The 57,671-nt window shown below is 70.4% G+C and carries 13 protein-coding genes and 1 pseudogene (1 of these 14 running past the window's edge); 6 read left to right on the top strand and 8 right to left on the bottom strand.

The features are described from left to right. On the bottom strand, window positions 1-982 hold the 5' portion of the coding sequence (locus tag Q664_RS05985; protein ID WP_043390798.1) for an ABC transporter ATP-binding protein. It extends 782 nt beyond the left edge of the window; the window shows 982 of its 1,764 coding nt (coding positions 1-982); its start codon is at window positions 980-982; the stop codon falls past the left edge of the window. A gap of 139 nt (window positions 983-1,121) precedes the next feature. Here Q664_RS05985 and Q664_RS05980 point away from each other — a divergent pair, with 139 nt between their 5' ends. Beyond that, entirely contained in the window at window positions 1,122-1,565 is a 444-nt protein-coding gene (locus Q664_RS05980; RefSeq protein ID WP_043390796.1) for a hypothetical protein, read from the top strand. Window positions 1,566-1,711: 146 nt separating this feature from the next. Beyond that, window positions 1,712-2,841, top strand: a pseudogene (dnaJ, locus tag Q664_RS05975) (molecular chaperone DnaJ). A 91-nt stretch (window positions 2,842-2,932) separates the two neighbouring features. Here the strand turns inward: dnaJ and Q664_RS05970 are convergent. From Q664_RS05970 to Q664_RS05950, 5 genes are read right to left on the bottom strand one after another with little or no spacing between them, the layout of a single operon-like run. Continuing rightward, window positions 2,933-4,453 carry a hypothetical protein gene (locus Q664_RS05970; RefSeq protein WP_152621939.1) on the bottom strand — a complete coding sequence of 507 codons (1,521 nt, stop codon included), beginning with the start codon at window positions 4,451-4,453 and terminating at the stop codon, window positions 2,933-2,935. A gap of 33 nt (window positions 4,454-4,486) precedes the next feature. Continuing rightward, the gene (locus Q664_RS05965; protein WP_043390792.1) at window positions 4,487-6,130 is read right to left on the bottom strand and encodes a cyclic peptide export ABC transporter; all 1,644 of its coding nucleotides are present in this window, start codon (window positions 6,128-6,130) and stop codon (window positions 4,487-4,489) included. Further along, a complete protein-coding gene (locus tag Q664_RS05960; protein WP_043390790.1) occupies window positions 6,127-26,130 on the bottom strand; it encodes a non-ribosomal peptide synthetase in 20,004 nt (6,667 codons plus the stop codon). Before Q664_RS05960 ends, Q664_RS05965 begins: the two co-directional genes overlap by 4 nt. Window positions 26,131-26,133: 3 nt before the next feature. After that, the gene (locus Q664_RS05955) at window positions 26,134-38,832 is read right to left on the bottom strand and encodes a hybrid non-ribosomal peptide synthetase/type I polyketide synthase (protein ID WP_052517727.1); all 12,699 of its coding nucleotides are present in this window, start codon (window positions 38,830-38,832) and stop codon (window positions 26,134-26,136) included. Continuing rightward, window positions 38,825-47,377 (bottom strand): non-ribosomal peptide synthetase, encoded by an 8,553-nt coding sequence (locus tag Q664_RS05950; protein WP_152621938.1) that lies wholly within the window; start codon window positions 47,375-47,377, stop codon window positions 38,825-38,827. The genes Q664_RS05955 and Q664_RS05950 overlap by 8 nt, the downstream gene beginning before the upstream one ends. 211 nt (window positions 47,378-47,588) lie before the next feature. Here Q664_RS05950 and Q664_RS05945 point away from each other — a divergent pair, with 211 nt between their 5' ends. The 4 genes from Q664_RS05945 to Q664_RS56105 all read left to right on the top strand — a co-directional run bounded on the left by Q664_RS05945 (window position 47,589) and on the right by Q664_RS56105 (window position 53,174). Continuing rightward, complete coding sequence (locus Q664_RS05945; RefSeq protein ID WP_043390788.1) at window positions 47,589-48,167, top strand: hypothetical protein; 579 nt, start codon at window positions 47,589-47,591, stop codon at window positions 48,165-48,167. Continuing rightward, complete coding sequence (locus Q664_RS05940; RefSeq protein WP_152621937.1) at window positions 48,164-49,183, top strand: M28 family peptidase; 1,020 nt, start codon at window positions 48,164-48,166, stop codon at window positions 49,181-49,183. The genes Q664_RS05945 and Q664_RS05940 overlap by 4 nt, the downstream gene beginning before the upstream one ends. Further along, a complete protein-coding gene (locus Q664_RS05935) occupies window positions 49,180-49,743 on the top strand; it encodes a hypothetical protein (protein ID WP_043390784.1) in 564 nt (187 codons plus the stop codon). The genes Q664_RS05940 and Q664_RS05935 overlap by 4 nt, the downstream gene beginning before the upstream one ends. A gap of 269 nt (window positions 49,744-50,012) precedes the next feature. Further along, on the top strand, window positions 50,013-53,174 hold the full coding sequence (locus Q664_RS56105; protein WP_084609551.1) for a protein kinase domain-containing protein: 3,162 nt from the start codon (window positions 50,013-50,015) through the stop codon (window positions 53,172-53,174). Window positions 53,175-53,366: 192 nt separating this feature from the next. Here Q664_RS56105 and Q664_RS05925 read toward each other — a convergent pair whose 3' ends face one another. Next, window positions 53,367-56,591 (bottom strand): non-ribosomal peptide synthetase, encoded by a 3,225-nt coding sequence (locus Q664_RS05925; RefSeq protein WP_043390782.1) that lies wholly within the window; start codon window positions 56,589-56,591, stop codon window positions 53,367-53,369. 11 nt (window positions 56,592-56,602) lie between these two features. Then, window positions 56,603-57,646, bottom strand: a complete 1,044-nt coding sequence (locus tag Q664_RS05920) for a TauD/TfdA family dioxygenase (RefSeq protein ID WP_043390817.1) — start codon at window positions 57,644-57,646, stop codon at window positions 56,603-56,605. Window positions 57,647-57,671: the final 25 nt, after the last annotated feature.

The raw sequence follows: 57,671 nt of genomic DNA, 5'->3' as shown, positions 1-57,671 counted from the left end.
CCGCGAAGAGGCGCTCGGCCGCCACCAGCCCGATGAGCACCTGGGACAGCGTGCCACTGAGCGACTTCACCGGCTGGTACAGCAGCAGCACCGCGGCGAGGAAGGACAGCAGCCGCCCGGAGAGCGACGGGTCCGCGGAGATGGCCCGCGCGCCCCAGGCCACCGCCAGCGCCACGCCGACAATCCCCATCACCTCCACCGTGGGGCTGTACGCCCCGCGCAGGAAGAGCGAGCGGCGCATCTGCCCCAGGTAGTGCTTCGACTCGGCCTCGAAGGCCTTCAGCGCCCGGGGCGTGCCCCCATAGGCCTGCACCACGGGCAGGGCCTGCAGTTGCTCCGCGGTGAGCGCGGTGAGGGCGCCCAGGCTCGTCTGCGAGCGGTTGGCCACCTTCTTCAGCGAGCGCGCGAAGCTGCGCACTGGCAGCACCGTGAGCGGCATCACCACGAAGGTGACGAGGAAGAGCTTCGCGTCGATGAGCAGACACGTGACGAGCAGCGCCAGGATCTGCAGCCCGTCCCTCACATACGAGGAGAGCGCCTGCGTCACGGAGAACTCCACCAGCGGCACGTCCGCGGTGAAGCGGGTGAGCAGCTCACCCGAGTGCTGCCGCTCGAAGAAGGCCGGTGGCTGGGCGAGCAGCCGGGCGTACAGGAAGCCGCGCAGGTCCGCCATCACCCGCTGCCCCAACCGCTGCATCCACCCGCCCTGGAGGAAGGCCGCCGTGGCCTTCACTGTCGCCATGGCCACCACGAGCAGGGGCAGCACACCGAGCAGTTGCTCGCCCGGCAGCGTGAATCCCGCCAGCACCACGGGTGTTCCCGTAAGGACAGCGTGTAACAGCGGCCCCACCAGCCAGGCGTACCCCGAGGTAGCGGCGGCGGCGGCCAGGGAGGCGCTCACACCGCACACCAGCAGCCTCCGATAGGGACGGAGGTATCCCAGCAGGCGGCGATAGACGTGTGGAGCAGGACGGGGGGCCACGGCGGAGCGCGCACTCTCTCACTGAGAAGCCTCCCCGGCAAAGGCCCGCGCTCGCCCGCTCGTCCCGCGGCCGGGTATTCGATCCATGTGGGAGCTTTCATTGCCCCTGCGGGAAGCGGCGGACAGCTTTCCGCTAGCCATGGACAACACCAACACTGGGAAAGAGGCGCTGTTCAGTCCGGGCTGTGAGCCCGTGGTCGAGGATGAAGAGCGCCGTCGGCTCTTGTGGCTGATGGCGGAGTACTTCCGCACCATCGGCTGCACGGATCTCAAGGCCCGACTGCCCGGCTTCATGCCACCGCCCATTCTTTCGGGCACCATCGAGGACCATCGGCCAGACTTCACCTGCCGACAGTCCGATTCGGCTCGCACCCCCATCATCCTGGAGATCGTCACTCCGGGCATGGTGGAAGACCCCACCACGGAGAACCGCTGGAGCCTCCTGTCCAGCGCCGCCAAGCTCTACAACGCGGAGCTGCACTTCGTGGTCCCCAAGTGGGCGTCCAGGGGAGCCGTTGATCCGGTGCTCAAACGGCGGCTCGCTCGCATGGAGCTGACGGCCAACCGGGTCTGGACGGTCTGAGGCCCCCGTTTCGAGCGTTCATCCCGAAGTGCCCGCCCCTCTCAAAGAGGGGCGGGCGCGGATTGCCGGACCTTCTGCCTGCGTTATAGTGATTTCGAAGAGTACGCGGGCTTGGAAAGTCCAATAAATCCAGGGGTTTGAACGCAATGCCAGCGGCGGCGGGCCAGAAGCGCGACTACTACGAGGTACTGGGGGTCCAGAAGAACGTCTCGGGGCAAGAGCTCAAGAGCGCGTTCCGCAAGGTGGCGTTGCAGTACCACCCGGACCGGAACCCCGGAAACAAGGACGCCGAGGAGAAGTTCAAGGAGGCCTCGGAAGCCTATGAGGTGTTGAGCGACCCCGAGCGCCGGGCCCGGTATGACCGGTTCGGCCATGCGGGCGTGGGTGGCGCGGCCGGGGGAGACCCGTTCGGCGGCGGCTTCCAGGGCGTCAACATCAACGACATCTTCGGGGAGATTTTCGGAGACATCTTCGGGGGGCGGGGGGCCGGGGCCGGGTGAGCAACCGCGGCGCGGACCTGCGCTTCAACCTGGAGATTTCCTTCGAGGAGGCGGCGTTCGGCTGCCGTCCGAAGGTGCCGATTCCGCGCCCGAAGAAGTGCGACACGTGCAGTGGCTCGGGCAGCAAGAGCGGCTCGGCGCCCAAGGCGTGCGGTACGTGCGGCGGCACGGGCGAGCTGCGCTTCACCCAGGGCTTCTTCGCGGTGAGCCGGCCGTGCACGGACTGCGGCGGCACGGGCGCGGTGGTGCCGGACCCGTGCGGCAAGTGCCGGGGCTCGGGCAAGGTGCCGGCCGAGGAGGTCATCGAGGTCAACATCCCCGCGGGCGTGGACAACGGCACGCGGGTGCGGCTCGGTGGCATGGGCGAGCCAGGTGACCGGGGCGGGCCTTCGGGTGACCTGTACGTGACGGTCATCGTCCGGGAGCACTCGCTCTTCCAGCGCGAGGACTACGACGTCTTCTGCGAGGTGCCCATCTCCTTCACGCAGGCGGCGCTGGGCGCGAAGATCGACGTGCCCACGCTGGACGGGAAGGTGAAGATGACCATTCCCGAGGGCACGCAGTCGGGCAAGGTGTTCCGGCTCAAGGGCAAGGGCATTCCGCACCTGCACAGCGGCCAGCGGGGAGATCAGCACGTGCGCGTGATGGTGGAGACGCCCACGGGGCTGACGCAGAAGCAGCGCGAGCTGCTCGAGAAGTTCGCCGACGCCAGCGGGGAAGAGGTGCACCCGCAGTCGAAGAACTTCTTCGAGAAGGTGCGCGAGCTGTTCGGCTGAGCTGAATCACCCCTCTCCCACCGGGAGAGGGACGGGGTGAGGGTGCCGCGGACCACGGAGTCCGGGCACCCTTTTCCATTTCTGGAGGTCCCTACTGCACGGTGATGATCTCTGACAGGGACAGCACGCCCGAGATGGGGATGGGGAGGTTGAACACCTGCTGGAGGATGTCGTTGTCCGGGGTGGTGTTCACGTCGAAGGTGAAGACATACGAGCGGCCCGAGGACAGCAGCCCGGGCGGCAGCCGCGTGCGGGTGTCATTCGTCCGGATCGAGCCCACGTACTGGCTCACCGTCGCGGAGCCCTCCACCGAGAGCTCGTGAATGAAGACGATGTAGTGGTAGCGCTCGCCCGGAACGGGAGGAGGCGCCACCCAGCTCAGCTCGGGCGTGGTGGTGGTGAGGGTGACGGGCTGCTGCGCGTCCATGCCCTCGATGCGCGGCTGCTGCACGGTACTGAACTCGGGGGCGATCTTCCCGGAGAAGAACCCGGGGAACTGCTCCGAGTGGGAGGCGCTGCCGGCGATGATGGCCGGCGTCTCCGTCCCGGGCAGCTGGTAGGTCACCGCGAAAGCGGTCTCCGTGGTGCCCACGGGCATCCAGCTCGCGGGATAGGGATTGGCGTAGGTGAGGGTGGTGCGCAGCTCGTCCACGAGGGGCGGCAGGCCAATCTCCACGAGCAGGGGAATGGGGCTGATGGTGCCGTAGGTGTGCGGCATGGGCTGGACGTCGACGATCATCACCTGCGCGGCCACGCTGGCGCGCGGATGGATGGCGGGGGCCAGGTTCCTGAACGCGGCCATGTCCCAGTGCAGGGGCGCCGTGAGCGCGGGAGGCTCGGCCATGGTGCCGGAGATCGTCTGGGTCTCCCCCGGCTTGGACTGGAACTCGGGAGCCTCGAAGGAGCGGCTGACGGAGCGGTAGCTCAACGTCCCGCCACCCTCGATCGGGGCGGTGCGGCTGGTGAGCTGGGTGAGCAGGACACGGTCCCCCTGCGCCGGGTCGATGAGCGGCTGGCCCGTGCGGACCGTATAGGTGAAGGTGCCCGAGGTGTCCCCGGGGGTGGTGGAAGGCGCGAGCCGGTAGCGCGCCACATTGAGGTTGGTGGAGTAGAGGGTGAGGCCGTCCGTGCTCTGGTACGGGTGGAGGTTGTCGAGGTCGAAGACGATCGTCGCGCCGCTGATGTCCGCGGGCTGGGTCGCGGCGTCGGGCCGGCCGATGCTCGTGTTCGTGGAGAGCTTCACCTCCCGGGAGTCCGTCACCACGAAGGTGGTGGGATCGAAGCTCAGGTAGTACGGGCCGGCGGGGACGTTGGGGATGACGAAGGTGCCGTCCGCCTTGCCCACCCCTTCATGGGTGACGAAGGTGCCACCCTCCTCGACGAGCGCCTTGGGGGCGGTGGTGGTGAGGTCCACCGGGCGGCGGACTTCCCCGGCGGTCGTCAGGGAGAGCATGTCCAACTGCCCGGTGACGTCGGGAGGTACCCCCGCGTCGGTGCCCGCGTCCGTCCCCCCATCTGGAGGGGGCTCCGTGGGGGACGAGGGACAGCCGGTCGACGCCAGGGTGAGCGCCAGACAGGACACGAGGGAGAGCAGAGAAGGAGTCGATCGCATCCTTCTCAAATACCGCGAAACCAAGAGGTTTGACTACGAAGCAACCCGCTGCCCGTCCGCCTCCGGCTCCACGAGGCGGCCCGAGTCCAGCCGGACGAGCCGGTCGGCCACGTGGAAGTAGCGATCGTCGTGGCTGATGACGAGCACGGCCTTGCCCGCGCGCTTCATCTCGGGGAGCAGCTCCTCGTAGAAGATCTGCTTGAAGACGGGGTCCTGGTCCGCGGCCCACTCGTCGAAGACGTAGATGGGGCGGTCCTCCAGCCACGAGGCGAGCAGCGCCAGGCGCTTGCGCTGGCCCAGGGACAGCTCGGTGGTGGAGAGCTTCCCGTCGGTGACGCGCACCTTCTGGTCCAGGTTCAGCCGCTTCAGGTAGTGCGCCACCTTGTCGGAGCGCTCGGGCGGAGCCAGGCCGAGCAGGCTCTCGAAGAGGTGGAAGTCCGAGAAGACGGTGGAGAAGAGCTGGCGGTAGGTGTCGCGCGTCTCGTCGGTGACGGGCTGGCCGTCCAGCCGCACCTCGCCGGACTCGGGGGTGTAGAGGCCGGTGAAGAGCTTGGCGAGGCTCGTCTTGCCGCTGCCGTTGCCACCCACCAGGAAGAGCAGCTCGCCCGGCGCCAGGCTCAGGTTGATGGGCCCGAGGGTGAAGCGGCTGTCGTCGTTCTCGCGGTGGTAGGTATGGGTGACGTCCACCAGCTCCAGCTTCTGGAAGGCGCGCGAGGCCGTGTTCGCGGCGAGGGCCCGGGACGGCTCGGCGGCGGTCTCCAGGGACAGGCCCATCTCCTCCACCTTCTTCATGGCCACGTCGGCGCGCGCCAGGAAGGGGACGAACTCGGTGAGCGTCTGCAGCGGCTGCTGCAGGTAGAGCACGGTGAGCGTGTAGCCCGTCAGCTCGGCCAGGCTCAGCGGGCTGAAGGCGGGCATGGCGAAGATGAGCAGGCCGATGACGACGAAGAACAGGAACATGCCCCAGCTGCTGCTGGCCGAGTAGATGTTGAGGCTGCGCGTGTAGATGTCGCGCAGCGAGCCGGCCGTGCCCTCGAGCTGCTCGCCGAGGAAGACCTCGCGGCGGTTGCCGTTGAGCTTGAGCTCCTTGATGCCCTCGGTGAGCGAGCGGAAGTGCTTGAAGAGCACGTCCTGGGTGTTGCGGGCCTTGGCGAGCCCGCCCGTGGCGAGGCCCGTGAGCAGGGTGAACGACAGCACGCCCAGCGTCATGAAGACGATCATCCCCAGGAAGAGCTTCCAGGAGAGCCACGCCATCCACCCCAGGCAGCCGATGAGGATGGCGGCGTTCACCACGATGAGGGGCAGCAACATCATGCCGTTGCTGACCGTGACGATGTCGTCCGTCAGGGTGGCGATCATCCGGTGCGCGCCCAGCTCCTCGAAGCGGCGCAGGGGCGCCGAGAGGATGCTGCGGCTGAGCCGCAGGCGCATGTTGTAGAGCGCGCCCTGCTGCATCCCGTTGAGCAGCACCTGCGAGCAGATGCGGGTCGACAGGGACAGCAGCATCAGACCGATGAAGCTGCCCACCAGCACGCTGTCCGGCGTGTCGGTGCCGGTCAGCTTGCGGTTGATGAGGGCGATGAGCGCGGCGCTGCTGCCACCCGACAGCAGGCCGCACAGGGCCGACAGGAAGACGCTGCCTCGCGAGGCGCGCAGCAGGAGGGCAAGGAGTTTCATGGGGTTTTGGTCGTCACAGAGGCCCGCTCGTGGGCGCGTTCGAGGTACTCGCGCAGTCGCTCGGCCACGGCCTGCACGGCGGGAGGCTGCAACAGCTCGAAGTGTGCGCCGGGCACCTCATGGATGTCCAGCTTGCCCGGAGGCGCCAGGGCCCCCCAGCCGCGATCCTCCGCCTGGCCGGGTACCGGCTTGCTGGCGCGCAGCAGGGTGAGCGGCCCGCCCGCGTGGGCCGCGGGCTGGTAGCGCCAACTCGCTCGCAGGTTGGCCTCGAAGACGTTCCGCAGGGCGCGCACCTGCTCCACCCCCACCTCGGGCAGGGCGAGCTGGGCCTTGCGCGCTCCCTCCATCAGGACGTGGAGCAGCTCCTCCCGTCTCAGCGTCTTCACCTGCTCCTCGGGCACCTTGAAGCCGTTGCCGATGAGGTCCTCCACCAGGCCCACGAAGGCCTGCTGCAGGGCCTCGTCCTCGTTCTGGATGTTGGCGGGCCGTCCGGAGGGCACCTGCGAGTCGATGAGCATCAACAGCTCCACCTGCTCGCCCTGACGCTGGAGCTGCTGCGCCATCTCGTAGGCCACCACGCCACCCATGGACCAGCCACCGAGCAGGTAGGGCCCGGAGGGCTGGACGGTGCGCATGGCGTCCACGTAGAGGGCCGCCATCTCCTCGACCGTCTGGCACGGAGGCAGCGAGCCGTCGAGCCCGCGCGACTCGAGAGCGTAGAACGGCTGCTGGGGGCCGAGCTGACGGGCCAGCTCGGAGTAGCCGAGCACGGTGCCGCCCACCGGGTGGACGACGAAGAGCGGACGGCGGGGGTTGCCCGGCTGCACCGGCACGAGCGGCACCAGGGGAGACCAGGCCTGCGGCACCCCGCGCAAGAGCTGCGCGAGCTGCTCCACCGTGGGCGCCTGGAAGAGCGCGGCCAGCGGCAGGGTGCGGCCCGTCACCTCGCGCAGCCGGCCCATGAGGCGCACGGCGAGCAGCGAGTGGCCACCCAGCTCGAAGAAGTGGCTGGTCGCGCCCACGGGCCGCACGTCCAGCACCTCCTCCCAGATGCGCGCCACCTGGAGCTCCAGGGCATCGCGCGGCGGCACGTAGGCCCCCGCCGCCTCGATGCGGCCCTGCTCCGGGGCGGGCAGCGCCTTGCGGTCCACCTTGCCGCTGGAGTTGAGCGGCAGCTTCTCCAGCGCCACGAAGGCCGAGGGCACCATGTACTCCGGCAGCTTCTGGCGCAGGGCACCGCGCAGCTCGGCCAGGTCGAACGGCTGACCGTCCCGCGCCACGAGGTACGCCACCAGCCGCTTGTCTCCCGGCGTGTCCTCGCGCGCCACCACCGTGGCCTGCTGCACACCCGGGTGGCTGGAGAGCACCGCTTCGATTTCCTCCAGCTCGATGCGGAAGCCACGCACCTTCACCTGGAAGTCCACGCGGCCCAGGTAGTCGATGGTGCCGTCCGGCAGCCAGCGCACCAGGTCGCCGGTCCGGTACAGGCGGGCACCCGGCTGCGAGCTGAACGGATCCGCGACGAACTTCTGCGACGTCAGCTCGGGCCGGCGCAGGTAGCCGCGGGCCACGCCGGAGCCACCGACATACAGCTCGCCGGGGACACCCACGGGCACGGGCTGCATGCGCTCGTCGAGCACGTAGCCACGCACGTTGGGCAGCAGCTTTCCGAGCGTGGGCTTCGGCCAGTCACGCACCTCGCACGCCGTGGTGTCCACCGTGCACTCGGTGGGGCCGTAGACGTTGAAGAAGCGGGTGCGCGGGTGCTGGGACAGCGTGGTCCACAGCGCCTCGTCCAGCGCCTCGCCACCCACGAGCACGCGCGTGGGCACGTTCTCCGTCCGGGTGGCCAGGCCCGCGCCGAGCAACAGGCGCAGGTGCGAGGGCGAGCAGTCCAGCACGTCCACCTGGTCGCGCGCCAGCAGCGCCAGCAGCGCGTCCACGTCGCCACGGGCGGTCTCGGGAACCATGCAGAGCGCGTGGCCATCGAGGATCCGCACGAGCTGCTTCACCGACGCATCGAAGGACAGCGGCGCGTTGAGGGTGACGCGCTGCGGGGCCTTGACGTCGGCGTACACGGTGCTGGCCAGGGCGTGGCGCAGATTGAGCACGGAGCCCTGCTGGATCATCACGCCCTTGGGCACGCCGGTGGAGCCCGAGGTGTAGATGACGTAGGCTAGGTCACCGGGGCCGTTGACGAGGGGCGGGTTCTCCACGCTCTGGCGGGCGAGCAGCCCGTCCTCGGCGTCCAGGCAGATGACCTGGGCGGTGGGGGACTGGAGCCTCGGGAGCAGGTGGCGCTGGGTGAGCAGCACCGGGGCCTGCGAGTCCGTGAGCACCAGGTTCAGACGCTCCTGCGGGTAGGCGGGGTCGAGCGGCACGTAGGCGCCGCCGGCCTTGAGGATGCCGAACACGGCCACCACCTGCTCCAGCGAGCGCTCCAGGCACATGGCCACCAGGACATTGGGACCGATGCCCCGTGCACGCAGCAGGTGCGCGAGCTGGTTGGCGCGCTGGTTGAGCTCGCGGAAGGTGAGCTGGCTGCCCTCGAACATGAGCGCCAGCGCCTCCGGGGTGCGAGCCACCTGGGCCTCGAACGCGGCGGGCAGCGACGGCTCGACGGTGAAGTCCCGCCGGATGTCGTTCCACTCCACCAGCAACTGGCGCCGCTCCTCGCTGGTGAGCAGCGGCAGCCGTCCCAGGCTCTGCTCGGGGTCCGCGACGGCTCCCTCCAGCAGGACGCTCAGGTGTCCGGCCATGCGCGCGGCCGTGCTGGCGTCGAACAGGTCCGCGTTGTAGCGGAGCTGGCCGGAGAGCGCCCCGGCGTCCTCGGCGAAGGTGAGCGACAGCTCGAAGCGGGCCGTCTCGGCCTCCACCTCCAGCGGACGCAGCGTCAGCCCGGGGGACTCCAGGGCCTCCGTGGGCGTGTTCTGGAAGGTGAGCATCACCTGGAAGAGCGCCGAGCGGCTCAGGTCGCGCTCGGGCTGGAGCTCCTCGACGAGCTTCTCGAAGGGCACCTCCTGGTGGGCGTACGCCCCCAGCGTCGTCTCACGGACCTGGGCCAACAGGGCGCGGAAGCTCTGTTGCGGCGACAGGCGCGTGCGCAGGACCAGGGTGTTGACGAAGAAGCCGATGAGGCTCTCCACCTCGCCCCGGTTGCGGCCGGCGATGGGCGAGCCGACGCTGATGTCGTCCTGCCCGGAGTACCGCGAGAGCAGCACCTGGAAGGCCGCCAGCAGCAGCATGAAGGGCGTGACACCCTCCCGCTGGCAGAGCTTCATCAGGGCCCGCGAGAGCTCCGCGGACAGCACCACGGGCTGGCTGCCGCCCCGGTGGGTCATCACGGGAGGCCGAGGCCTGTCCGTGGGCAGCTCCAGCGCGCGCGGCGCACCGGCGAGCTGCTGACGCCACCAGCCGAGCTGCTGCTCCAGGACTTCACCCTGGAGCCAGCCGCGCTGCCAGGCCGCGAAGTCCGCGTACTGCACGGGCAGCTCGGGCAGCGGCGACGCCTTGCCCTCGCTGAAGGCCTGATAGAGCGCCGCCACCTCGCGCACCAACACGCCCAGGGACCAGCCGTCCGAGACGATGTGATGCATGGTGACCACGAGCACGTGCTGCTTCGCGTCCAGCCGCAGCAGCAGGGCGCGCAGCAGGGGCCCGCTGCCGAGGTCGAAGGGCTTCAGCGCGCTCTCGGTGCTGAGCCGCCGCACCTCGGCCTCCAGCCCGGAGGCGGGCTGGGCGCTCAGGTCCACCACTTCCAAGGGCAGCGTTCCGTGCTCGGCGATGACCTGCACGGGCTCGCCCCGCGCAATGGCGAACGTGGTGCGCAGCGACTCGTGGCGGCGCACCAGCTCGGACAGCGCGCGCTCGAGGGCCGCGACATCCAGCGTGCCTTCCAGCCGCACCGCCGTGGGCATGTTGTAGAACGAGCCGCCCGGCTGGAGCTGATCCAGGAACCACAGGCGCTGCTGCGCGAACGAGAGCGGCAACTGCCCGTCACGCGACACGCGCACGAGGGCGGGCGCCTGGACTCCCTGGCCGGCCCGGACGGCCGCGTCGAGCCTCGTCGCCAGTGCGGCGATGGTGGGAGCCTCGAAGAGATCGCGCAGGGGCAGCTCCACCCGGAAGGCCGTGCGGATGCGCGAGAGCACCTGCGTGGCCAGCAGCGAGTGGCCACCCAGCTCGAAGAAGTTCTCGTGGACGCCGATGCGGGGCGCCTTGAGGACCTCGGACCAGAGCTGGGCGAGCAATTGCTCCGTCTCGTTGCGCGGGGCCACGTACTCCTGGCTCGTCTGCGCCTGGTCCGGCACGGGCAGGGCCTTGCGGTCCACCTTGCCGTTGGGCGAGAGCGGCAGCTTGTCGAGCACCATGAGCGCCGAGGGCACCATGTACTCGGGCAGGCTCTGCTTGAGGAAGGTGCGCAGCTCGGCGGCCGCGAGCGTGTGCTCCGGCTTCGCCACGAGGTACGCCACCAGGCGCTTGTCGCCCGGCGAGTCCTCGCGCGCCACCACCACCACGTCGCGCACGCCCGGGTGTCCCCGGAGCGCCGTCTCGATCTCCCCCAGCTCGATGCGGAAGCCGCGCACCTTCACCTGGTTGTCGATGCGGCCCAGGTACTCGAGCTCACCGTCCGGCAGGTAGCGGACCCGGTCGCCGGTGCGGTACAGGCGCTCACCGGGCGTGGTGGAGAACGGGTTGGGCACGAACCGCTCGGCGGCCAGCTCCGGACGGTGCAGGTAGCCGCGGGCCAGTCCCGCTCCGCCCAGGTAGAGCTCGCCCGGCACGCCCACCGGCACCAGCTGCATGTGGGCGTCCAGCACGTGGCCCTGCGTCCCCGCCAGCGGCCTACCGATGGTCGGCTCCTTCTGGGCGTCGCGGGGCACGCGCACGTACGTGGAGTACGTGGTGTCCTCCGTGGGTCCGTAGAGGTTGTAGAGGCCCTCCACGTGGGGCAGCTCGTGGAGGAGCTTCGCGAGGGCACCGGTGAGCGGCTCGCCCGCGAGGTTGATGGTGCGCACCGAGGTGGGCACCCCCTGGCTCCTCACCAGCTCCGCCATGGCCGAGGGCACGGTGTTGACGAGGGTGACCTCGTTCCGGGCCTCGAGCGAGGGCAGCGCCAGGGCGTTCTCCGCCACGATGACCGCGCCACCGGAGCTCAACGGGGCGAAGAGCTCGAAGACGGAGAGGTCGAAGTTGAGCGAGGTGGCCGCGAGCACGCCGGCGAGCTGCTGGGACGAGAAGACGCGCAGCGCCCAGTGGATGAAGGCCACGGCGTTGTGGTGCTCCAGCGAGACACCCTTGGGCCGGCCGGTGGAGCCGGAGGTGTAGAGCACGTAGGCCAGGTTGCTGGGGTGCACCGGGGCCCGGAGCCGCTCGGCGGGCAGGGCGTCGAGCTCCGCCTGGGCCTCATCCAGCAGCACCACGTGGGCCGAGTGCGCGGGCAGCGAGCGCGACGGACGCCGCTGGGTGAGCAGCACGGGCACGCGCGTCTCCTGGAGCATGTAGCCCAGGCGGTCCTGTGGGTAGGCGGGATCCAACGGCACGTAGGTGCCACCGGCCTTGAGTACGCCCAGCACGGCGAGCACCAGGTGCTCGGTGCGCTCCAGGCACACGCCGACCTTGGCCTCGGGGCCCACGCCCAACTGACGCAGACGGTGGGCGAGTTGGTTGGAGCGGCGCTCCAGCTCCCGGTAGGTGAGGCGCCGGGTGCCGGAGATGACGGCGATGGCGTCCGGCGTGCGCTCCACCTGCGCCTCCACGAGGTGGTGGAGGCAGGTGTCGCCCACCGGCTGGGGCAGCGGCTCGCTCCAGTCCACGAGGAGCTGGCGGCGCTCCGCCTCGTCCAGCGGAGACAGCTCCCAGAGCTTGCGCTCGGGGGCGGCGACGATGCCCTCCAGCAGCACGCGCAGGTGCCCCAGCATGCGCTGGATGGTGGAGGCCTCGTACAGGTCGGTGTTGTACTCGAGCTCTCCGGCGAAGCCCTGCTCCGTGTCCATGAAGCCCAGGGTCAGGTCGAACTTGGCCGTGTTGCCATCGAGCGCCAGCGGACGCAGCGTCAGGCCGGGCAGGGACTGCTCCGGCATGGGCGCGTTCTGCACGGTGAACAGCACCTGGAAGAGCGGCGAGCGGCTCAGGTCGCGCTCGGGCTGGAGCTCCTCGACGAGCTTCTCGAAGGGCACTTCCTGGTGGGCGTAGGCGCCGAGCGTGGTGTCGCGCACCTGGGCCAGCAGCTCGCGGAAGCTGTGCTGGTGCGACACGCGGGAGCGCAGCACGAGGGTGTTGACGAAGAAGCCGATGAGCCCCTCCACCTCGCCGCGGTTGCGGCCGGCGATGGGCGAGCCCACGGAGATGTCGTCCTGCCCGGAGTAGCGCGAGAGCAGCACCTGGAAGGCGGCCAGCAGCACCATGAAGGGCGTGGCGCCCTCCTTCTGGGCCAGTGCCTTGAGGCCCTGGGACAGCGCGAGCGGCAGCTGCACGCTGGACGTGGCACCGTTGTGCGTCTGCACGGGCGGACGGGGCTTGTCCGTGGGCAGCTCCAGCGCACGCGGTGCATCCGCGAGCTGCTGGCGCCACCAGCCGAGCTGCTGCTCGAGCACGTCACCCTGGAGCCAGCCGCGCTGCCAGGCCGCGTAGTCCGCGTACTGCACGGGCAGCTCGGGCAGGGGCGACGGCTTGCCCTGCGTGAAGGCCGCGTAGAGCGTGGCCACCTCGCGCACCAGCACGCCCATGGACCAGCCATCGGAGAGGATGTGGTGCTGGGTGATGACGAGCACGTGCTGTTGCGCGTCCAGCCGCAGCAGCAGGGTGCGCAGCAGGGGCCCATTCTGGAGGTCGAAGGGCTTCAGCGCGCTCTCGGTGCTGAGCCGCCGCACCTCGTCCTCCCGCTCGGAGGCGGGCAGGGTGCTCAGGTCCACCACCGGCAGGGACTGCGCGCCGTGAGGGGCGATGACCTGCACGGGCTGTCCCTCGTGGGTGCCGAACGTGGTGCGCAGCGACTCGTGGCGGCGCACCAGCTCGGACAGCGCGCGCTCGAGGGCCGCGACGTCCAGCGAGCCCTCCAGCTTCACCGCCGTGGGCATGTTGTAGAACGAGCTGCCCGGCTCGAGCTGATCCAGGAACCACAGGCGCTGCTGAGCGAAGGACAGGGGCAGGAGCCCGTCACGCGAGGCGCGCGTGATGGGGGGAGCCTGGACGCCCTGGCCGGCCCGGACGGCCTCCTCGACCTTGAGCGCCAGCATGGCGACGGTCGTGGCCTCGAAGAGCACGCGCAGCGGCAGCTCCACCTGGAAGGCCTCGCGGATGCGCGAGAGCACTTGCGTGGCCAGCAGCGAGTGGCCGCCCAGGTCGAAGAAGTTCTCGTGCACGCCGACGCGGGACACGTGGAGCACCTCGGCCCAGAGCTGGGCGAGCCGCTCCTCGGTGGCGTTGCGCGGGGCCACGTACTCCTGGCTCGTCTCCTCGCGCTCCGGCATGGGCAGGGCCTTGCGGTCCACCTTGCCGTTGGGGGTGAGCGGCAGCTTGTCGAGCTTCACCAGCGCGGCCGGCACCATGTAGTCCGGCAGCTTCTCCTTGAGGTCGGCCTTCAGCGTGCCCACCTCCAGCTCCTGGCCCTCGCGCGGCGCCACGTAGCCGACCAGGCGCTTGTCGCCCGGGGAGTCCTCGCGCACGAGCACCACGGCCTCGCCCACGCTCGGATGCGCGAGCAGCGCCGCTTCCACCTCGCCCAGCTCGATGCGGTAGCCGCGCACCTTCACCTGCGCGTCCACTCGGCCGAAGAACTCGAGTCCGCCCCACGGCAGCCACCGCACGATGTCTCCGGTGCGGTAGAGCCGCTCACCGGGCTCGCTGGAGAAGGGATTGGGGACAAACCGCTCCGCCGTCAGCTCCGGGCGGTGCAGGTAGCCCCAGGCGAGGCCCTCGCCGCCGATGTAGAGCTCACCCGGCACGCCCACGGGCACCGGCTGCCCGTTGCGGTCGAGCACGTACAGCGTCGTGTTGGACACCACCACGCCGATGGGCACGTGCGTCGCGCCCGGGGGGACCTGCTCCACGCGGTGCCACGAGGCCATGACGGTGCTCTCGGTGGGGCCGTACGCGTTCACGAGCGTGCCCGGGGCGCCCTTGCTCAGCACCTCGCGGGCCGTCTTGGGGTCCATGGCCTCGCCACCGGCGATGAGGTAGCGCAGCCCCGAGAAGATCCCCGGCCGCTCCATGCCCATCTGGTTGAAGACGGCGGTGGGGAGGATCATCGCGTTGATGCGCGTGCGCTCCAGGTGCTCGCCCAGGGCCTTGGAGGACAGGAGGACCTCCTTGGGGACGCCCACGAGCCGGGCGCCATTGAGCAGCGCACCCCAGATCTCCAGCGTGGCCGGGTCGAACGAGGAGCTGATGCCCTGTGCCACCCGGTCCGTGTCCTTGTACTGGACGTGGTTGGTGTCGCGGACCAGCCGGGCCACGCCCAGGTGGGGCACGCACACGCCCTTGGGCTTGCCGGTGGAGCCGGAGGTGTAGATGACGTACGCGGCCTGCGCGGCGTCGATGGGCCGGGCGAGCGGCTCGGACGGCTGCTGGCGGATGAGGGACAGATCCTCGTCCAGGCACACCACCGTGCGGTCGCCGAGCGGCAGGGCCTGCACGAGGTGACGCTGCGTCACCACGACGCGGGCCCGCGTGTCCTCGAGCATGAAGGCCAGGCGCTGCTGCGGGTAGGCGGCGTCGAGCGGCACGTAGGCGGCGCCGGCCTTGAGGATGCCGAGCATGCCGACGACGAGATCCGCGGAGCGCTCGGCGCAGATGCAGACGAGGTCGCCCGAGCGGACGCCCCTGGCCGCCAGGTAGTGGGCGAGCTGGTGGGTGCGCGTGTCGAGCTCACCGTAGGTCAGCTGCGTCTCGCCGAACTCGAGGGCGACGGCCTCGGGGTGCAGGCGGACGCGCTCCGCGAAGAGCTGGGGAATGCTGTGCTGACGCGGGAAGTCCGTGCGGGTCTGGTTCCAGTCCACCAGCACCTGCTGGCGCTCCTCGGCGCCGAGCAGGGAGATGTCCTGGAGCTTGCGATCCGGCGCGGCGACGATGCCCTCGAGCAGCACGCGCAGGTGCCCCAGCAGGCGCTGGATGGTGGGGGCCTCGTACAGGTCGGTGTTGTAGTCCAGCGCTCCGGAGAAACCCTCGTCGGTCTCCGTGAGGCCCAGGGACAGGTCGTACTTGGCCGTATCTCCCTCGAGCATCAGCGGGCTGAGCTTCAGCCCCTGCGTGGCCAGCTCGGGCATGGGCGCGTTGAGCATGGCGAACGAGACCTGGAAGAGCGGCGTGCGGCTCAGGTCACGCTCGGGCTGGAGCTCCTCCACCAGCTTCTCGAAGGGCACGTCCTGGTGGGCGTAGGCGCCGAGCGTGGTGTCACGCACCTGGGCGAGCAGCTCGCGGAAGCTTTTCCGCCCGGAGATGCGCGAGCGCAGCACCAGGGTGTTGACGAAGAAGCCGATGAGGCCGTCCACACCACCGCGGTGACGGCCGGCGATGGCCGAGCCGACGCTGATGTCATCCTGTCCTGAGTAGCGGGAGAGCAGCACCTGGAAGGCGGCCAGGAGCACCATGAAGGGCGTGGCGCCCGCCTCGTGCCCCAGGGCCTTGAGCGACTGGGACAGGGGGAGCGGCAGCTGCACGGTGGCGGTGGCGCCGCGGTCGGTCTGCACGGGAGGCCGGGGCTTGTCCGTGGGCAGCGCGAGCGCACGGGGCGCGTCCGCGAGCTGCTGGCGCCAGTAGCCGAGCTGCTGCTCGAGCACCTCGCCCTGGAGCCAGCCGCGCTGCCAGGCCGCGTAGTCGGCGTACTGCACGGGCAGCGCGGGCAGGGGCGAGGCCTTGCCCTGGGTGAACGCCTCGTAGAGCGCGGCGATCTCCCGCACCAGAACGCCCATGGACCAGCCGTCCGAGACGATGTGGTGCATGGTCAGCAGCAGCACATGGGACTGCTCCTCCTGCCGCATCAGCAGGACGCGCAGCAGGGGCCCGCGGCCGAGGTCGAACGGCTTCAGCGACTCCTCCATCGCCAGCCGGCGGATCTCGGCCTCACGCTGGGAGGAGGGCTGGGACAGGAGATCCACCACCCGCAGGGGCAGCGAGCCCTGGGGGGAGATGAGCTGTACCGGCTGGCCGTGGGCCTGGCCGAAGGTGGTGCGCAGCGACTCGTGGCGCTGGACCAGCTCCTCGAAGCTGCGCCGCAGGGCGTCGACGTCGAGCTGCCCGTCCAGCCGAACCAGGATGGGGATGTTGTAGAAGGCGCTGCCCGGCTGGAGCTGATCCAGGAACCACAGGCGCTGCTGGGCGAACGAGAGCGGCAGGTGCCCCTCGCGAGACACCCGATCGAGCGCCGGAGCCTGGGGCGCGGAGCTCGTTCCGCTCGTGGCGTCGATGCGCCCGGCGAGCCCCGACAGCGTGGGCGAGTCGAACAGCTCGCGCAGGGCGATCTCCACCTGGAGGACCTCGCGGACGCGCACCACGACCTGCGTGGCCAGCAGCGAGTGGCCACCCAGCTCGAAGAAGTCATCGTTGAGACCCACCCGCTCCACGCCGAGCAGCGAACGCCAGATCTCCGCGAGCTTCACCTCGGTGTCGGTGCGCGGCGCCTCGAAGGAGGCCTCATCCGAGCGCGCGCCGTCCGGAGTGGGCAGGGCCTTGCGGTCCACCTTGCCGTTGGGCGAGAGGGGCAGGGTCTCCAGCACGACGTAGGCCGGAGGCACCATGTACTCGGGCAGCCGCTCCTTCATCCAGGCGCGCAGGGCCGTGGTGTCCGGAGCGTCGTCCCTGGCGGTGACGTAGGCCACCAGGCGCTTGTCGCCCGGGACGTCCTCGCGCACCACCACGACGGCCTCACGCACCTGGGAGTGCTGGGTGAGCACGGTCTCGATTTCACCCAGCTCGATGCGGAAGCCGCGCACCTTCACCTGGGCATCGCGGCGGCCGAAGAACTCGATGCGGCCGTCCGGCAGGTAACGGGCGAGGTCGCCCGTGCGGTACAGGCGGGCGCCGGGCTCGGTGCTGAACGGATGGGGCACGAACTTCTCGGCCGTCAGCTCGGGCCGGTTGAGGTAGCCGACCGCGAGGCCGTCGCCACCCGTGTACAACTCGCCAGCGACACCGACGGGCACCGGCTGCATGGACGCATCCAGCAGATAAACCTGGGTGCTGGCGATGGGCTTGCCGATGGACACCGAGTGGCCCACCTGTGACAGCTCCCGCATGGAGTAGCAGCAGGTGAAGGTGGTGTTCTCGGTGGGGCCGTAGCCGTTGACGAGCATGCTGCCCTGGGCGAGCCGCTCCTTCACACGGCCCACGGGCAGCACGTCACCACCGGCGAGCAGCTGACGCACATGGCGCAGGGACTGGGCCTGGGTGGCCTGCATCTGCTCGAAGAGCGCCGCCGTCAGCCACAGGGTGGTGATGCCGTTGCGAACCAGCGAGGCGCCCAGCTCATCGAGCGAAGGCGTACCGGCCGGGTACACGACGAGCTTGGCGCCATGCAGCAGCGCGCCCCAGAGCTCCAGCGTCGAGGCGTCGAAGGAGATGGGAGCCAGCTGGAGGAAGACCTCCTGGGGGCCCAGGTCGATGAAGGAGCTGCCCTTCACCAGGCGCACCACACCCCGGTGCGGCACGCACACGCCCTTGGGGCGGCCCGTGGAGCCGGAGGTGTACATGATGTACGCGACGTTCTCGGCGGTGACACCGGAGGCAACGTTGTCCTCGGGCTGCGCCGCGACCTGGTCCCAGTCGGCATCCAGGCAGACGAAGAGTGCGCCCTGGGCGGGCAGCTCATCGGCCAGGCTCTCCTGGGTGACGATGACCATCACGCCCGTGTCCTGGAGCATGAAGGACAGGCGATCGGCCGGGTAGGACGGATCCAGGGGCACGTAGGCGCCACCGGCCTTGAGGATGCCGAGGATGCCGACGACGAGCTCCAGCGAGCGCTCCAGGCACAGGCCCACGCGCGACTCGGGACCGACACCGAAGGCACGCAGGTGGTGGGCGAGCTGGTTGGAGCGCTGGTTGAGCTCCCGGTAGGTGAGCGTCTGGCCCTGGTACTCGATGGCGATGGAGTCCGGGGTGCGCTCGACCTGGGCCTCGAAGAGGGCGGGAATGCTGGCGTCGCGCGGGTAGTCCACGCGCGTGGCGTTCCAGTCCACGAGGAGCTGGCGGCGCTCGGACTCGGTGAGCAGCGGCAGGTGACGCAGCTGCTGCTCCGGGTGGGCCACGACTCCCTCGAGCAGCACCTGCAACTGCGCGAGCATGCGCTGGGCGGTGGAGGCCTCGAAGAGGTCGACGTTGTACGCCAGCTCACCGGCGAAGCCATCGGCCATCTCCTGGAAGCCCAGGGACAGGTCGAACTTGGCCGTGTTGTTGTCGAGCATCACCGGCCGCAGCGTCAGACCGGGCAGCGCCAGCTCGGCCTGGGGCGTGTTCTCGAAGGTGAACGAGACCTGGAACAGCGGCGAGCGGCTCAGGTCACGCTCGGGCTGGAGCTCCTCGACGAGCTTCTCGAAGGGCACTTCCTGGTGGGCATAGGCGCCGAGCGTGGTGTCGCGCACCTGGGCGAGCAGCTCGCGGAAGCTCTGCTGGGGCGAGAGCCTGGAGCGCAGGACCAGGGTGTTGACGAAGAAGCCGATGAGCCCCTCCACATCGCCCTGGTTGCGGCCGGCGATGGGCGAGCCCACGCAGATGTCCTGCTGTCCCGAGCTGCGCGAGAGCAGCACCTGGAAGGCGGCCAGGATGACCATGAAGGGCGTGGCGCCCTCCTTCTGGGCCAACGTCTTGATGCCCTGGGTCAGGGGGAGCGGCAGCTGCGTGAGGCAGGTGGCGCCGCGGTGGGTCTGCACGGGCGGACGAGGCTTGTCCGTGGGCAGCTCCAGCACGCGAGGCGCATCCGCCAGTTGCTGACGCCACCAGCTGAGCTGCTGCTCGAGCACCTCTCCCTGGAGCCAGCCGCGCTGCCAGGCCGCGTAGTCCGCGTACTGCACGGGCATCTCGGGCAGCGGCGAGGGCTTGCCCTGGGTGAAGACCTCGTAGAGCGCGGCCACCTCGCGCACCAGCACTCCCAGGGACCAGCCGTCGGAGATGATGTGGTGCAGGGTGATCATCAGCACATGCTGCTGTGCCTCCAGCCGCAGCAGCAGCGCGCGCACCAGGGGCCCGCGGTGCAGGTCGAAGGGCCGCATCGCGTGCTCGGTGGTGAGCCGGTGCATCTCGGCCTCACGCTCGGCGGAGGGCCGCGAGCCCAGGTCCACCACCTCCAGTGGCATCACGCCGTCGGGGGCGATGATCTGCGCGGGCTGGCCCTGTGCCTTGCTGAAGGTGGTGCGCAACGACTCGTGGCGCCGCACCAGCTCGGACAGCGCGCGCTCGATGGCCGCGGCGTCCAGCGTGCCTTCCAGCTTCACGGCCGTGGGCACGTTGTAGAAGGCGCTGCCCGGCTCGAGCTGATCCAGGAACCACAGACGCTGCTGCGCGAAGGACAGGGGCAGGTGCCCGTCACGCGAGACGCGCGTGAGCGCGGGCGCCTGGACACCCTGGCCCGCCCGGATGGCCTCGTCGAGCTTCAACGCCAGCGCGGCGAGCGTGCTGGCCTCGAAGAGCGAACGCAGGGGCAGCTCGACCTGGAAGGTAGAGCGGATGCGCGACAGCACCTGCGTGGCCAGCAGCGAGTGGCCGCCCAGGTCGAAGAAGTTGTCGTGGATGCCGACGCGTGGCACCCGGAGCACCTCGGCCCAGAGCTGCGCGAGGAGCCGCTCGGTCTCGTTGCGAGGAGCCACGTACTCCTGGCCCGTCTGCGCCTGATCCGGCACGGGCAGGGCCTTGCGGTCCACCTTGCCGTTGGGGTTGAGCGGCAGCTTGTCGAGCTTCACCAGGGCGGCCGGGACCATGTAGTCCGGCAGCTTGTCCTTGAGGTAGCCCTTGAGCTCGCTCACCTCGAAGCCCTGGCCCTCGCGAGCCACCACGTAGCCCACCAGGCGCCTGTCGCCCGGGGAGTCCTCGCGGACCATGACCACGGCCTCGCCCACGCCGGGGTAGCCCACGAGCGCGGACTCGACCTCGCCCAGCTCGATGCGGAAGCCACGGACCTTCACCTGCGAGTCCACGCGGCCCACGAACTCGAGGCTTCCCTCGGGAAGCCAGCGCACGACGTCGCCGGTGCGGTAGAGCCGCTCTCCAGGCTGGGTGGAGAAGGGATGGGGGACGAACTTCTCGGCCGTGAGTTCGGGACGGTGCAGGTAGCCCCAGGCGAGGCCCTCGCCGCCGATGAACAGCTCACCGGGCACGCCTACGGGCGCGGGCAGGCCGTTGCGGTCGAGCACATACAGCGTCGTGTTGGACAGCGCGCCACCGATGGGCACGGTCGTCACGTTCTGCCCCACCTGCTCCACGAGGTACCAGGTGGCGAAGGTGGTGCTCTCGGTAGGGCCGTACACGTGCAGCAGCTTGCCCGGCGCGCCCTTCTGGAGGACCTCGCGCACCCACTTGGGATCGGAGGCCTCACCGCCGAAGTGCAGCTGGCGCAGACCCGAGAAGGACTGGGGCCGCTCGCGAGCCACCTGATTGAAGAGGGCGGTGGTGACGAACAGCACGTTGATGCGCGTGCGCTCCAGGTGCTCGCCCAGGGCGCGGGCCTCGAGGGCCACTTCCTTGGGCACACCCACCACGCGGGCGCCGTTGAGCAGCGCGCCCCACAGCTCGAAGGTGGCCGCGTCGAACGAGGCGTTGGAGGCCTGTCCCACGCGGTCCGTCTCGTTCAGCTCGATGAAGTTGGTGTTGCGCACCAGCCTCACGACGGCCTGATGAGGGACGCACACGCCCTTGGGCCTGCCGGTGGAGCCCGAGGTGTAGATGACGTACGCGGCCTGCATCGAGTCCACGGACAGCGGGAGCGGCTGGGCGGACTGCTGGCCGATGAGGTGCAACTCCTCATCGAGGCACACCACGGCGTGGTCGCCGAGCGGCAGGGACGACACGAGGTGGCGCTGGGCCACGACGACGCGGGCCTGGGTGTCCTCCAGCATGAACGCCAGGCGCTGCTGGGGATAGGACGGGTCGAGGGGGACGTAGGCGGCACCGGCCTTGAGGATGCCGAGCAGGCCGACGACGAGGTCGGCGGAGCGCTCGACGCAGATGCCCACGAGGTCTCCGGAGCGCACGCCCTTGGCGGCCAGGAAGTGGGCGAGCTGGTTGGCGCGCGTGTCGAGCTGCGCGTAGGACAACTGCGTCTCACCGAACTCGAGGGCAATGGCCTCGGGGTGGAGGCGGACGCGGTCCTCGAAGAGCTTGTGGATGCTGTGCTGACGCGGGAAGTCCGTGTGGGTCTGGTTCCAACCGGTCAGCACCTGCTGCCGCTCGGTGGTGCCGAGCAGGGACAGCTCGCGGAGCTTACGGTCCGGAGCGGAGACGATGCCCTCCAGCAGCACCTGGAGCTGCTCGAGCATGCGCCGGGCCGTGGAGGCCTCGAACAGGTCGGTGTTGTACTCCAGGTCTCCGGCGAAGCCCTCGGCGGTCTCCTGGAGACCGAGCGAGAGGTCGTACTTGGCCGTGTCGCCATCGAGCGCCAGCGCGCTCAGCTTCAGCCCGTTCGACGCCAGCTCCGGCATGGGAGCGTTCTGCACGGCGAACATCACCTGGAAGAGCGGCGAGCGGCTCGGGTCCCGCTCGGGCTGGATCTCCTCGACGAGCTTCTCGAAGGGGATCTCCTGGTGCGCGTAGGCGCCCAGCGTCATCTCCTTCACCTGGGCGAGCAGCTCGCGGAAGCTCTGCTGCCCGGAGATGCGCGAGCGCAGCACCAGCGTGTTGACGAAGAAGCCGATGAGGCCCTCCACCTCGCCGCGATTGCGGCCGGCGATGGGCGAGCCCACGGAGATGTCGTCCTGTCCCGAGTAGCGGGACATCAGCACCTGGAAGGCGGCCAGCAGCACCATGAAGGGCGTGGCGCCTTCCTTCTGGGCCAGCGTCTTGAGGGACTGGGACAGGGCGAGCGGTAACTGCGTGCGGCAGATGGCGCCGCGGTACGTCTGCACGGCGGGCCGCGGCTTGTCGGTGGGCAGCTCCAGGGCGCGCGGTGCATCCGCGAGCCGCTGACGCCACCAGCCGAGCTGCTGCTCCAGGACCTCGCCCTGGAACCAGCCACGCTGCCAGGCCGCGTAATCCGCGTATTGCACGGGCAGCTCGGGCAGGGGCGAGGGCTTGCCCTGGGTGGAAGCCTCGTAGAGCGCGGCGAGCTCGCGCACCAGCACGCCCATGGACCAGCCGTCCGAGACGATGTGGTGCATCGTGAGCATGAGCACGTGCTGCCGCTCCTCCAGCCGCAGCAGCAGGGCGCGCAGCACGGGCCCACGTCCGAGGTCGAAGGGCTTCAGCGCCTCCTGGGTGGTGAGGCGGCGGACTTCGGCCTCACGCTCGGCGGAGGGCACCACGCTCAGGTCCACCACCTGCAGCGGCAGCGAGCCGTGCGGAGCGATGAGCTGCACGGGCTGGTCTTGCTGGGTGGCGAACGTGGTGCGCAGCGACTCGTGGCGCTGGACCAGCCCGTTGAGGCCGTTCTCGAGGGCCGCGACGTCCAGCGAGCCCTCCAGCTTCACGGCCATGGGCACGTTGTAGAAGGAGCTGCCCGGCTGGAGCTGATCCAGGAACCACAGGCGCTGCTGCGCGAAGGACAGCGGGAGGGTGCCCTCGCGAGAGACGCGCGTGATGGCGGGAGCCTGGGCTCCCCGCCCGGTCCCGAGGGCCGCGTCGATGCGCTCGGCCAGTCCGGCCAGCGTGGGCGCATCGAAGAGGTTGCGCAGGGGCACATCCACCTGGAAGGCCTCGCGGGCACGCACCACGACCTGCGTGGCGAGCAGCGAGTGGCCACCGAGCTCGAAGAAATCGTCGCCGAGGCCCACGCGCTCCACGCCGAGCAGCGCGCGCCAGATCTCCGCCAGCTTCACCTCGGTCTCGGTGCGCGGCGCCTCGAAGACCTTGTCCGAGCGCGCGCCATCCGGAGCGGGCAGGGCCTTGCGGTCCACCTTGCCGTTGGGCGAGAGCGGCAGCGACTCCAGCACCACGTAGGCCGGAGGCACCATGTACTCGGGCAGCCGCTCCTTCATCCAGGCGCGCAGCGCGCCGCTCTCGGGCGCGGTGTCCTTGGCGACGACGTACGCCACCAGGCGCTTGTCGCCCGGCACGTCCTCGCGCACCACCACCACCGTCTCGCGGACCTGCGGGTGCTGCGCGAGCACGGACTCGATTTCGCCCAGCTCGATGCGGAAGCCACGCACCTTCACCTGCGCGTCGCGGCGGCCGAGGAACTCGATGCGGCCGTCCGGCAGGTAACGGGCGAGGTCGCCCGTGCGGTACAGGCGGGCACCGGGCTCGGTGCTGAACGGATGGGGCACGAACTTCTCGGCCGTCAGCTCCGGACGGTTGAGGTAGCCGACCGCGAGGCCGTCACCACCGGTGTACAGCTCACCCGCGACACCGACGGGCACCGGCTGCATGGACGCATCCAGCAGGTACACCTGGGTGCTGGCGATGGGCTTGCCGATGGACACCGAGTGGCCCACCTGCGCGACTTCCCGCATGGGGTAGCAGCAGGTGAAGGTGGTGTTCTCCGTGGGGCCATAGCCGTTGACGAGCATGCCGCCCTGGGAGAGCCGCTCCTTCACACGGCCCACGGGCAGCACGTCACCACCGGCGAGCAGCTGACGCACATGGCGCAGGGACTGGGGCTGGGTGGCCTGCATCTGCTCGAAGAGCGCCGCCGTCAGCCACAGAGTAGTGATGCCGTTGCGAACCAGCGAGGCGCCCAGCTCATCGAGCGAAGGCGTACCGGCGGGATAAACGACGAGCTTCGCGCCATGCAGCAGCGCACCCCACAGCTCCAGGGTGGAGGCGTCGAAGGAGATGGGCGCCAGCTGGAGGAAGACCTCCTGGGGGCCCAGGTCGATGAAGGAGCTGCCCTTCACCAGACGCACTACGCCCTTGTGGGGTACGCAGACACCCTTGGGCCGGCCCGTGGAGCCGGAGGTGTACATGATGTACGCCACGTTGCCGGCGCTGACACCGGAGGAGACATTGCTCTCGGGCCGCACCGCGACCTGGTCCCAATCGGTATCCAGGCAGAGGAAGAGCGCGTCCTGGGCGGGCAACTGACTGGCCAGGCTCTTCTGGGTGACGATGACCTTCACGCCCGTGTCCTGGAGCATGAAGGTCAGGCGGTCCGCCGGATAGGACGGATCCAGGGGCACGTAGGCGCCGCCGGCCTTGAGGATGCCGAGGATGCCGACGATGAGTTCCAGCGAGCGTTCCAGGCACAGACCGACGCGCACCTCGGGCCCCACGCCGGAGGCGCGCAGGTGGTGGGCGAGCTGATTGGCCCTCTTGTTCAGCTCACGATAGGTGAGCGTCTGGCCCTGGTACTCGATGGCGATGGAGTCCGGGGTGCGCTCGACCTGGGCCTCGAAGAGCGAGGGGATGCTGGCGTCGCGCGGGTAGTCCACGCGCGTGGCGTTCCAGTCCACCAGCACCTGCTGCCGCTCCGCCGCGCTCTGGATGGGCAGCTCGCGGACCTTGCGGTTGGGCTCGGAGACGATGCCCTCGAGCAGCAACTGCATCTGCTCGAGCATGCGCTGGACCGTGCCCGGCCCGTACAGGTCGGTGCTGTACTCGACCTCCCCGATGAAGCCTTCCTCCTGCTCCGTGAAGGTGACCGTCAGATCGAACTTGGACGTGTCGCCCTCGATCGCCAGCGGCTTCATCTTCAGCCCCGGCAGTGCCAGCTCCGGCACCGGCGCGTTCTGCACGGCGAACATGACCTGGAAGAGCGGCGTGCGGCTCTGGTCGCGCTCGGGCTTCAGCTCCTCGACGATCTGCTCGAAGGGGATGTCCTGGTTGGCATACGCCCCCAGCGTCATCTCCTTCACCTGGGCCAGCAGCTCGCGGAAGCTCTGCTGGGGTGAGACGCGGGCGCGCAGCACCAGGGTGTTGACGAAGAAGCCGATGAGCCCCTCCACATCGCCCCGGTGGCGGCCGGCGATGGGCGAGCCCAGCAGGAAGTCGTTCTGCCCCGAGTTGCGGGCCATCAACACCTGGAAGGCCGCCAGCAGCACCATGAAGGGCGTGACACCTTCCTTCTGGGCCAGTGCCTTGATGGACTCGGAGAGCCCCTTGGGCAGCATCCGCGTCATCCCGGCGCCCTTGAAGGAGATCCGGGGCGGGCGGGGCTTGTCCGTGGGCAGCTCCAGCACCTGCGGAACGCCCTCGAGCTGCTTGCGCCAGTAGTCGAGCTGCTTCGTCAGCACGTCGCCCCGCAGCCACTCGCGCTGCCAGGCCGCGTAGTCCACGTACTGCACCGCCAGCTCCATCAGCGGCGACGGCTTGCCCTGCACGAAGGACGCGTAGATCGCGCCCATCTCCCGTACGAGCACGCCCATGGACCAGCCGTCCGAGACGACGTGATGCATGGTCAGCAGCAGCACGAAGTCCTGCTCGGCCAGCCGCAGCAGGCTGGCGCGCAGCAGCGGACCCCGCTGGAGATCGAAGGGCTTGCTCGCCTCCTCGATGGCCAGCCGCCGCACCTCGGCGTCGTGCTGGGCGGTGGGCAGGTTCCTCAGGTCCACCGTCTCCAGGGTGAGCTCCGCCTGGGGCGCGATGACCTGCACCGGCTGGCCCTGCTCCGTGCGCAGCGTGGTGCGCAGCGACTCGTGACGGCGCAGCAGCTCGTTGAAGCACCGCTGCAGCGTGGGGACGTCCAGTGCTCCCGTGAGCTGGATGGCCACGGGGATGTTGTAGAAGGCGTTGTTCGGATCCAGCTGGTCCAGCAGCCACAGCCGCTGCTGGGCGAAGGACATCGGGTGCAGATCCGTGTCGCGAGTCCGCCGGGGAATGATCGCCCTGACGACGTTGGTGGCGGCCTGCTTCTGACGAAGTTGACGCAGCAGCAGCTCCCGCTTCTCGGGGGGGAGCGATGCGAGGCGGTCGTAGACGTCACTCATTTTTCAGGAGACCTTCTTGTTTGAATCGTCGGGCTGGGCGTTCGAGAGGAGGGCTTCCGCCTCTTCGCCAGAGAGCTGCTCGAGCTCGGCCATCATGCGTTCCAGCTCCGCGGTATCCACCTGCGAAGCCTGTTCGTTGAGGATCTTCACCGCGATGTTGGCGACGGTGGGCTCCCCGAAGAAGTCCCGCAGGGGCAGCTCGACCTGGAAGGTGGAGCGGATGCGGGAAAGGGCCTGCGTGGCCAGCAGCGAGTGGCCACCCAGGTCGAAGAAGTTGTCGTGGATGCCCACGCGCGGCACGCCGAGCACCTCGGCCCACAGCTCCGTGAGCATGCGCTCGGTGTCGTTGCGCGGGGCCACGTACTCCTGGCTCGACTGCGCCTGGTCCGGCACGGGCAGGGCCTTGCGGTCCACCTTGCCGTTGGGGTTGAGCGGAAGCTTGTCGAGCTTCACCAGGGCGGCCGGGACCATGTAGTCCGGCAGCTTGTCCTTGAGGTAGCCCTTGAGCTCGGCCACCTCGAGGCCCTGGCCCTCGCGAGCCACCACGTAGCCCACCAGGCGCTTGTCGCCCGGAGTGTCCTCACGGACCATGACCACGGCCTCGCCCACGCCGGGGTGACCCACGAGCGTGGACTCGACCTCGCCCAGCTCGATGCGGAAGCCGCGCACCTTCACCTGTGCGTCCACACGGCCCACGAACTCGAGGCTCCCCTCGGGCAGCCACCGGACGACGTCGCCCGTACGGTAGAGCCGCTCTCCGGGCTGGGTGGAGAAGGGGTTGGGGACGAACTTCTCGGCCGTCAGCTCGGGGCGGTGCAGGTAGCCCCAGGCGAGGCCCTCGCCGCCGATGTACAGCTCACCGGGCACGCCCACGGGCACCGGCTGCCCATGGCGGTCGAGCACGTAGAGCGTCGTGTTGGACAGCGCGCCACCGATGGGAATGGTGGTGGAGCCTTCCGGGGCCTGTTTCACGAGGTGCCAGGTGGCGAAGGTGGTGCTCTCGGTGGGGCCGTACACGTGCAGCAGCTTGCCCGGGGCGCCCTTCTGGAGGACCTCGCGCACCCACTTGGGATCGGAGGCCTCGCCACCGAAGTGCAGCTGACGGAGGACGGAGAAGGACTGGGGGCGCTCGCGGGCCACCTGGTTGAAGAGGGCGGTGGTGACGAACAGCACGTTGATGCGCGTGCGCTCCAGGTGCTCGCCCAGGGCCTTGGCCTCGAGGGCGATGTCCTTGGGAACACCGACCACGCGGGCGCCATTGAGCAGCGCGCCCCACAGCTCGAAGGTGGCCGCGTCGAACGAGGCGTTGGAGGCCTGACCCACGCGGTCCGTCTCCTTCAGCTCGATGAAGTTGGTGTTGCGCACCAGCCTCACGACGGCCTGATGGGGGACGCACACGCCCTTGGGCTTGCCAGTGGAGCCCGAGGTGTAGATGACGTACGCGGCCTGCATCGAGTCGATGGTCAGGGAGAGCGGCTGCGGGGGCTGCTGCTGGATGAGGTGCAGATCCTCATCGAGGCGGACCACGGAGCGCTCGCCCAGGGGCAGGGACGGCACGAGGTGGCGCTGGGCCACGACGACGCGGGCCTGCGTGTCCTCCAGCATGAACGTCAGACGCTGCTGGGGATAGGACGGGTCGAGCGGGACGTAGGCGGCACCGGCCTTGAGGATGCCGAGCAGGCCGACGACGAGGTCGGCGGATCGCTCGACGCAGATGCCCACGAGGTCACCGGAGCGAACGCCCTTGGAGGCCAGGACGTGGGCGAGCTGGTTGGCGCGCGTGTCCAGCTCCCGGTAGCTGAGCTGGGTGTCGCCGAACTCGAGGGCAATGGCCTCGGGGTGGAGGCGGGCGCGGTCCTCGAAGAGCGAGTGGATGTTGTGCTGGCGCGGGAAGTCCGTGTGGGTCTGGTTCCAATCGACCAGCACGCGCTGGCGCTCCGCCCCACTGAGCAGGGGCAGATCGCGGAGCTGGAGGTCCGGAGCGGCGACGATGCCCTCCAGCAGCACCCGCAGGTGCTCAAGCATGCGCCGGGCCGTGGAGGCCTCGTACAGGTCGGTGTTGTACTCCAGCCACAGCGAGAACCCGGAGGGCGTTTCACCGGCGGACAGCGTCAGGTCGAACTTCGAGGTCTGGCTCTCGGGCTCGATGGCCTGAAGCTTCAGGCCGGGGAGCTTCAGCTCCGGCAGGGGCGCGTTCTGCAGGCCGAACATCACCTGGAAGAGCGGCGAGCGGCTCTGGTCGCGCTCGGGCTTCAGCTCCTCGACGAGCTTCTCGAACGGCACGTCCTGGTGCGCGTAGGCGCCCAGCGTCGTCTCCTTCACCTGGGCGAGCAGCTCCCGGAAGCTCCGCTGGGGCGAGATGCGCGAGCGCAGCACCAGCGTGTTGACGAAGAAGCCGATGAGGCCCTCCACCTCGCTCCGGGCGCGGCCGGCGATGGGCGAGCCAACGCTGATGTCGTCCTGCCCCGAGTAGCGGGAGAGCAGCACCTGGAAGGCCGCCAGGAGCACCATGAAGGGCGTGGCCCCCTCATCGTGCCCCAGGGCCTCGAGGGCCTTGGAGAGCTCGAAGGGCAACTGCGCCGTCAGGCTGGCGCCGTTGGAGGTCATCACCGTGGGCCGGGGCTTGTCGGTGGGCAACGTCAGGGCCTGCGGAGCCCCGGTGAGCTGCTGGCGCCAGTGGTCGAGCTGCTGGGTCAGCACCTCACCCTGGAGCCAGTCGCGCTGCCAGGCCGCGTAGTCCGCGTACTGCACGGGCAGCTCGGGCAGCGGCGAGGGCTTGCCCTGGACATGGGCCTCGTAGAGCGCCGCCATCTCGCGCACCAGCACACCCATGGACCAGCCGTCCGAGACGACGTGGTGCATGGTCAGCATCAGCACGTGGAGCTGCTCGTCCTGCCGCAGCAGCAGGGGCCGCAGCAGCGGGCCCGTCTTCAGGTCGAACGGGCGGCGGACCTCGGCTTCCACCTGGCGGCGGACCTCGGCCTCGCGCTCCCCGGCGGGCAGCTCCCGCAGGTCCACCACCGACAGCGGCAGCCGGGCCTCGGGGGCGATCACCTGCACGGGCTGGCCCTGCTCCTCACGGAACACGGTGCGCAGCGACTCGTGACGCTGGACCAGCTCCTCGAAGCTCCGCTCCAGGGCCGCGACGTCGAGCTGCCCCTCCATCCGCACCGTCACGGGGATGTTGTAGAAGGCGCTGCCCGGCTGGAGCTGCTCGAGGAACCACATGCGCTGCTGGGCGAACGAGAGCGGCAACTGCCCCTCGCGCGACACCCGTTGCAGCGCCGGGGTCTGGGACATGGGGCTCGTGCCGCGCGACGCGTCGATGCGCGAGGACAGTCCGGCCAGCGTGGGCGTGTCGAACAGCTCGCGCAGGGCCAGCTCCGTCTGGAAGGCCTCGCGGATGCGCACCACCACCTGCGTGGCGAGCAGCGAGTGGCCACCCAACTCGAAGAAGTCGTCGTTGAGGCCCACGCGCTCCAGGCCCAGCAACGAGCGCCAGATGTCGGCCAGCTTCACCTCGGTGTCGGTGCGCGGCGGCTCGAAGGTGGCCTCGTCCGAGCGCGCGCCGTCCGGGGCGGGCAGGGCCTTGCGGTCCACCTTGCCGTTGGGCGAGAGCGGCAGGGTCTCCAGCACCACGTAGGCCGGAGGCACCATGTACTCGGGCAGCCGCTCCTTCATCCAGGCACGGAGGGCCGTGGTGTCCGGAGCGTCGTCCCTGGCGGTGACGTAGGCCACCAGGCGCTTGTCGCCCGGGACGTCCTCGCGCACCACCACGACGGCCTCACGCACCTGGGAGTGCTGGGTGAGCACGGTCTCGATTTCACCCAGCTCGATGCGGAAGCCACGCACCTTCACCTGGGCATCGCGGCGGCCGAAGAACTCGATGCGGCCGTCCGGCAGGTAACGAGCGAGATCGCCCGTGCGGTACAGGCGGGCACCGGGCTCGGTGCTGAACGGATGCGGGACGAACTTCTCGGCCGTCAGCTCGGGCTGGTTGAGGTAGCCGACGGCGAGGCCGTCACCACCGGTGTACAGCTCACCCATGACGCCCACGGGCACCGGCTGCATGGACGCATCCAGCAGGTACACCTGGGTGTTGGCGATGGGCTTGCCGATGGAGACGGAGTGGCCGACCTGCCCGAGCTCCCGCATGGGGTAGCAGCAGGTGAAGGTGGTGTTCTCCGTGGGGCCGTAGCCGTTGACCACGATTCCACCCTGGGCGAGCCGCTCCTTCACGCGCACCACGGGCAACACATCGCCGCCCGCCAGGAGCTGACGCACGCTGCGCAGCGACTGGGCCTGGGTGGCCTGCATCTGCTCGAAGAGCGCCGCGGTCAGCCAGAGCGTGCTGATGCTGGAGCTCGCCAACGTGGCGCCCAGCTCCTCGAGCGAGGGCGTGCCAGCGGGGTAGACCACGAGCTTCGCGCCGTGCAGCAGCGAGCCCCACAGCTCCAGGGTGGAGGCGTCGAAGGAGATGGGCGCCAACTGGAGGAAGACCTCCTGGGGCCCCATGTCGATGAAGGTGCTGCCCTTCACCAGGCGCACCACGGCGCGGTGGGGCACGCAGACACCCTTGGGCCGGCCCGTGGAGCCGGAGGTGTACATGACGTAGGCCACGTTCTCCGCGGTGACACCGGAGGCGACGTTGTCCTCGGGCTGCACCGCGACCTGGTCCCAATCGGTATCCAGGCAGACGAAGAGAGCACCCTGGGCGGGCAGCTCGTCGGCCAGGCTCTCCTGGGTGACGATGACCATCACGCCCGTGTCCTGGAGCATGAAGGTCAGGCGATCGGCCGGATAGGACGGGTCGATCGGGACGTAGGCGGCGCCGGCCTTGAGGATGCCGAGGATGCCGACGACGAGCTCCAGCGAGCGTTCCAGGCACAGGCCCACGCGCGACTCGGGCCCCACGCCGAAGGCACGCAGGTGGTGGGCGAGCTGGTTGGCGCGCTGGTTGAGCTCCCGGTAGGTGAGCGTCTGGCCCTGGTACTCGATGGCGATGGAGTCCGGGGTGCGCTCGGCCTGGGCCTCGAAGAGGGCGGGAATGGTGGCGTCGCGCGGGTAGTCCACGCGGGTGGCGTTCCAGTCCACGAGGAGCTGGCGGCGCTCGGCCTCGGTGAGCAGCGGCAGGTGACGCAGCTGCTGCTCCGGGTGGGCCACGATTCCCTCGAGCAGCGTGCGCATCTGCTGGAGGATCCGCGTGGCGGTGCCGTGGTCGAACAGGTCGGTGTTGTACTCGAGCAGGGTGTGCAGGCCCTGTGGCGTCTCGGTGAAGGTGAGCGTCAGGTCGAACTTGGCCGTGGGGGCGAACGTGCCCTCCAGCGGGCTCATCGCCAGGCCCGGCAGCGCCAGCTCCGCCATGGGGACGTTCTGCAGCACGAACATCACCTGGAAGAGCGGAGAGCGGCTCGGATCGCGCTCCGGACGCAGCTCCTCCACGAGCCGCTCGAAGGGCACGTCCTGGTGGGCCAGGCCCTCCAGCACCACCTCACGCACCTGTCCCAGCAGCTCGCGGAACGTCTGCTCCGGCTTCAGGCGGGTGCGCAGCACCAGCGTGTTGACGAAGCAACCCACCAGCCGCTCCACCTCGGCGTGATTGCGGCCGGCGATGGGGCTTCCCACGCTCAGGTCCAACTGCCCGGACAGCCGGTGCAGCAGCGTCTGGTACGCCGAGAGCAGCACCATGTACGGCGTGGCGCCCTCGCGCTGGCTCAGCGCCTGAACGCCCTCCATCAGCGCACGGGGCATCACCACCGTCTGGTGTGCTCCGCGCGAGGTCTGCACGGCGGGCCGAGGCCTGTCCGTGGGCAGCTCCAACGAGCGCGGCGCGCCCTGGAGCTGCTCGCGCCACCAGGCCAGTTGCTGCTCGAGCACCTCGCCCTGGAGCCAGCCGCGCTGCCAGGCCGCGAAGTCCACGTACTGCACCGCTGGCTCGGGCAGGGGCGAGGGCCGGCCCGCGAGGAAGGCCTCGTAGATGACCGCCGCCTCCTGGATGAGCACCGCCATGGACCAGTCGTCCGAGACGATGTGGTGCATGGTCAGCAGCAGCACGTGCTCGCGCTCGCCCAGGGCCAGCAGCGTGGCGCGCAGCAGGGGCCCCTGGCCCAGGTCGAACGGCCGCTGGGCCTCTTCCAGCGCTTGCCGCCGCGCCTCGTCCATGCGTCCGGCTTCCGGCAGGTGCTTCAGGTCCACGCGGCGCAGCGGCATGGCCGGCGCGCCGGTGATGACCTGCATCGGCTGGCCACCCTTCGCGGGGAAGACGGTGCGCAGCGCCTCGTGACGGCGCAGCAGCTCCACCAGGCTCCGCTCGAGCGTGGGGACGTCGACCGTGCCCTCCATGCGCACGGCCATGGCGATGTTGTAGAGCGGGCTGCCCGGCTCCAGCTGATCCAGGAACCACAGGCGCTGCTGGGCGAAGGAGAGCGGTGGCTCCTCGCCGCGCGGCAGGGCGCGCAGGGGCGGAGGCAGGGCCCGGCGTCCGGAGCGCAGGGCCAGCTCCAGCCGCTCGGCCAGGTCCGCCAGCGTGGGGGCGAGGAACAGCTCGCGCAGCGGCAGCTCCACGCCGAACTGCGCGGCGATGCGCGAGCTGACCTGCGTGGCCAGCAGCGAGTGCCCACCCAGCTCGAAGAAGTCGTCGTGGATGCCCACGGGCTCCACGTGCAGCACCTCGGACCAGATGGCGGCCAGCTTCTCCTCCACCGGCGTGCGGGGCGCCACGTGCTCGCGCTCGTCCGCGAGCGGCTCCGGGGCCGGCAGGGCCTTGCGGTCCACCTTGCCGTTGGCGTTGAGCGGCAGGGCCTCCAGCGCGACGAACGCCGAGGGCACCATGTACTCGGGCAGCCGCCCCGAGAGCGCCTCGCGCAGCGTCTCCACCGAGGGCGCCGCCGCACCCGTCGCGGGTACCAGGTACGCCACCAGCCGCTTGTGGCCGGGCGCGTCCTCGCGCACCACCACCGCCGCCTCGCGTACGCCGGGCTGCTGCCGCAGCACGGACTCGATTTCTCCCAGCTCGATGCGCAGGCCGCGCAGCTTCACCTGCGTGTCCAGGCGGTCGATGAACTCGAGCACGCCCTCGGGACGCCAGCGCACCCGGTCACCCGTGGCGTACATGCGCGCGCCGGGCACGTCGGGCTGGAAGGCATCCGGGAGGAACCGCTCCGCGCTCAGCGCCGGCTGTCCCAGGTAGCCGCGTGCCAGGGCCACACCGGCGATGAACAGCTCGCCGGGCACGCCCACCGGCACCGGCTGCCACAGCCCGTCCAGCACGTACGCCCGCTGGTTGTTCAACGGCCGGCCAATGGGCAGCGCCCGCTCCGGCGCGTCCTTCAGGCACTTCCAGTGCAGCGTGTCCACCGTGGTCTCGGTGGGCCCGTAGCAGTTGTGCAGCGTGGTGCCGTTCATCCGCGCATAGAAGCGGGCCGCCGTCTGCCACGGCAGTACCTCGCCGCCGGAGAAGACGTGCTTCAGGTGCGAGCTCGCGAGGAAGTCCGGCTGCTCCAGCAGCGCCTCGAGCATGGTGGGAACCGTCTCGAGGTGGGTGATGCGCTGCTCGCGCATGAGCTGCGCCAGCCGCCGCGCGTCCTGGTGCTCGCCGGGCGCGGGGATGACGAGCCGCGCGCCAGCGCTGAGCGCGCCGAAGAACTCCCACACGGACACGTCGAAGGCGAACGAGGTGAACTGGAGGACGGCGTCACCCACGCCAATGCCGTGGTGGTGCTCCATCCACGCCAGGTAGTTCGTCACACCCCGGTGCGTCATGAGCACGCCCTTGGGCTGGCCCGTGGAGCCGGAGGTGTAGATGACGTAGGCCAGCGAGGCCGGGGTGAGGGTGAGCGGCAGCGGCTCGAGCGTCTCCTGCGGCGGCGTCCAGCCCGCGGGCAGTGAGACGGCGGGCACGCTCGTCCAGGTGGGCGTCAGGTGCGGCTGCACCACCACCGCGCACACGCCCGAGTTCTCCACGATGAAGGCGAGGCGCTCGGGGGGCAGGCGCGGATCCAACGGCACGTAGGCGCCGCCCGCCTCCAGGATGGCCATGAGCGCCAGCGGCATCTCCAGCGAGCGCTCCATGCAGATGCCCACGCGCTGCTCCGGCCCCACGCCGAGGCGGCGCAGTTGGTGCGCGAGCGCGCGGGTGCGCCGTCCCAGCTCACGGTAGGTGACGGAGTGGCCCTCGAAGTACAGGGCCTCGGCGTCCGGGCTGCGCTCCACCTGGGCGCGGAAGAGCCCGGGGAGCGTCGCCTCGCGGGAGGCGAAGGGGATGCGGTTGTCGTTCCACTCCACCAGGAGCTGCTGGCGCTCCTGGGCGGTGAGCAGGGGCAGCTCGGCGATGCGCTGCTCGGGCCGGGAGATGGCCTCCTCCAGCAGCGTGCGCAGGTGTCCCAGCAGCCGCTTCACCGTCTCCTGCTCGTACAGGTCGGTGTTGTACATGAGCAGCAGGCTCAGGCCCTGGGACGTCTCGTAGACCTCCAGGTGCAGGTCGAACTGGCACGTCTGGTTCGCCACCTCCAGGTTGCGCAGCACCAGGCCCGGCGTGTGCAGCTCGGGCATGGGCGTGTTCTGCACGGCGAACAGCACCTGGAAGAGCGGGGGACGGCTCAGGTCACGCTCGGGGCGCAGCGCCTCCACCAGCTTGTCGGAGGGCAGGTCCTGGTGGGCGAAGGCCCCCAGGGTGGACTCGCGCACCTGGGCCAGCAGCTCGCGGAAGCTCAGGTGGGCCGCCGGCTTCGCGCGCAGCACCAGCGTGTTGACGAACAGGCCGATGAGGCCCTCGCTTTCGGGACGGGTGCGGCCCGCGATGGGCGAACCCACGGCGAAGTCCTCCTGCCCCGAGTAGCGGTGCAGCAGCGCCTGGAAGGCCGCCAGCAGCACCATGAAGGTCGTGGCACCCTCCTTCTGCCCGAGCGTCCGGACGGCCTCGGCCAGCTCACGCGGCATCAGGTGCGTGACGTGGGAGCCCCGGTAGCTCTGCGCCGGGGGACGGGGCTTGTCCGTGGGCAGCTCCAGGATGTGCGGCACGCCCTCGAGCTGCTGGCACCACCACGCCAGTTGCTGCTCGAGCGCCGGGCCCTGGAGGTGCTCGCGCTGCCAGGCCGCGAAGTCCAGGTACTGCACCGCCAGTTCCGGCAGCGGCGAGGGCTTGCCCTGGGAGAAGGCCTCGTAGAGCGCGGCCACCTCTTGCACCAGCACACCCAGGGACCAGCCGTCCGAGACGATGTGGTGCATGACGAGCACGAGCACGTGCTCCCGCTCCGCCAGCCGCAACAGCTTCGCGCGCAGCAGCGGGCCCCTGGACAGGTCGAAGGGCCGCAGCGCCTCCTGCTGAATCTGACGGCGCGTCTCCGCCCCACGCTCCTGCTCTGGCAGCGCGCTCAGGTCCACCTGCTCGAGCGGCAGCTCCAGCGAGGGGACGATGGCCGCGCCCGGCTCACCGTTGCGCGACACGAAGGTGGTGCGCAGCGACTCGTGACGGCGCACCAGCTCGGCCATGGCGCGCTCGAGCGCGGCCACGTCCAGCGCGCCCTCGAGCTGCATCGCCGAGGGGATGTTGTACAGGGGGCTGCCGGGCTCGAGCTGGTCGAGGAACCACAGCCGCTGCTGGGCGAACGAGACGGGCAGCTCGCCCTCGCGCGAGATGCGCGCCATGACATCGGCCGGACGCGCCTGGGCCGTGCCACGGGCGGCGTCGACCTTCGCGGCCAGTCCCGCGACGGTGGGGTGCTCGAGCAGCTCGCGCAGCGGCACGTCCGCCTGGAAGAGGGTGCGCAGGCGCGAGGCGATCTGCGTGGCCAGCAGCGAGTGGCCACCCAGCTCGAAGAAGTTGTCGTGGATGCCGATGCCCTCGATGCCGAGCATCTCCTCCCACAGCGTGGCCAGGGCCCGCTCGGTGTCACCGCGCGGTGCCTCGTAGGCGTTGGCCAGGTCCGGCCGCTGGTGGCGGTTGGACGTCTTCGCCACGGGCGCGGACGGCTGTACCTGCGCGTCCTCCTGGCCCCGCTCACGTGCGGGCTCGGTCCAGGTGCCGCCCTGCATCCGACGCTGCTCGATGAAGTAGCGCTGGCGCTGGAAGGGGTAGGTGGGCAGCGGCAACCGCTGCCGGCGCTCGGGCGCGTGGAGCTTCGTCCAGTCCACCTGGACACCCGCGAGCCACAGGCGGCCCAGCGTCTCCAGGAAGGCGGCGTTGTCCGTCTGCTCGTCCTTCGCGCGCGGCAGCGTGGAGAGCACCGTGCGGCCCACCGCGGCCGGTCCGGCCTGGCGCACCAGCATGCCCAGCGCCTGTCCGGGCCCCACCTCGAGCAGCAGTGCCTCCTTCGAGGCCAGCAGCGTGGTGACGCCCTCGCCGAAGCGTACCGCCCGGCGCAGGTGCTCGGTCCAGTAGCGCGGATCCGTCGCCTGCTCGGCCGTAATCCACGTGCCGGTGAGGTTGGAGATGAAGGGAATCTTCGGCGCGGACAGCTTCACCTGCTTCACGCGCTCGGTGAAGGGGGCGAGGATGGGGTCCATCATCGCCGAGTGGAAGGCATGCGAGGTGCGCAGCCGGCGGTGCTCCACGCCCAGGGGCGCGAGGCGGGCCTCCAGGGCCTCGATGGCGTCCGTGGGGCCGGAGACGACGCACAGCGAGGGCGCGTTGACGGCGGCCAGCGACAGACGCTCGCCGAGCAGCGGCAGCACCTGCTGCTCGGGCAGGGCCACGGAGAGCATGGTGCCGCCGGGCAGCGACTGCATGAGCTTGCCGCGCGCCGCCACCAGCGCGAGCGCATCGTCCAGAGAGAGCACACCCGCGATGCAGGCCGCGACGTACTCGCCGAGGCTGTGGCCGATGAGGGCCTGCGGCTTGACGCCGAGGGCCATCCACTGCCGGGCCAGCGCGTACTCGATGGCGAAGAGGGCGGGCTGGGCGAAACCGGTCTGCTGGAGGCGCTCGGTGGCCTCGGCCGCGCGCTCCTCGGGCGCATGGAGGAGCTCCAGCAGATCCATGCCGAGCAGGGGCTGGAGCTTCTTGCAGCAGGCGTCCAGGTTCTGGCGGAACACGGACTCGGTGGCGTACAGGCCACGCGCCATGCCCACGTGCTGCGAGCCCTGGCCCGGGAAGAGGAAGGTGACGGGGCGCTCGGTGGCCTCCTGCACCTGGGTGAGCAGGCGCTGGGGGTGCTGGCCGGAGAGCACGGCCCGGGCGTCGTCGAGGCCGCGGCACACCACGGCGCGGCGGTGGGTGAAGCGCTGACGTCCCGCCTGGAGGGTGAAGGCCACATCGGCCAGCTCCAGCTCCGGGTGGCGCGACAGGTGCTCCGCGAGCCGGCCGGTGGCCTGCTCCAGCGCGTTGGCCGAGCGGGCCGAGAGCACCAGCAACTGCCAGGGCCGGGCGCTCGGGGTGCGCGCCACCTGGGGCGCCTCCTCGAGGATGGCGTGGGCGTTGGTGCCGCCGATGCCGAAGGAGCTCACACCGGCGCGCCGGGGCTCCTCGCTGGCGGGCCACTCGCGCAGGGCGGTGTTGACGTAGAAGGGCGAGCGCTCCAGGCCGAGCCCGGGGTTGGGCTCGCGGAAGTGGAGGCTGGGCGGCATCTGCCGGTGCTGCAGGGCGAGCGCCGCCTTGATGAGGCCCGTCACGCCGGCCGCCGCGTCCAGGTGGCCGATGTTCGTCTTCACCGAGCCGATGGCGCAGGAGGCCGGGCCGGCGTCCTGATCCTTGAAGGCCTGGGTGAGGCCGGCGATCTCGATGGGGTCACCCAGACGGGTGCCGGTGCCATGGGCCTCGACGTACTGGATGCTGCTGGCGCTCACGTTGGCGACGGCGAGCGCCTCGGAGATGGCGGCGGCCTGTCCGTCCACGCTGGGCGCGGTGTAGCCCACCTTGCCCGAGCCGTCGTTGTTGAGGGCCGAGCCGCGGATGACGGCGTGGATGAAGTCTCCGTCCTTGAGCGCGTCGGACATGCGCTTGAGGACGACGATGCCCACGCCCGAGCCCGCCACGGTGCCCTGGCCCTGGGCGTCGAAGGCGCGGCAGTGCCCATCGGGCGAGAGGATGGAGCCCTCCTGGAACATGTAGCCGGCGCGCTGGGGGAAGCCGATGGAGACACCCCCGGCCATGGCCATGTCCGACTCGCCGGACAGCAGGCTCTGGCAGGCCAGGTGCACGGCCACGAGCGAGCTGGAGCAGGCCGTCTGCACGCTGATGCTGGGCCCGCGCAGGTTGAGCTTGTGCGAGACGCGCGTGGCCAGGAAGTCCTTGTCGTTGGCGAGCAGCAGGGCATACGGCCCGGCGGAGCGCACCACGTCCGGCTGCGACATCAGGTTGTAGAGCAGGTAGCTGCTGATGCTGGAGCTGGCGAAGACGGCGATGGAGCCACGGTGGCGCTCGGCGTCATAACCGGCGCGCTCCAGCGCCTCCCACGCGCACTCCAGGAAGAGGCGGTGCTGCGGGTCGAGCAGCTCGGCCTCGCGCGGGTTGAAGCCGAAGAAGCCCGCGTCGAAGAGCTCGGGGCTCTCGAGCGGGAAGCCAGCTCGCACGTAGCCGGGCCGGGCACGCAGGGCCGGGTCCACGCCAGCGGCCTCCAGCTCCTCGTCGGAGAAGGAGGCGCGGGCCTCCACGCCCTCACAGAGATTGCGCCAGAAGGTCTCCAGGTCGCGGGCCCCGGGGAAGCGGCCCGTCATGCCAACGATGGCAATGGTTTCGAACTGCTCGGACACGGCGTCGTCACTCATCCGGCGTTTCCTCGGTAGCCTGCTCGGCGCGGCCTGCTCTACGTACACGCCGTCTCTGCTCGAGCAGCGTCCTGCGATTATCAGCGCGCTCCTGACTCCCCTGTCGCAAGTCTGGCTCGGTCGTGCGTCCGGCGAGGTACGCCGCGAGCGCGCTGATGGACGGGTATTTGAAGAGTTCGGTCAGGGTGATTTCAAGGCCCAGCTCGGCTCGCAGCCGACCATGCGCCCGGACGAGCAGGAGCGAGTTGCCACCGACGTCGAAGAATCGGTCGTCGACCCCGACCTTCGCCACGCCGAGCACCTCCTGCCACAGACGCGCGAGGTTGCGCTCCAGCTCGGTCCGGGGCTCCACGAAGGGCGTATCGGACTGGAGGCGCAGTCCCTCCGGGGCAGGCAGCGCCTTGCGGTCCAGCTTGCCGTTGGGGGAGAGCGGCATGACCTCCAAGGGCACGAAGGCCGCGGGCACCATGTGCTCGGGGAGCCGCTGGCCCAGGTGGGCGCGCAGTTCCTCCAGCGAGGGCGCCTGCCCGGTTGCCACGTAGTAGGCGACCAGCCGCTTGTCACCCGGGACATCCTCCCGGGCGACGACCACGGTTTCCTTGAGGGCGGGGTGTTGCAGCAGGGCCGATTCGATCTCTCCCAGCTCGATGCGGAAGCCGCGGATCTTCACCTGGTTGTCGATGCGGCCCAGGTAATCGATCTCCCCGTCCGGCAGGAACCGGGCGAGGTCTCCGGTGCGGTACAGGCGCGCGCCGGGCTGGCTGGAGTACGGGTCTGGGATGAACTTCTCGGCCGTCAGCTCGGGCCGGTTCCAGTAGCCACGGGCCGGCTGCACGCCGCCGATGAAGAGCTCGCCCGCGACACCCACGGGCACCGGATGCATGTTGCCGTCCAGCACGTACATCTGCGTATTGGAGACAGGCCGGCCGATGGGGATGGAGCGGCGCTTGTCGCCCGGCTTGCACTGGAAGAACGTCACGTCCACGGCGGCCTCGGTGGGGCCGTAGAGGTTGTGCAGCTCCGCGCCCAGCTTGCCGTGGAAGCGCTCCACCAGCTCGGCTCCGAGCGCCTCGCCGCTGCAGATGACGCGCTTCAGACCACGGCACTGCTCCACGCCCGACTGCTCCATGAAGACCTGGAGCATGGAGGGCACGAAGTGCAGCGTGGTGATGCGCTCACGCTGGATGAGGTCCACCAGGTAGCCCGGGTCCTGATGCCCACCGGGCTTCGCCACCACGAGGCGGGCGCCGGTCATCAGGGTCCAGAAGAACTCCCAGACGGACACGTCGAAGCTGAACGGCGTCTTCTGAAGGACGGAGTCCTGCGTCCCCAGGCCGTAGGCCTCCTGCATCCAGAGCAGGCGGTTGCAGATGGCCTGATGGAAGTTCATCGCGCCCTTGGGACGGCCCGTGGAGCCCGAGGTGTAGATGATGTACGCGAGGCCCTGGGCCTCGACCGGGACCTGGGGCCGGGCGCTGCTGTGCGCCGCGATCTGGTTCCACTGCGAGTCGAGGCACACGCGCGTGGCGGCGGAGGCGGGCAGCCGCTCCACGAGGTGCTGCTGGGTGAGCAGCACGCGCACGCTCGAGTCCTGGAGCATGTACGCGAGGCGGTCCTGCGGGTAGCCCGGGTCGAGCGGCACGTAGGCGCCACCGGCCTTGAGGATGCCGAGCAGGGCCACGACCATCTCGATGGAGCGGTCAGTGCAGACGCCCACCGGAACCTCGGGCCCGACACCCAGCGAGAGCAGGTGGTGGGCGAGCTGGTTGGCGCGCTGATCGAGCTCCCGGTAGGTGAGGCTCTGGCCCTCGTACGTGACGGCGAGGGCATCCGGTGTGCGGTCCACCTGCTGCTCGACCATCAGGTGCAGGCGGGCCTCGGCGGGACGAGGCAGGGCCGTCTGGTTCCACTCCACCAGCACGCGCTTGCGCTCGGCTTCCGGCAGGAGCGGCTGGGCGTCGTGGCGGACCGAGGGGTCGCGGGCGAGCTGCTCGAGCGCCGCGGCGTAGTGGCCCGCGAGCGCCTCCATCTGCGCATCCGGCAGGTCGCTCGGGTCGTAGTAGAGCTGCACCCGCACGTCCGAGGTGACGAAGTCGAGGCCCGCCTCCACCGCGAGGGCGAAGTTGGTGCGAGCGAACTCACTCGAGCCGAGCAGCTCCAGCCCGCCCCGGTCCATGACCTTGCGGTACATGTGGAAGTGGGTGAAGTCGAACATCGTCTCGAAGAGCTGCACGCCGGGCGCGGCGCGCTGCACCTCGCTGAGCGGGAAGCGGCGGTGCGGGAGCAGGTCGCGCTCGTGGCGGAAGGTCTCCTGGACGAGCTCCATCCAGCTGCGGCCCGGCTCCAACTGCATCCGGAAGGGCAGGGTGTTGAGGAACAGGCCCTTCACCTGATCTCCGTCCGCCGTCTCCGGGCGCCCGTTGCACACGAGGCCGGTGACGACGTCCCGCTGGGCGGCGAGCTGGCCCATCACCCGGACGTGCGCGGCGAGCAGCACCGTCTTGATGGGGACCCCCGCGCGGCGGGCCACCTGCTTGAGCGATTCGGAGAGCTCGGAGGAGATGCGGACGCGCTGCTGGTGGAAGGCGGACGCCGGACGGTTCTCGGCGGGGTGCGGCCAGCGCGTGAGCGCGCCGGGGACGAGCCCCTTCACCTGGCCGGCCCAGAAGGCCCGGGTGGCCTCACCGCGCATGGCCTCGCGCTCCATGACGATGAAGTCGCGGAAGGACTGCTCCGGCAGCGGCGCCACGGCGGGCGGCTTGCCCTCCAGGTGCGCCAGGTAGTGCTCGAAGAGCTCGGCGATGAGGGAGTTGATGCTCCAGCCGTCGCCGATGACGTGGTGCTCGGTCCACCCGAACTCGAAGGTGTCCTCGGAGAGCAGGTGCGCCGTGCAGCGCAGCAGCGGAGGCCGCGTCAGGTCGAAGCGCTGCTGGTGCTCGGCGGCGTAGTGGGCCGAGAGCACGGACTCCTGCTGCTCCGCGCCCTGGCCGCGCAGATCCTTCACGGTGAGCGGGAGCCAGGCGGCGCGGTGGATGAGCTGGAACGGCTCGGAGTAGCCGGTCAGCGCGTAGCTGGTGCGGAGGATGGCGTGCCGGGCGGTGATGTCCGCCAGCGCCTGCTCCATGGCTCCGCGCTCGAAGCGGCCCTTGAGCCGGACGTAGTTGACGTTGAGGTAGACGGCCTTCTCCGGGTTCAGCTCGGCGTGGAACACCATGCCGAGCTGGAGCGAGCTCATGGGAAAGGCGTCCTCGAGGCCCTCGGGCAGCAGGCGCCGGTCCTGCTCGGACACCAGGCTGAAGGGCGAGGTGCGCGGGGTCTGCTCGTGACGCGCGGTCTCCTGGCCCAGCGCGCGAGCCAGTGCCCGCGGCGTGGGGTTCTGGAAGAGCTGCGCCACGCTGAAGCGCAGCCCCTGCTGACCGGCGCGGGCGACGACGGGGATGCTGCGGATGGAGTCACCGCCCAGCTCGAAGAAGTTGTCCTCGGCGCCCACCTGCTCCAGGCCGAGCACCTGGGCGAAGAGGGTGGCGAGCACCTTCTCCTCGTGCGTCTCCGGCGCGACGTAGGCGCGCTCCGGGCGGGCGAACTGGGGCGCGGGGAGCAGCTTGCGGTCGAGCTTGCCGTTGGGAGACAGGGGCATGGCCGCCAGGGGCACGAAGGCCATCGGCACCATGTACTCGGGGAGCAGCTTCCCGAGGTGCGCACGCAGCTCGTCGCGCGTGGGCTCCTGGCCGGCCGCCACGAAGTACGCCACGAGGCGCTTGTCGCCCGGAGAGTCCTCGCGGGCCACCACCACGGCCTCCTTGAGGGCCGGGTGCTGGAGCAGGGCGGATTCGATCTCCCCCAGCTCGATGCGGAAGCCGCGCACCTTCACCTGGTTGTCGATGCGGCCCAGGTACTCGATCTCACCGCTGGACAGGAACCGGGCGAGGTCTCCGGTGCGGTACAGGCGCGCGCCGGGCTCGGAGGTGTACGGGTCCGGGACGAATTTCTCGGCCGTCAGCTCGGGCCGGTTCCAGTAGCCGCGGGCCGGCTGCACGCCGCCGATGTACAGCTCACCGGCCACGCCCACCGGCACCGGGTTCATCTGGCCATCCAGCACGTACATCTGTGTGTTGGAGACAGGGCGGCCGATGGGAATGGAGCGGCGCTTGTCGCCCGGCTTGCACTCCCAGAACGTCACGTCGACGGCGGCCTCGGTGGGGCCGTAGAGGTTGTGCAGCCCGGCCTTCAGCTTGGAGTGGAAGCGCTCCACGTGCTCCACGGCGAGGGCCTCACCGCTGCAGATGACGCGCTTCAGGCCACGGCACTGCTCCACGCCCGGCTGCTCCAGGAACACCTGGAGCATGGAGGGCACGAAGTGCAGCGTGGTGATGCGCTCGCGCTGGATGAGGTCCACCAGGTAGGCGGCATCCTGGTGGCCACCGGGCTTCGCGACCACGAGCCGCGCACCCGTCATGAGGGTCCAGAAGAACTCCCAGACGGACACGTCGAAGCTGAACGGGGTCTTCTGCAGGACGGAGTCCTGGGCACCGAGGCCATAGGCCTCCTGCATCCAGAGCAGGCGGTTGCAGATGGCCTGGTGGAAGTTCATGGCGCCCTTGGGGCGGCCGGTGGAGCCGGACGTATAGATGATGTACGCGAGGCCCTGGGCGTGGACCGGAACCTGGGGCCGCGCGTCGCCGTGCGCGGCGATCTGGCTCCACTGGGAATCCAGGCACATGCGCGTCGCCGAAGAGGCGGGCAGCCGCTCCACGAGATGCTGCTGGGTGAGCAGCACGCGCACGTTGGAGTCCTGGAGCATGTACGCGAGGCGATCCTGGGGATAGCTGGGATCGATGGGCACGTACGCGCTACCGGCCTTGAGGATGCCGAGCAGGGCCACGACCATCTCGATGGAGCGGTCGGTGCAGACGCCGACGGGAATCTCCGGCCCCACGCCCAGCGAGAGCAGGTGGTGGGCGAGCTGGTTGGCGCGCTGATCGAGCTGACGGTAGGTGAGGCTCTGGCCCTCGTAGGTGACGGCCACGGCATCGGGCGTGCGGTCCACCTGCTGCTCGACCATCAGGTGCAGGCGGGCCTCGGGGGGACGCGGGAGCGCCGTCTGGTTCCAGTCCACCAGGACGCGCTTGCGCTCCTCCTCGGGCAGCATCGGCAGACGGGAGATGCGCTGGCCGGGGTCGGCGACGATGCCCTTCAGCAGGTTCGTCAGGTACATCCCGAGCCGGGTGATGGTGGAGGCGTCGAAGAGATCGGTGTTGTACTCGAACGCGCCAACCAGCCCCTGTTCCTCGCGGGACAGGGACAGGTGCAGGTCGAACATCGCCGTGCCCGTGTGCGTGTCCTCGGTGCTCAGGCGCAGGCCGGGCATCGCCGGGAGCGCGCCCTGGGCGTTCTGCAGCACGAACATCGCCTGGAACAGCGGCGTGCGGCTCAGGTCTCGCACCGGCTGGAGCTCGTCCACGAGCTTCTCGAAGGGGACGTCCTGGTGGGCATAGGCCCCGAGCGCTCCCTCGCGCACGCGCTGGAGCAGCTCGCGGAAGGTGGGCTCGGCCTCCAGGTTCGTGCGCAGCACCAGCGTGTTGACGAACAGGCCGATGAGCCCGTGCGTCTCCGGGCGCTCGCGGCCCGCGATGGGCGTGCCCACCGTCAGGTCACTCTGTCCCGAGCAGCGGTGCAGCAGCACCTTGAAGGCCGCCAGCAGCGCCATGAAGGGCGTCACGCCCTCGCGCAGGCTCAGCGCCTCGAGGCCCTCGGCCAGCTCTCGCGGCAGGTGCACCGGCAGCTTCGCGCCCCGGTACGTCTGCACCGCCGCGCGCGGCCTGTCCGTGGGCAGCTCCAGCACCGGCGGCGCCCCCGCGAGGTACTTCCGCCACCAGGACAGCTGCGACTCGAGCACCTCGCCCTGCATCCACCCGCGCAGCCACAGCGCGTAGTCGGCGTACTGGATGGGCAGCTCCGGCAGCGCCGGGGCCCTACCCGCCTGGAGGGCCTCGTAGACCTGGGCCAGCTCGCGCACGAGCACGCCCATGGACCAGCCATCCGAGAGGATGTGGTGCATCGTCGCCAGCAGCAGGTGCTCGCGCTCGCCCAGCTTCAGCAGCGTCACGCGCAGCAGCGGCCCTCGCGCCAGGTCGAACGGCTTGCGCGCCTCCTCGGCGATGAGCCGGTGCGCCTCCTCCCGGCGAGCGGACTCCGGCAGCGCGGACAGGTCCACCACCGGCAGGGGCAGGCTCGCCTCCGGGGCGATGACCTGGGACGCCCGGCCATCGACGGTGCTCACCGTGGTCCGCAGCGACTCGTGGCGCTTCAGGAGCGCGGCGAAGCTCCGCTCCAGGGCCCCCACGTCCAGCGTGCCCTCGAGCCGCAGCGCCGTGGGGATGTTGTAGAAGGCGTTGCCCGGCTCGAGCTGGTCCAGGAACCACAGCCGCTGCTGGGCGAACGACAGCGGCAGCTCCACGCCCGAGGCCCGGCGGGCAATGGTGATGCGCGGCGCCGAGGACTCCTCGCGCCGGGCGACGATGAGGCGCGCCAGCTCGGCCGTGCTCGGGCCCTGGAGCAGGGCCTCCATGGGCAGGCTCACGCCGAACACCCGCTCGATCTCCCCCGTCATCTCCACCGAGGCCATCGAGTCCAGGCCCATGCGGGTGAGGGGCACCGAGGCGTCCACCTCCTCACGGCGCACCCGCAGCAGCGCGGGCAGCCGCTCCAGCAGCCAGGCCTCCACGTTCTCGTCCGCCACCGGGCCCGGGTCCGCCACCACGGGCGCCGCCGCGGCCTGGGCCACCACGGGCTCCTGCGCCGACTCCTCCCACGACAGCACCGGACGCAGCTCGCCCGCGAGCAGGCTCGCGCGGCAGGCGCGGCGTTGAATCTTCCCGCTGGACGTCTTCGGAATGGAGCCCGGCTCGATGAGCACCACCGAGTGCAGTTGCAGCTCGTGCAGCTCCGCCACGCGCTGGCGGATGATGCCCACCAGGGACTCGGGCGGGTCCGGCAGCTTGCGCGGATCCACCTCCTGCACCATCACCAGCCGCTCCTCGCCCTCCACGTCCAGGGCGAAGGCCGCGCCGCACCCCGGACGCAGCGCCGGGTGGCTCTGCTCCACCGTCATCTCGATGTCCTGCGGGTAGTGGTTGCGCCCGCGGATGATGATGAGGTCCTTGAGCCGGCCGGTGACGAACAACTCCCCATCCTCGCGCAGGAAGCCCAGGTCTCCCGTGCGCAGCCAGGGGCCCTCGCCGCTGTCGCTCAACTGGCCGTGGAAGGTGTGCCGCGTCTCCTCGTCCCGCTGCCAGTAGCCCAGCGCGACGCTCGGGCCGCGCACCCAGATTTCACCCACCCGGCCCGGTGCGCACCGCCGCGAGTTCTCCAGGTCCGCGATGAGCAGCTCCTGGTCCGGCATCGTCTGGCCGCAGCCCACCATCAGCCGCGCGTCCGAGTCCGCCGTGTCCGCCGTCACCACCTCGTTGCGCGCCAGCGCCGAGGCCCGCAGCGACATCACCAGCGGCGGCTTCGCGGCGTCTCCACCCGAGGCGATGAGCGTGCCCTCGGCCAGGCCGTAGCAGGGGTAGATGGCCTCGCGCTTGAAGCCCTGGGGCCCGAAGGCCTCCATGAAGCGCTCCAGCGTCTCGGTGCGCACCGGCTCGGCGCCACTGAAGGCCACCTTCCAGCGGCTCAGGTCCAGCTCCGCGCGCTCCTGCGGCGTCATCTTCCGCACGGCCAGGTCGTAGGCGAAGTTGGGCCCACCACTCACCGTGGCGCCGAAGCGCGAGACGGCCTGCAGCCAGCGGCGCGGCTGCTTGAGGAACGTCAGCGGCGACAACAGCGCCACCGGGAAGCCCCGGTACAGCGGCTGGAGGATGCCGCCGATCAGCCCCATGTCGTGGTACGGCGGCAGCCAGATGACGCCCACCGAGTCCTTCGTCGTCCCGAAGGCGCGGCTGATGCACTCGAGGTTATGCAACAGGTTGCCATGGCTGAGCATGACCCCCTTGGGCGTGCCCGTGGAGCCCGAGGTGTACTGGAGGAAGGCCAGCGACTCGCGCCGCAGCGGATCCGGCCGCTTCCACGCCGGCTGCCCCTCCGTGGGCAGGTCGTCCGTGGCCATCCAGTGCAGAGCGCGCAGATCCGGCGCCTGCTCGAAGAGGAACTCGCCCATGCCGTGGATGAAGGCCACGGTGAGCACCACCGAGGCCTGCGCGTCCTGGATGATCGCGCGCAGCCGGGGCAGCGTCCGCTCCAGCCGCATCGGATCCGGCGGGTAGGCCGGCACCGCCACCATGCCCGCGTAGAGGCACCCGAAGAATCCGGCGATGTACTCGAGACCCGGTGGGTAGAGCATCATCACCCGGTCCCCCGGCTTCGCCACCTTCTGGAGCTCCGCCGCGATGAGCCGCGCACGGTAATCCAGTTGCGCGTACGTCATCGTGGACTCGTCGCCCTCGGAGTCCTCCAGGAAGGTGTACAGCCGCTGATCCGGCGCTACGGAGGCGCGCGCCTCCACCAAATCCACGAGGGTCGCAGGCTCACTCTGGGGGGGGCGCATCGCGATGTCTCCGCCGGGCTCGTCCGGCGTGGGCAAAACATCCCAACAGGTAGTGCTACCTGTTGTGACGTTCCTGTTTCGATACTGGACAGAAGCTATTCTGCCGTCGAATACTGACGCAAGTTTCCAGGGGTGTGGTGGCGGAGGCGGCTAGAGGCAGTGGCGGCAGGTCCCCGCACGTCCGGAATCCGCTCAGGAGCAAGCCCCCGACATGAAGCAGAACTGGATGAAGTGGATGGCGGCCTGCGTGGCGCTGCTGGCCCCGCCCGCGCTGGCCGAGTCCCCCGAGAAGAAGTCTCCGGCGCATGAGCTTTCGCTCGGGGCGACCAGCATCGCCTATGCCTCGTTCTACAGCCTCTCGCCCACCGTCTACACGGCGGATCTGGCCTACAGCCGTGCCCTGGCGTCCGAGGGATTCTGGAGCCGGGTGTGGGTTGGCGGTGGTGTGCGTGGCGGCCTGCCCACCAGGCTGAGGAGCATGCCCCTGGAGGTCTATGCGCAGGCCAGGCTGTCGGCCCGGCTCGGCATCTGGGAGGGCCTGGTGGGTCCCGAGTTCGGCGTGGGCGGCATGGCGAGCCTCTACCCGCTGCTGGCGGACAACGACGGCGGCAACCTGGAGAAGGACATGGTGGGCCCCTGGTACTTCGGCTTCGGCGCGGCGCCGCTCCGCTTCCACCTGGGCCGTGTGATGCTGAGCGGCCTGGAGTTCAACTTCGGTGCGAGCGGGCCGGCCCTGGGCGCCTCTGCCGTCATCCGCGTCACCCTGCTTCGCGTGGGAGTCTCCCTGTGAACCGCTCTTTTCCCCGTCCGATGTTGCTCGCGGCGGCCCTGCTGGGCGCCTCCGCCTGTACGCCCGTCACCCCGCTGGATGAGTCCAAGCTCCCCGTCCTCGAGGAGATCGCCAGTCAGATCGACCAGGACCGGCTGATGGGCACCGTGGCCGACCTGGTGGCGGAGCACAAGTCCGAGAAGCCGTTTGACTGCGAGCTGCTGGGCCCCAACACCTCCGTCTACCCGGAGCTGTGCAACCTCACCCACGAGAAGGCGGGTGAGTACATGCAGCGGCGGCTCGAGCAGTTGGACCTTCCGGTGCGCCGCGAGGTGGTGGCCAAGGATCTGCTGACCGTCTCCAACGTCATCGCCGAGTACAAGGGCGTGAAGTACCCGGAGGAGGTCATCCTCATCTCCGCCCACTTCGACGTCTACTACGCGGCGGCGGATGACAACAGCACGGGCGTGGCCGCGGTGCTGGAGCTGGCGCGCGTCCTGTCCCAGTACAAGTTCGACCGCACGCTGCGCTTCGTGGGCTTCGACCTCGAGGAGCTGGGCTACGTGGGCAGCCACCGCTACGTGGAGTCGCTCGGGAGCAGCAAGGAAGTGGTGCTGACGGTGAACTTCGACAGCCTGGGCTACTACAACGATACCCCGGGCTCGCAGCAGACCTCCCTCGGGTTGCCCGCTCCCTCCGAGGCCAACTTCCTGGCGGTGATCGGCAACGACAACTCCCTGGAGCGCGTCAACGAGTTCATGGCGCTCAACGAGTCGTTCGACACCATGCGCACGTTCGGCGTGGTGGCCAGTGGCCTGGGCAACAACCCCGGCAACGCCCCGCTGCTGCGCAGTGACCACGGCCCCTTCTGGCTGCGCGGCCACGAGGCCGTCTTCATCAGTGACACGGCCTACTTCCGCAACCCCGGCTACCACAACGAGAAGGACACCATGGACTTGCTGAATCCCCCCATGTTCCGCAAGGCGGTGCAGCTCTCCGCCGCGGCCATCGCCTACTGGGCGGGAGTCCAGCCATGAAGCGCGCCCTCCTGCCCGTGCTGGCGCCGGCCCTCGTGGCGCTCGGGCTCGTCCCGGCGGTGTCCCGCGCCGAAGACGCGCAGCCCGCCGCCGCGTCCACGCCCGTCCACCAGTTCTCCGTCTACAGCCGCGGCGGCGTCCAGGCGTACCTCGCGCCCAACCGCTCCACCGGTTTGTTCGGCGGCTCGGTGGGCGTGCGCGACATCATCCAGGACCGCTTCATCCTCCAGGCGGATGTGGGCTACCTGATGAACTTCGGCAATGTCGTGCCCGTGCAGGTGGCGGCCGGCATGCAGCACCGCATCGGCTTCTACACCCCGGCCGCCCTGGCGACGCTCACCGGCTTCTTCGGCGAGCGGTTGTCGTTCCTCTCCTCGGATCATCCCTCCGTCAACCGCATCCCGCCCGTCGCCCTGGGCCTGCTGCTGGCGCCGGCGCGATTCACCGTGGAGGGCGCTCAGCTGTCCATCCTCGAGTTCGGCGTGGGCGTCAGCCCGGAGTTCCCCGGGGTCGGCGTGGCCTACCAGCTCAACCTCATCGACGTGGGCGTCTCGTTCTAGCCGTCCGCTTCGAATTTTCTGATCCAACCGGATACGGGCCTGGCGGAGTGGAGGCACATGTGCCGCCACCTGCCCCCGTGCCGTAGAGGGGCCCACCGGGACCGGGGGCCCATCGGGTTGACCACCTGTGAACGCCCCGGGTGCGCGGTGCGTCAACCGAGTGCCGCCGGGTGGACGTTCATCACGTCCCGGGGCGAAGGGCACTCACCAACCCCCTCTTCCGTGCGCATACCGAGCACGGAACCAAGGGAGATGGGGGAGGTGCCGGCATGGCCACATACCGACTCATCCGCAAGCTCGCGGCAGGCGGCATGGCGGAGGTGTTCCTGGCCAAGGTGGTCGGGGCCGAGGGCTTCGAGAAGCCGGTGGCGGTCAAGCGCATCCTCCCGTCGCTGGCGCAGGACCGGGAGTTCGTGGAGCTGTTCCTGCGCGAGGCCAAGCTGACGGTGTGCCTGCAGCACGCCAACGTGGTGCAGGTGTTCGACCTGGGCTCCATCACCGGCCAGTACTACATGGTGATGGAGTTCGTGGACGGGGAGAACCTGCGCGCGGTGCAGCGCGGGGCCGCGGGCCACCAGGTGCCACTGGGCCTGCGCGAGGTGTGCTTCATCGTCCAGCAGGTGACGGAGGGCCTGGCGTACGCGCACGGACGCGTGGACGCGATGGGCCGGCCGCTCAACATCATCCACCGCGACGTCAACCCGTCCAACGTGATGGTGGCCAGCAGCGGCGAGGTGAAGCTGGCGGACTTCGGCATCGCCAAGGCGGCCAACGCGCAGAGCGGCACCCAGGCGGGCGTGGTGAAGGGCAAGGCGGGTTACCTCGCGCCGGAGCAGGTGAAGGGCGCGGAGGTGGATCAGCGCGCGGACCTCTTCCTCATCGGCCTGATGCTGTACGAGCTGCTCGCGGGCAGGCAGCTCTTCAGCGGGCCGGACTACTTCCTGACGCTGCGCAACATCGCCCAGTTCGACGTGAAGAGCCTGGCGCCGGTGCCGGGAGTGCCTCCGGCGCTCTGGAGCATCGTCACCCGGGCGCTGGCGCCGGAGCCGTCCGCGCGCTTCCAGCGGGCGCGGGACATCTCGGACGCGCTGCAGAACTTCCTCTTCGATCACCGGCTGCGCGTGGGGCCGCAGGACGTGGCGGCGCTCTTCTCGCGCTGCTTCCCCGACCGCCGCTCGCCGCTGGACGGGGCCACCGAGGTCCGGGGCGAGGAGATCCGCCTCGGCTCGGACGCGGGGTTGCAGCGCCCGCAGACGCTCACCTCGGTGCGCTCGCGCCCGCCCTTCCCGGGGGGACCGCGTCCGGGCACCTCGTCGCTTCCCTCGATGCGGGCGGTGACGGACCCGGCCCGGTTGACGCCGCCGCCTCCGCCGCTCGAGGCGCGCGCGGGCACCTCCCTCACCATGCAGGTGCCTCCGCAGCCCGCCGCGCGGAACACCTCCCTCACCATGCAGGTGGGCCCTCCCGCCGGTGTGCGCACGGGGGCGCAGCCCGGCCTCAACACCTCCCTCTCGCTGCCGACGCAGACGCGCGTGATGCGCCCGGCGCGCCGCAAGCTGGGGGAGATGCTGGTGGCCTCGGGCCGGCTGTCGGAGACGCAGCTCAAGGGCGCGCTGGAGCGGCAGAAGCGCACCGGCGGCCGCATCGGCGAGCTGCTCGTGGCCGAGGGGCTCGTCACCGAGGAGGACGTGGTCCGCGCCCTCGGCGAGCAGGGCGGCATCTCCTTCGTCTCGGACAAGGTGCTGCGCACCATGCCGGTGCCCAAGGCGCTGTTGTCGCTGCTGCCGGTGGAGAAGGCCGAGCGGCTCGAGGCGGTGCCGGTGGCCCAGCAGTCCAAGGAGCTGGTGTGCGCCATGCGCGAGCCGCGCGACCTGGCCCGCCTGGACGAGCTGAAGTTCATCACCGGTTGCTCCGTGCGCGGCATCTACGCCACCGAGGGCGCCATCCGCCGCGCCATCGGCCGCTTCTACCGGGGCTACGACCCGGACCAGATGGACGACTGGTCCAACATCATGCCGCTGGCGGGCTCGGAGTCGGACAAGGGGGTCACCCCCTACGCCGACAAGCACACCCGCACGCGCGAGCGTCTGCTGGACGAGTCCGCCTTCGAGGAGATCTCCTCGGCGCCCACGCCGCCGCCCGCGGCCCCGCCGCCGGTGCTCGAGCCCGTGCCCGCGCCCCCGCCGCCGGTGCTGCGTGCGACGCCCGCCTCGATGGCGCGCACCATGCTGGTGGTGTCGGACGACCCGGAGCTGCGCGACGCGGCGGTGCGGTTGCTGACGCGCCAGGGTGTGGCGGCCTCGGGCAGCGGCGCCGCGGACGTGGAGAAGGCCGTGGCGCTGGGCGGCACCGAGGTGGCGCTGGTGGCCTCGGACACGGTGCCGGACGCGCCCTTGGTGGTGGCGCGGTTGATGACGGTGGCGCCCTCCATGGAGGTGCGTGTGCTGCCCTCGCTGGCCGAGGCGCTCGGAGGCGAGGCCGGTCCGTTGAGCCGCGCGGCGCGGTTGCATGCGCGCGTGGTGGACGCGGCGCTCGCGGCGCTCGGTGGGGTGGGCGTGCAGGGCGCGGCGTTGGCCAAGCTGGCCCGGCGCGTGGCCCGGCGGCTCGGCGCGGGGCGTGCGGAGGCCGAGCGGGCTTCCGCCGTGGCCTACGCGCTGGCGCTCGCGGCCTTCCAGGAGATGGGCGGGGGCGAGCGCTTCACCCGGCCGTCGTGCGAGGCGATGCGCGCCATCCTCGGCCGGGACGCGGGCGAGCTGGCCGGGCTCATCGGGGCGTGCACCCGGGACGCGGCTCCACTGACGGAGAAGGCGGACAAGGCCACCCAGGCGCTGGCCGCGGCGGTGTCGCTGTTGGAGGTGGCGGGCACGGCCATGCTGGGGGCCTCGGCCGCGTCGCAGTCGCTCGTCAAGCTGCGCGCCGAGGCGAAGCTGCCCGCGGCGGCCCTGGAGGCGCTCTCCGCGGAGGTGATGGAGTTGGTGCTGGGCGAGAAGGCCACGCACACGGTGGTGCTCGCCGAGCCCAACGCGGCACGGGCCTCGGCGCTCCAGGCCCGTTTCCTCGCGGATGGGGTGCGGGTGGTGCTCGCCGGCTCCGCCGCCCGGGCCCGTGTGCTGCTGTCCGAGGGCAGCCAGGCCCTGGTGGTGGCCTCACGGCTCCCGGACGGGGATGGTGCCGAGCTCACGCGCTCGTTGCGCTCCACGTCGGAGACGGCCGCGCTGCCCATCTTCGTGCTGGCGCCCCCGGAGGACCCGGGACTGGTGGAGGCCGGCCTGGATGCCGGTGCGGACGACGTCCTCACGTACCCCGTCAATCCGGAGGTGCTGGTGGCCAAGCTGCGGCGCGCGTTGCAGCCTCGCCGGGCGTCGGTGGCTCCGGCTCCGGCTCCCGTGACGGCGGCGATGACCCCGGCCTCCGCTTCCGCGAGCGCCTGAGCCGCGTGAGCCCAGGCAGCCTCCCGGGCGCGCTCTTCACGAACTTGTCCGACAGTTGGACAAGTTTCGGAAGACCGCGCCCGGCGGACCTCCTGGCCGCGTGCTTCACCCACTGGTCCGACTGTTGGACCAGTTGCTCGTCATCGGGTCCGGAGGGGCTGCTCCGTCGATGGTGGCTCACTCAATGGTGGCTCACTTCCTCCCTCTGCCCGCCTTGATGAGAAGGGCCTGCTGTTGCAGGGCCTGACGCTGTTTCTGGGCCCGGTCCTCGAGCCGTTGCTGGCTCTGGGTGGGGGCCGCCGCTCCACCCTGGGCCTGGCCGATGTGCCGGGCGAGCGCGGCGACGGTGGGGTGTTGGAAGAGCTCCACCATGGAGAAGCGCCGGCCAAAGGCCGCGGCGAGCTTCTCGTGCACCTGGACCATCAGGAGCGAGTGTCCGCCCAGGTCGAAGAAGTTGCTGTGCAGGCCCACCTTGTCGACCTCGAGCGCCTCCTGCCAGATGGCCGCGATGGTCTGCTCGAGCGGGTGGGTGGGGGCCTCGTAGGGGACGTGGGTCTCACGCGAGGCGGCGCGCGGGTCGGGTAGCGCGGCGCGGTCCACCTTGCCGTTGCGCGTGAGCGGCAGGCGCGCGAGCGGCACCAGGGCCCATGGCACCATGAACTCGGGCAGCGTCTGCCGCATCAGACTCCGGAGCTGGTGGGCCAGCTCGCGCCCTTCCGCCCCGGCACCCGGAGGCAGGCCCCGTCGCGGGACGAAGTAGCCCACGAGGTGCTGCTCTCCCGGCTGCGTCTCGCGCAGCACCACGATGACCTCGCCGACCTCGGGGTGGGTGCGCATCACGGCTTCGATTTCGCCCAGCTCGATGCGCAGGCCACGCAGCTTCACCTGATGGTCGGCGCGGCCGAGGAACTCGATGCGGCCATCCTCGCGCCAGCGGCCCATGTCCCCCGTGCGGTAGAGGCGTGAGCCCGGCGCGCCGGATGGGTCGGGGATGAAGCGCTCGGCGGTGAGCTCGGGACGGCCGATATAGCCACGGCCCACGCCCGCGCCACCGATATAGAGCTCGCCCGGGTGACCGGGGGGCACGGGGCGCAGGTACGCGTCCAGCAGGTGCACGCGCACGTTGCCGAGCGGCCCGCCGAGGGTGGGCTCGGGAGAATCGGCCACGGGACAGGTGGTGGCGTTCACCGTGCACTCGGTGGGGCCGTACATGTTCACGAAGCGCGTGCGCGGGCGTGCGCGCAGCTCCGTCCAGGTGCTTGGAGTGATGGCCTCTCCGCCCACCAGGACGAGCGCGGGGGAGAAGTCCGGCTCACGGCCCAGGCCTTGCTCCAACAGGGGCGTCAGCAGCGAGGGTGTGGTGTCCAGCACATCGAGCGCCTGCCGCCGCACGAAACCCCGCATCCGCGAGGCGTCCAGGCGGGCCTCCTCGGGGACGAGGTGCAGCGAGTGGCCGTTGAGCCACTGCACCCACTGTTTGACGGAGGTGTCGAAGACGAGCGGCCCGTTGAGGCTGACGCGCAGTCCGGGGCCTCGGCCCTCGTAGACGGTGTCGTGCAGGGTGGCCGCGAGGTTGAGCAGCGAGCGGTGCTGGATCATCACCCCCTTGGGCCTGCCCGTGGAGCCCGAGGTGAAGAGCACGTAGGCGAGCTGCTCGGGTGTGATGGGAACCTCCGGGGCGCTGTCCGGCGCGCTGGAGATCCGCTCGGCGTCGGCGTCCAGGAGGACGGTGCTGGCCACGCCCTCGGGGAGCAGGGACTGGAGGTGGGAGCGGGTGACGACGAGCCAGGCCTCGGCCTGCTGGAGCATGGCGCCGAGGCGCTCGCGGGGGTAGAGCGGATCGAGCGGCACGAAGGCGCCGCCGGCCTGGAGGATGGCGAGCAGGGCGACGAGCTGCTCCACCGAGCGTTCCAGGAAGAGGCCCACGCGCGTCTCGGGCCCCACGCCCAGCGAGCGCAGGTGCCACGCGAGCTGGTGGGCGCGGGAGGCCAGCTCGGAGAACGTGAGCCGCTCGTCCTCGAAGGCGACGGCGAGCGCGCCCGGGGTGCTCCGGACCACGGCGGCGAAGCGCTCGGGGAAGCTGCCCGCGGTGTCATGGGGGCGCTCGGTGCGATTGAGGGACTCCAGCCATTGCAGCTCGTTCCGGTGCATCACCGGCAGCGACTCCAGCGTGCGCTCCGGATTCGCGGCCGCCGTCTGCAGTAGCGTCAGCAGCCGCTCCCCCATCATTTCAGTGGAGTGGTGTGCGCTGTCCGCCTGGATTTCCAGGTCGAGCATCCCCTGGCGCTGCCCGCAGCTCAGCTTGAGCTCGAAGCGGCTGGTGCAGGCGCTCAGCCGCAGGGTCGTGAAGGTGAGGCCGTGGTGGTGGCGCTCCTCGGGCCAGGTGACGTCCTCGAAGGCGAAGGGGAAGGGGGGCGCCTTGGCCACGTCGAAGTATTCCTGCCATGCCCCGGTGTCCTGCGTGGCCCGGGCCACCTCGCGGGCGAAGTCGGCGAAGCGGGCGCGGGCACGCACCTCGCACCGCAGCGGCAGGTAGCGCTCGAAGAGGCCGATCGCCTCGTCCAGTCCCTCGTAGGTGCGGCCATCGAAGCGCACCGCCACGGACCATTCGAGGCGCTCGGAGCGGCGGGCCAGCAGGAGCTGCCAGCACGCCAGGACGAAGGTCGTCACCGGCACGCCGATGCGGCTGGCCGCGGCCTTCACGGAGGCGGTGAAGCCGGGGGGCAGCTCCCTCGGCCGCCATGAGCTGGGGCTGAAGGTCCGCTCGGGTGCGCGGGTGTCCGGGTCGGGGAGCGCGAGGCCTTCCCAGTGACGCTGGCCCTCACGGGCGTCCTCGGACTCCAGGAGCTGCTGGAACACCTCCGACACGTCCGCGTACTGCATGGCGGGCTCGGGCAGGGGCTCACCGCCTCCCTGCGCGGCCCACGCCCCGGCCAGCTCGCGCACGAGACAGGCCAGTCCCTGCCGGTCCGCCGAGAGCGCTGGGAGGTCCACCACGAGCAGATGCCGCTCGGGACCGAGCGTGGCCAGCCACAGGCCGCCCGGCTCCTCGGGTGCGCGCTCCTCGGGGGTGTAGCTCCACGGGTCCTCGGAGGGGCCGAGCAATAGATCCTCCAGCAGGTGGCTCCACCACTGCGCGCGGGGGCCCGTCCAGTCGAGCTCCCGCAGCACGGTGGCGGGCACGTCTCCGGGCACCTGGATGGCGGTCTCCGTGCCCGGGAGCCGGCGGTACGTGGTGCGGAGGATTTCGTTCCGGGAGACGACCTCCCGCACGGCGCGCTCGAGGCGCTGCTTGTCCAGTGGGCCCCGGAGCTCCACCACGCACTGCGCGCGGTAGGGCGTGTCTGGGCTCGGGACGAGCTGCGCCCAGAGGTGGGCCTGTTGCGGAGACAGACGGAAGCCGTTGGAGGAGGACAAGGCGGAGTCTCCTAGGAGAGGGCGGGGACGGGGCGCACGTCGTCCCAGGGGAAGAGGCGGGCCATGCCGACGAGCACCTCGCGCGGGCCGGAGAAGGGCGTGCGCGCGTGCGCGGCGAGCATGTTGTCGACGACGAGCAGGTCTCCCCGCTCCCAGGGGAAGGAGACCGTCTCGGCGTGGTAGGCGGCGCGCAGCGTCTCCAGCACCTCGGGCTCGATGGGCGAGCCGTCGCCGTACCAGGTGTTGTTGGGCAGCTCCTCCTCGCCGAACTCCGCGAGCAGCGCCGAGGCCACGGCGGGAGGCAGCGTGGAGACGTGGAAGAACGTGGCGTGGTTGAACCACACCGGCTCGCCCGTGACGGGGTGGAGCCCGGCGGCGCGGCGCACCTGACGTGTCCTCAGCCGCTGGCCCTCGCGCCACTCGAACTGGATGTGGTTGCGGCGGCAGTACGCCTCGACCTCGGCGGGAGACTCCGTCTGGAAGGCCGTCCGCCAGCTCAGGCCGAACTGGCCGCCGAAGTTGCGCACGTACGTGTAGCCCTGCTCCAGGAAGCGGGCGCGCAGCGAGGGCGGGAGGCGCTGGAACACGCGGCGCGAGTCCACCAGCGGGGTGCGGCCTCCCTCCTGGGCGGGCGTCACGCAGCAGAAGAACAGGCGCAGGGGGAAGGCCTGGTTATAGGACTGCTCGTTGTGCGGGAAGATGTGCTCGGCGGGCGGGTGGTCCGTGGAGGTGTAGACGTTGCCGCTCACCTGCGAGCGTGGCGAGGAGCGTTCCTCATAGGGGAGGGACTCGTCGGCCACGGCGCGGATGCAGCGCTCCAGGGCCTCGGCGGAGGCGATGTCGAAGCCACGGAAGAGCACGGCGCCGTGGCGGTGCAGGTGTTCGTCCACGCGAGCGCGGTGCTTGCTGGCCCAGTCGGCGAGGTCCACACCCGGGAGCGTGGGCCGGGCGAGCACGGGCAGGGAGGGCCCGGACGGGAGGGGCTCGAAGCGGACCCAATCCTCGCCGGACTCCGCGATTTCGCGGCGCTTCACCTGGGGCAGTGCCTTCTTCATGGTGTGCCTTCCCTGGTTTCGCATG

The organism is Archangium violaceum Cb vi76 (assembly GCF_000733295.1).
Lineage (GTDB): Bacteria > Myxococcota > Myxococcia > Myxococcales > Myxococcaceae > Archangium > Archangium violaceum.
This window is presented reverse-complemented; position numbering and strand designations above follow the sequence as displayed.

Excerpts from the sequence above, each read along its gene's own strand:
- Q664_RS05980 (WP_043390796.1), top strand. The coding sequence starts at position 1,122 with ATGGACAACACCAACACTGGGAAAGAGGCGCTGTTCAGTCCGGGCTGT.
- Q664_RS05970 (WP_152621939.1), bottom strand. The coding sequence starts at position 4,453 with ATGCGATCGACTCCTTCTCTGCTCTCCCTCGTGTCCTGTCTGGCGCTC.
- Q664_RS05965 (WP_043390792.1), bottom strand. The coding sequence starts at position 6,130 with ATGAAACTCCTTGCCCTCCTGCTGCGCGCCTCGCGAGGCAGCGTCTTC.
- Q664_RS05960 (WP_043390790.1), bottom strand. The coding sequence starts at position 26,130 with ATGAGTGACGTCTACGACCGCCTCGCATCGCTCCCCCCCGAGAAGCGG.
- Q664_RS05955 (WP_052517727.1), bottom strand. The coding sequence starts at position 38,832 with ATGAGTGACGACGCCGTGTCCGAGCAGTTCGAAACCATTGCCATCGTT.
- Q664_RS05950 (WP_152621938.1), bottom strand. The coding sequence starts at position 47,377 with ATGCGCCCCCCCCAGAGTGAGCCTGCGACCCTCGTGGATTTGGTGGAG.
- Q664_RS05945 (WP_043390788.1), top strand. The coding sequence starts at position 47,589 with ATGAAGCAGAACTGGATGAAGTGGATGGCGGCCTGCGTGGCGCTGCTG.
- Q664_RS05935 (WP_043390784.1), top strand. The coding sequence starts at position 49,180 with ATGAAGCGCGCCCTCCTGCCCGTGCTGGCGCCGGCCCTCGTGGCGCTC.
- Q664_RS56105 (WP_084609551.1), top strand. The coding sequence starts at position 50,013 with ATGGCCACATACCGACTCATCCGCAAGCTCGCGGCAGGCGGCATGGCG.
- Q664_RS05920 (WP_043390817.1), bottom strand. The coding sequence starts at position 57,646 with ATGAAGAAGGCACTGCCCCAGGTGAAGCGCCGCGAAATCGCGGAGTCC.